30 protein-coding genes, 2 tRNA genes and 2 pseudogenes are annotated in these 42,619 nt (G+C 75.3%); 20 read left to right on the forward strand and 14 right to left on the reverse strand.

Features of this window, described 5'->3' with window-relative positions:
• Nucleotides 1–195: 195 nt before the first annotated feature.
• The 4 genes from ACFU74_RS13675 to ACFU74_RS13690 all read right to left on the reverse strand — a co-directional run bounded on the left by ACFU74_RS13675 (nucleotide 196) and on the right by ACFU74_RS13690 (nucleotide 4,874).
• Nucleotides 196–912, reverse strand: a complete 717-nt coding sequence (locus tag ACFU74_RS13675) for a nucleoside/nucleotide kinase family protein (protein WP_380755962.1) — start codon at nucleotides 910–912, stop codon at nucleotides 196–198.
• A gap of 13 nt (nucleotides 913–925) precedes the next feature.
• A complete protein-coding gene (locus ACFU74_RS13680) occupies nucleotides 926–1,882 on the reverse strand; it encodes an LD-carboxypeptidase (protein ID WP_380755964.1) in 957 nt (318 codons plus the stop codon).
• A 74-nt stretch (nucleotides 1,883–1,956) separates the two neighbouring features.
• Nucleotides 1,957–3,033 carry a tryptophan--tRNA ligase gene (trpS, locus tag ACFU74_RS13685; RefSeq protein ID WP_380755966.1) on the reverse strand — a complete coding sequence of 359 codons (1,077 nt, stop codon included), beginning with the start codon at nucleotides 3,031–3,033 and terminating at the stop codon, nucleotides 1,957–1,959.
• A gap of 218 nt (nucleotides 3,034–3,251) precedes the next feature.
• Nucleotides 3,252–4,874, reverse strand: coding sequence for an APC family permease (locus tag ACFU74_RS13690; RefSeq protein WP_380755968.1), 1,623 nt, complete (start codon nucleotides 4,872–4,874; stop codon nucleotides 3,252–3,254).
• Nucleotides 4,875–5,267: 393 nt separating this feature from the next.
• Between ACFU74_RS13690 and ACFU74_RS13695 the strand changes: the two genes are divergently transcribed.
• Entirely contained in the window at nucleotides 5,268–6,287 is a 1,020-nt protein-coding gene (locus ACFU74_RS13695) for an ABC transporter substrate-binding protein (protein ID WP_380756021.1), read from the forward strand.
• A gap of 173 nt (nucleotides 6,288–6,460) precedes the next feature.
• The gene (locus ACFU74_RS13700; protein WP_380755970.1) at nucleotides 6,461–7,486 is read left to right on the forward strand and encodes a hypothetical protein; all 1,026 of its coding nucleotides are present in this window, start codon (nucleotides 6,461–6,463) and stop codon (nucleotides 7,484–7,486) included.
• Nucleotides 7,487–7,500: 14 nt separating this feature from the next.
• Here the strand turns inward: ACFU74_RS13700 and ACFU74_RS13705 are convergent, their stop codons facing one another.
• Nucleotides 7,501–8,052: an NUDIX hydrolase gene (locus ACFU74_RS13705; RefSeq protein WP_380755972.1), complete on the reverse strand. Its 552-nt coding sequence runs from the start codon at nucleotides 8,050–8,052 to the stop codon at nucleotides 7,501–7,503.
• A gap of 200 nt (nucleotides 8,053–8,252) precedes the next feature.
• Between ACFU74_RS13705 and ACFU74_RS13710 the strand changes: the two genes are divergently transcribed.
• Nucleotides 8,253–9,263 carry an ATP-grasp domain-containing protein gene (locus tag ACFU74_RS13710; RefSeq protein ID WP_380755974.1) on the forward strand — a complete coding sequence of 337 codons (1,011 nt, stop codon included), beginning with the start codon at nucleotides 8,253–8,255 and terminating at the stop codon, nucleotides 9,261–9,263.
• A 58-nt stretch (nucleotides 9,264–9,321) separates the two neighbouring features.
• Here ACFU74_RS13710 and ACFU74_RS13715 read toward each other — a convergent pair whose 3' ends face one another.
• Entirely contained in the window at nucleotides 9,322–13,359 is a 4,038-nt protein-coding gene (locus tag ACFU74_RS13715; protein WP_380755976.1) for an ABC transporter ATP-binding protein, read from the reverse strand.
• Nucleotides 13,360–13,668: 309 nt separating this feature from the next.
• Nucleotides 13,669–14,340 carry a TetR/AcrR family transcriptional regulator gene (locus ACFU74_RS13720; protein ID WP_380755978.1) on the reverse strand — a complete coding sequence of 224 codons (672 nt, stop codon included), beginning with the start codon at nucleotides 14,338–14,340 and terminating at the stop codon, nucleotides 13,669–13,671.
• Between the two features lie 134 nt (nucleotides 14,341–14,474).
• Here ACFU74_RS13720 and ACFU74_RS13725 point away from each other — a divergent pair, with 134 nt between their 5' ends.
• The 4 genes from ACFU74_RS13725 to ACFU74_RS13740 all read left to right on the forward strand — a co-directional run bounded on the left by ACFU74_RS13725 (nucleotide 14,475) and on the right by ACFU74_RS13740 (nucleotide 20,930).
• Nucleotides 14,475–16,163 carry a carboxyl transferase domain-containing protein gene (locus ACFU74_RS13725; protein ID WP_380755980.1) on the forward strand — a complete coding sequence of 563 codons (1,689 nt, stop codon included), beginning with the start codon at nucleotides 14,475–14,477 and terminating at the stop codon, nucleotides 16,161–16,163.
• Between the two features lie 114 nt (nucleotides 16,164–16,277).
• Nucleotides 16,278–18,584 (forward strand): acetyl/propionyl/methylcrotonyl-CoA carboxylase subunit alpha, encoded by a 2,307-nt coding sequence (locus ACFU74_RS13730; protein ID WP_380755982.1) that lies wholly within the window; start codon nucleotides 16,278–16,280, stop codon nucleotides 18,582–18,584.
• Nucleotides 18,581–19,600 carry a hydroxymethylglutaryl-CoA lyase gene (locus ACFU74_RS13735; protein WP_380755984.1) on the forward strand — a complete coding sequence of 340 codons (1,020 nt, stop codon included), beginning with the start codon at nucleotides 18,581–18,583 and terminating at the stop codon, nucleotides 19,598–19,600. Before ACFU74_RS13730 ends, ACFU74_RS13735 begins: the two co-directional genes overlap by 4 nt.
• A 139-nt stretch (nucleotides 19,601–19,739) precedes the next feature.
• Nucleotides 19,740–20,930, forward strand: a complete 1,191-nt coding sequence (locus ACFU74_RS13740; protein ID WP_380755986.1) for an acyl-CoA dehydrogenase family protein — start codon at nucleotides 19,740–19,742, stop codon at nucleotides 20,928–20,930.
• Between the two features lie 109 nt (nucleotides 20,931–21,039).
• Here the strand turns inward: ACFU74_RS13740 and ACFU74_RS13745 are convergent, their stop codons facing one another.
• From ACFU74_RS13745 to ACFU74_RS13755, 3 genes and pseudogenes are all read right to left on the reverse strand, one after another.
• Nucleotides 21,040–21,810 (reverse strand): hypothetical protein, encoded by a 771-nt coding sequence (locus tag ACFU74_RS13745; protein WP_380755988.1) that lies wholly within the window; start codon nucleotides 21,808–21,810, stop codon nucleotides 21,040–21,042.
• A 22-nt stretch (nucleotides 21,811–21,832) separates the two neighbouring features.
• Complete coding sequence (locus ACFU74_RS13750) at nucleotides 21,833–23,689, reverse strand: hypothetical protein (protein ID WP_380755990.1); 1,857 nt, start codon at nucleotides 23,687–23,689, stop codon at nucleotides 21,833–21,835.
• 135 nt (nucleotides 23,690–23,824) lie between these two features.
• Nucleotides 23,825–24,262, reverse strand: a pseudogene (locus ACFU74_RS13755) (universal stress protein); the annotation flags it as partial.
• Nucleotides 24,263–25,046: 784 nt separating this feature from the next.
• Between ACFU74_RS13755 and ACFU74_RS13760 the strand changes: the two are divergent.
• From ACFU74_RS13760 to ACFU74_RS13785, 6 genes and pseudogenes are all read left to right on the forward strand, one after another.
• A complete protein-coding gene (locus ACFU74_RS13760) occupies nucleotides 25,047–25,892 on the forward strand; it encodes an HAD family hydrolase (RefSeq protein ID WP_380755992.1) in 846 nt (281 codons plus the stop codon).
• 1,624 nt (nucleotides 25,893–27,516) lie between these two features.
• Nucleotides 27,517–28,704 (forward strand): annotated as a pseudogene (locus tag ACFU74_RS13765) (helix-turn-helix domain-containing protein); the annotation flags it as partial.
• A 548-nt stretch (nucleotides 28,705–29,252) separates the two neighbouring features.
• A complete protein-coding gene (orn, locus tag ACFU74_RS13770; protein ID WP_380755994.1) occupies nucleotides 29,253–29,855 on the forward strand; it encodes an oligoribonuclease in 603 nt (200 codons plus the stop codon).
• 126 nt (nucleotides 29,856–29,981) lie between these two features.
• Nucleotides 29,982–30,057 (forward strand) — tRNA-His (locus tag ACFU74_RS13775).
• 178 nt (nucleotides 30,058–30,235) lie between these two features.
• Nucleotides 30,236–30,682, forward strand: coding sequence for a DUF4442 domain-containing protein (locus ACFU74_RS13780; RefSeq protein ID WP_380755995.1), 447 nt, complete (start codon nucleotides 30,236–30,238; stop codon nucleotides 30,680–30,682).
• A 96-nt stretch (nucleotides 30,683–30,778) separates the two neighbouring features.
• Nucleotides 30,779–31,669: a hypothetical protein gene (locus ACFU74_RS13785; RefSeq protein ID WP_380755997.1), complete on the forward strand. Its 891-nt coding sequence runs from the start codon at nucleotides 30,779–30,781 to the stop codon at nucleotides 31,667–31,669.
• A 99-nt stretch (nucleotides 31,670–31,768) separates the two neighbouring features.
• On the opposite strand, the gene ACFU74_RS13790 is transcribed toward ACFU74_RS13785, so the two are convergent.
• The 3 genes from ACFU74_RS13790 to ACFU74_RS13800 form a co-directional block, all read right to left on the reverse strand.
• Entirely contained in the window at nucleotides 31,769–32,233 is a 465-nt protein-coding gene (locus ACFU74_RS13790; protein WP_380755999.1) for a GNAT family N-acetyltransferase, read from the reverse strand.
• Between the two features lie 59 nt (nucleotides 32,234–32,292).
• Nucleotides 32,293–33,225 carry a spermidine synthase gene (locus ACFU74_RS13795; RefSeq protein ID WP_380756001.1) on the reverse strand — a complete coding sequence of 311 codons (933 nt, stop codon included), beginning with the start codon at nucleotides 33,223–33,225 and terminating at the stop codon, nucleotides 32,293–32,295.
• Between the two features lie 104 nt (nucleotides 33,226–33,329).
• Complete coding sequence (locus ACFU74_RS13800) at nucleotides 33,330–33,830, reverse strand: hypothetical protein (RefSeq protein ID WP_380756003.1); 501 nt, start codon at nucleotides 33,828–33,830, stop codon at nucleotides 33,330–33,332.
• Nucleotides 33,831–34,196: 366 nt separating this feature from the next.
• Here ACFU74_RS13800 and ACFU74_RS13805 point away from each other — a divergent pair, with 366 nt between their 5' ends.
• Nucleotides 34,197–35,843, forward strand: coding sequence for a tetratricopeptide repeat protein (locus tag ACFU74_RS13805; protein WP_380756005.1), 1,647 nt, complete (start codon nucleotides 34,197–34,199; stop codon nucleotides 35,841–35,843).
• 75 nt (nucleotides 35,844–35,918) lie between these two features.
• On the opposite strand, the gene ACFU74_RS13810 is transcribed toward ACFU74_RS13805, so the two are convergent.
• Complete coding sequence (locus ACFU74_RS13810; RefSeq protein ID WP_380756007.1) at nucleotides 35,919–36,569, reverse strand: histidine phosphatase family protein; 651 nt, start codon at nucleotides 36,567–36,569, stop codon at nucleotides 35,919–35,921.
• Between the two features lie 227 nt (nucleotides 36,570–36,796).
• Between ACFU74_RS13810 and ACFU74_RS13815 the strand changes: the two genes are divergently transcribed.
• The 6 genes from ACFU74_RS13815 (at nucleotide 36,797) to ACFU74_RS13840 (ending at nucleotide 42,606) form a co-directional block, all read left to right on the forward strand.
• Entirely contained in the window at nucleotides 36,797–38,062 is a 1,266-nt protein-coding gene (locus tag ACFU74_RS13815; protein WP_380756010.1) for a hypothetical protein, read from the forward strand.
• Complete coding sequence (locus ACFU74_RS13820; RefSeq protein ID WP_380756012.1) at nucleotides 38,059–39,696, forward strand: hypothetical protein; 1,638 nt, start codon at nucleotides 38,059–38,061, stop codon at nucleotides 39,694–39,696. Before ACFU74_RS13815 ends, ACFU74_RS13820 begins: the two co-directional genes overlap by 4 nt.
• A gap of 8 nt (nucleotides 39,697–39,704) precedes the next feature.
• Entirely contained in the window at nucleotides 39,705–41,123 is a 1,419-nt protein-coding gene (locus tag ACFU74_RS13825; RefSeq protein WP_380756015.1) for an AAA family ATPase, read from the forward strand.
• Nucleotides 41,124–41,349: 226 nt separating this feature from the next.
• Nucleotides 41,350–41,757 carry a hypothetical protein gene (locus ACFU74_RS13830; RefSeq protein WP_380756017.1) on the forward strand — a complete coding sequence of 136 codons (408 nt, stop codon included), beginning with the start codon at nucleotides 41,350–41,352 and terminating at the stop codon, nucleotides 41,755–41,757.
• Nucleotides 41,758–41,912: 155 nt separating this feature from the next.
• Nucleotides 41,913–42,443, forward strand: coding sequence for a bifunctional DNA primase/polymerase (locus ACFU74_RS13835; protein WP_380756019.1), 531 nt, complete (start codon nucleotides 41,913–41,915; stop codon nucleotides 42,441–42,443).
• Between the two features lie 89 nt (nucleotides 42,444–42,532).
• Nucleotides 42,533–42,606 (forward strand) — tRNA-Lys (locus tag ACFU74_RS13840).
• The last annotated feature ends 13 nt before the right edge of the window (nucleotides 42,607–42,619 follow it).

Consider the following 42,619-nt stretch of genomic DNA (forward strand, 5'->3'; position numbering starts at 1 on the left):
AGCCGATCCCCGCTCCGAAAAGCGAATCCGGCCGCAATCCCCGAAAACAGGCACACCGAATAAACCCTGAGCCGGAACACGTCGAAAAGACGACGACGCGCCTCGGCCCGTAACCGGGAAGAGGTGGTGTTTCAGAGGATTGGCCGCCCCGGGACCGTCCGCGCAGACGCGTGTCCGGTGCTCCCTGCCGAGCGACTAGAGAACACTACGCCCATTCGGGGGCGAAGGCAAACGGCCCACGCGGACGATGCGGGTGCAGACCGCGCGGCCGGCCTTCACGTACTCGCCGTTGGGGTGGTCGCTGCCGGTGACCCGGTCGCGGGCGGCGGCCTCGTCGCGGCCGCCGGCGCGGTGGCGGTCGAGCAGGCGGGCCTCGCGGACGGCGTCGTCGGTCTCGACGTACCAGAGTTCGCGCAGCAGCCGCCGGGCCTCCGGCCAGGGGTGGTCGGCGGCGGCGAGGTAGTTGCCCTCGGTGATGACGAGGCGGGTGTGCGGGTGGACCACGTGCCGGGCGGCTACCGGTTCGTCGAGGCCGCGGTCGAAGTCGGGGACGTAGATGTCCTGGAAGCGCTCGCCTGCGACCCGGCGCAGCAGGGCGATGTAGCCGTGGGCGTCGAAGGTGACGGGTGCGCCCTTTCGGTGGCCGAGGCCGAGGCGGTCGAGCTGGGCGGCGGAGAGGTGGAAGCCGTCCAGCGGGAGGTAGGCGGCGCTGCCCGGGCCTTCGCGGCGTTCGACCTCGGCGACGAGGTGCCGGGCCAGGGTGGACTTGCCGGCGCCGGGCGGGCCGGCGAGTCCGAGGATGGCGCGGGCGTCGCTGCCGGGGCCGCGCAGCAGGCCGAGGGCGAGGGCGGTGAGGCCGGCCGCGTCGAGGTCGGCCACGGTGGACGGCGCCGTGGAGCGGTCCGCGTTCATGGGCGCACCCTATTCAGCGTTCGGCGAGGGCGGGAAGGTCCAGGGTGAGGGTACCGGCGTCGGCGTCGAGCAGGGCGGGGACGCCGAGCGGGACGGTCAGGGTCGAGGGGCAGTGGCCGAAGCCCAGTTCCCAGACGACCGGTATGCCGAGCGGTCCGAGGCGGTCGAGCATGACGTCGCGGACCCGGTCGAGCGGGCCGCAGCCCTCCCAGGAGCCGAGGGCGATGCCGGTGACGCCGTCGAAGGCGCCGGAGCGCAGCAGCTGGGTGAGGAGGCGGTCGAGCTGGTAGGGGTGCTCGTTGACGTCCTCCAGGAGCAGGATGCTGCCCGCGTAGGAGGGGCGGGCGGCGGGGGTGCCGCGTTCGGCGGCCAGGACGTGGGTGCAGCCGCCGGCGGTGGTGCCTCGGGCCCGGCCGGGGACGAGGGCGGTGGCGGTGGCCGAGGTGAGGACCGTCGTGGCGGCGGGGTCGAAGAGGGTGCGGCGCAGGTGTTCGGCGGTGGGGCCGTCCTCGACGAAGGTGGCCGTGGCGCTCATGGGTCCGTAGAGGGTGGCGAGGCCGAGGCGCTGGGCGAAGGCCTCGTGCAGCGAGGAGACGTCGCTGAAGCCGATCAGGACCTTGGGCGGGACGGTGCGCAGGGCGTCCCAGTCGAGGAGGTCGACCATGCGGTGGACGCCGTAGCCGCCGCGGGCGCACATGACGGCGTTGACGGTGGGATCGAGCCAGGCGGTCTGGAGGTCGGCGGCGCGGTCGGCGTCGGTTCCGGCGAGGTGGCCGAGGACGGGGTGGGTGTCGAGGACGTGCGGGGCGACGGTGACGCGCAGGTCCCAGGAGCGCAGGAGGGCGGTGCCGGCCGCGAGCCGCTGGGGGTCGATGGGGCCGCTGGTGGCGACCACCGCGACGTGGTCGCCGGGGCGCAGGTGCGGCGGGCGGGTCAGTCCTCGGCCGGGGGCGTTCGGGTGGTGGTCCATGGCCGGGTTCCTTCCGGGGCGTGGTCTCGGGGCCGGTGTGCGACCGGCCCCGAGAGGTTATGCCCCTGACGCGTTCACAGCGATCCCATGACCTCGCGCACTTCGGCGAGGGTGGCGTCGGCGACCGCGTTGGCGCGTTCGTTGCCGGCGCGCAGGACGTCGCGGAGGTGGCCGCGGTCGGCGGCGAGTTCGGCGCGGCGGGCGCGGATCGGGCGGAAGTGCTCGTTGACGGCCTCGGTGACGGTGCGCTTGAGCGCGGCGGCGCCGCCGTCGCCGATCTCCTCGGCGACCTCCTCGGGTGCGCGGTCCTGGCAGAGGGCGGCGAGCAGGACGAGGTTGGAGACCTCGGGGCGGGCGGCGGGGTCGTAGGTGATGCGGCGGTCGGTGTCGGTCTTCGCGCCCTTGAGGAGCCGCGCGGTGGTGTCCTCGTCGGCGCCGAGCGGGATGGAGTTGCCGCGGCTCTTGCTCATCTTGCCGCCGTCGGTGCCGAGCAGCAGCGGGGCGGCGTCCAGCAGGGCCCGGGGGCGGGGGAACACGGTGGTGCCGTCGGGGTGCGGGTAGCGCTCGTTGAACCGGCGGGCGACGGTGCGGGTGACCTCCAGGTGGGGCAGCTGGTCCTTGCCGACGGGGACCAGGTCGGCCTTGCAGAAGAGGATGTCGGCGGCCTGGTGGACGGGGTAGGTGAGCATCAGTCCGTTGACGGCGGCCTGGCTGGAGTGGGCGATCTCGTCCTTGACGGTGGGGTTGCGATGGAGTTCGGCGACGCTGACCAGGCTGAGGAAGGGCAGCAGCAGCTGGTTGAGGGCGGGGACGGCGCTGTGGGTGAAGATCGTGGCGCGGTCGGGGTCGATGCCGGTGGCGAGGTAGTCGAGGACGAGGTTCTCGGTGTGCTCGGCGAGGCGGTCGGCGACGTCCCGGTCGGTGATGACCTGGTAGTCGGGGATGACCAGGAACATCTCGACGCCCAGGCGCTGGAGGCGGACGCGGTTGCGCAGGCTGCCGAAGTAGTGGCCGAGGTGGAGCGGTCCGGTGGGGCGGTCGCCGGTGAGGACGCGGTGGGCGGCCGGGTCGGCGTGGACGCTCCCGTCGAGGGCGTCGAAGCCGGCGAGGTCGGCGGGTTCGGCGACAGCGGTGGCGGTGGTCGTGGTCACGGGGGTTTCTCCTCGGTACGGCGGTGGTGGCGGCCGTCCGGGGCTCGGGGCCCGTCCCGTCGGAGAAACGCAGCAGGGCCGTCCATCCCGGACGGCCCTGGTCAGGCGTGACTGGTGGCCGTCCTAGGACGGCCACCAGTCGAGACCTGCGAAGCGCTTCATGGGTTCGAGGATAGCGGGTGCCCGCCCGGGCCCGCCGTTCGGTTCCCCGGTCGCCGTCAGTCCTCGACGACGAGGGCGGGGGTGTCCTTGCGGAGCGTCTCGCCGCGGAAGAACGCGGGCCGGTAGACGCCGTACACGAGCATCAGGACCGCGCCGAGCAGGAGGATGCCGACACCGATGACGAACACCGAGCCGATGCCGAACACGGCGCCGCTGCCGTACTCCGGGTCCCAGGCGTCGGTGAGGGTCTGCAGGAAGACGCCGCTGAGCAGGACGCCGCCGAGCAGCGGGGCGACGCCCTTGACGAGGAGGTCGCGCAGGCTGTCGCGGAGCGAGCGGCGGAAGTACCAGACGCAGGCGAAGGCGGTCAGCGCGTAGTAGAAACAGATCATCAGACCGAGGGCCAGGATGGTGTCCTGGACGACGTTCTCGCTGATCACGCTCATGCCGACGTAGAAGGCGGCGGTGGCGATGCCGGCGGCGACGGTGGCGAAGCCGGGGGTGCGGTAGCGCGGGTGGACGGTGCCGAAGCGCGGCGGCACGGCCCGGTAGGCGCTCATCGCGAGCAGGGTGCGGGCGACCGGGATGAAGGTGGTCTGCAGGCTGGCGGCGGCGCTGGCGACGACGGCCACGAAGAGCAGGATGCTCCACGGCGAGCCGAGCACCGGGCGGGCCAGGGCGGCGAAGACGTTGTCGGCGGTGTCGGGGTTGCCGAGGCCGGTGCCGGCGGTGCCGACGCCGGCGAACATCTGGGCGGCGATGGCGACCAGCAGGTAGGAGCCGACCAGGGTGACCATCGAGATCATCGCGGCGCGGCCCGGGGTCTTGGCGCTGCCGCTGGTCTCCTCGTTCATGGTGAGGCAGGTGTCCCAGCCCCAGTACATGAAGATCGACAGGGACAGGCCGGCGGTGAACGCGCTGAACGAGCTCACTTCGAGCGGGTTGAGCCAGGAGGCGGAGAAGCCGATCGAGTCCGGCAGGTCGCCCGCGGCGGCCTTGGCGATGGCGATGCCGGAGAACAGCAGCAGGACGGCGAGCTGGAGGCCGACCAGGCTGTACTGGAACCACTTGGTGGCGGTCATGCCGCGATAGCTCATCGCGGTGGCGGCGGCGATCAGCACGACGACGGTGGCCAGGTGGACGGCCTTGTTGTCGTTGAGGTCGGCGACGGCGCCGCTGCCGGTCATCTCGCCGAGCATCAGGTAGAGGAAGTCGGTGGCCACCCCGGCGAGGTTGGACAGCACGATGATCGTGGCGACCGTCAGGCCCCAGCCGGCCATCCAGCCGACCCGGGGGCCGAAGGCCTTGACCGTCCAGGTGAAGGACGTGCCGCAGTCCGGGAAGTCCTTGTTCAGCTCCTTGTACGCGAAGGCGACGAGCAGCATCGGCAGGAAGCCGGCCAGGAAGACCGCGGGCATCTGGACGCCGACCGCCGTGACGGTCGGACCCAGCGTCGCGGTCAGGCAGTAGACCGGGGCGACCGTGGAGACGCCCAGGACCACGCTGCTCAGCAGGCCGACGGAGTTGCCCCGTAGACCCTTGTCCCCCGCTGCCCCCGCCGCACCCGGACCGGTGCCGGGAGCTCCACCGGTGGCGCCACTGACCGGGGCACCCTGCGGAGCGGCGGGCGCCGTTGCCCGGCCGCTGCTTCCGTGCTCTGAGAGCTGCTGATCAAACACCAGCGCACCCTAGGTGCGGGTACCGAAGGTTGAGTAGACCAACCTTGGGTGATCTGAGCCACTCCCTTCGATTTGCCTGAGAGTGGCCAAAGCTTGCCCGGTGATGCATGGGTTGTTAAGGCGTGTACCTTTATTTCTAAGGGTCGTTACCGAATTGATTTGCCTGGTATGTCATGGTTTGTGATGCTTCCGGGCCCGAATCCGCCCTGCTCGGGCGGTGCGGCGGGAAACGCGCCGGATTCGTCGGATAGGTTTGCCTCACCTAACCCCGACTTGTCCGTGAAGGAGTGCCGCGTGTCCCCCACCTCCGGCCGCCCGACCGCCCCCCGCCCCACCCGTCGCACGCTGCTCACCGCGGCCCTCACCGGCGGAGCCGTGCTCGGCCTCGGCGGCATGCTCACCGCCTGCGGCAGCTCGGACGGCTCCGGTTCCGGCGGCTCCGGCGCTTCCGGCGACACGACGGCCAAGCCGTCCGGCGGCTCCACGCCGGACCAGAAGTCGGTCAAGCAGGGCGGCGACGACTACGCCACCGTGATCGAGAAGATGAAGGCCTTCGGCACCGACGCCGCCCCCGGCGTCTACCCCCGGACCATCAAGCACGCGATGGGCGAGACGGTCCTCCCCGCCAAGCCGGTCCGGGTCGTGGTCCTCGACACCGGCGAGCTCGACAACGTCGTCTCGCTCGGCATCCAGCCGGTCGGCGTCGTCCACACGGAGGGCTCCAAGTCGATGCCGTCCTACCTCAAGGACAAGGCCGGCAGCCCCGCCAACGTCGGCACCATCAACAGCCTCAACCTGGAGGCCATCGCCGCGCTCAAGCCCGACCTGATCCTCGGCAGCCAGCTGCGCGCCCAGGACCAGTACGAGCAGCTGTCCAAGATCGCGCCGACCGTCTTCTCGCTGCGCCCCGGCTACCCGTGGAAGCAGAACTTCCTGCTCAACGCGACCCCGTTCGGCCTGGAGGCGGAGGCCAAGTCCCAGCTGGACGCCTACCAGGCGGCCGCCGCGGCGATCGGCGCCGGGCTCGGCGACAAGAAGCCGACCATCACGCCGCTGCGCTTCATGCCCGGCAAGACCCGGCTGTACGCGGAGCTGTCCTTCATCGGCACCATCCTCATCGACGCGCAGCTGCCGCAGCCCAAGATCATGCAGGTCAAGGAGCTCGCGGTGGAGATCAGCCCCGAGCAGATCGACAAGGCGGACGCCGACTGGGTCTTCTACGGCGTCTACGGCACGCCCAGCTCCACCAACCAGGACGCGGTGCTCGGCGGGGCGCTGTGGAAGACGCTCGGCGCGGTCAAGTCCGGTCAGGCCCGTCCGGTGCCGGACGAGACCTGGTTCCTCGGTCTGGGCGTGGCCGCGGCCAACGTCGTCCTGGCCGACCTCAAGGGCTTCGTCGCGGCCGGCGCCTGACCGGCGGCCCGGGGGCGGCCGGGCCGAGGAGGCGTCAGGACGTGGGGCGGGCGGGACGGATGGGACGGATGGGACGGAACGGCGGCGCCGGGCGCACGAGGCGGAAACGCGCTTGGAGCAGGCCGTCCGGTGCGGGAGGATCGACGGCACCGAACCCCGAAGGGCCCGTGCCAATGACCACGCTCGACCGCACCACCGCCGACCGGCCCCCGTCGGCCGCACCGCTCGTGCCGCTCGTCCCGTCGGCGCCCTCGCGCCCCGACGGGGCGACGGGTGCGGACGGTGACGCGGCCGCCGTTCCGGCGGGCGCTGCGACCCGCTGCTCGATCGCGGCGGCGGGGGCCGACGGCCGGGCGGGCGGCGCGGCGTGCGTCCTGCCGGGCGGGTCCGTGCCGCGGCCGCGCGGCGACGACGCCGTCGGCGGTCGGGCCGGCGGGCCGGACGGCCGCCCGGGTGACGGTTCGAACGACCGTCCGGGTGGCGGTATGAATGATCGTTTCAGCGGCGGTTCGAGTGACGTTTCGGACGGCGGGGCCGGTGGCGGCGAGGGCTTCGTCCGGCTCCAGCAGCCGCCGGTCGCCCAGGACCGGACCGTTCCCGTGCTGCGGGCGGCCCGGGAGGAACTGCGCAGCGTGGTCACCCGGCGCCCCGCGCCCTCGCGCCGACTGCGCCGGATGCACCCGCAGGCGGGCGGTGCCGTCCGCTCCGACGCCGCGCGCACCGGCCCGGTGCCGGCGGCGGACCTGCCGACCGTCCCCGCGCCGCGTACCGGCGACGACGGCCCGACCGGTACCGGTACCGGCACCGGTGCGCGATCGGCGGCCCGCGGCGAGGCCCCGCTGGGCGTCCTGATCGGCGGCACCCCGAACCTGCCGGAGACGGCCGGACGCCCTGCGCCCGCCGGGACGTCCGGGCGTCCCGAGGCGCGGCCGGCCGTCCGGACCGCCGCCGAACTCGTCCGTCTCGGCCGGGGCACCTGTCTGGTGGTACTGCCCGCCTGGCGGCCCGCGATCGCCGTGTCGGTGCCGACCGAGCACCTGCTGAGCGCCACCGGGCTCGCCTACGAGCGGCTGGCCGGGGCGCAGCTCTCCGTCGTGATCAACCCCGGTGCGCTGCACGACCGGGAGCTGGAGCCGCGCGACTGGCAGGCCGGCCCGCCCGGTCGCACCGGTCGGCGCGGCGGGCGCCGGACGGCCTGAGGGAGTCCGGCCGCTCAGGCGGGAGCAGGCCGTTCACGGGCGGGCCGGGCGTTCGGAACGTAGCCGAGGTCGACCGGCTCGGGTGCGCGGCGATCGGTGAGCCAGCCCTCCCGTACGGCCGCCAGCAGGTCGGGCAGCCGGGGCGGCCAGAGGGCGTCCGCGTTCTCGTCGGCGAGGTCCTCGGGTGTCCACCAGCGCCAGTCGAGGATCTTGTCGGCGGCGTGCACCGCGCTGACGTCGCCGACCGGGCCGCGGTGCGGGCCGCTGGTGAGGTAGATGTGCTCGTGCTGGCGGACCGGCGTGCCGTGCCAGGTGAAGTCGTGTTCCCAGGTGCAGAGCAGCGGGCCGGGTTCGAGGTCGGACCAGCCGGTCTCCTCCCAGAGTTCGCGACGCGCCCCCGTCCACGGTGACTCGCCGGGCTCGATGCCGCCGCCCGGCATGGTCCAGTGCACGCCGACCTCGCTGTTGTCCGAGCGCAGGAGGAAGACGGAGCCCCCTTCGTCCAGGACGACCGTGCGGGCCGCCTGCCGTGGGACCCTTCGCGCGTTACGCCGCAGGTTTCGCATCGGGTCACTCTCGCAGCGGGCCGCTCCGGGCGTCGAGCGGATTCCACCGGACGCCGCCGGGCGCGGCCGCGCCCGGCCGGCGGGTCTTCGCAGCGGACTGCCGGACGGGTGCCCGGGCGGGCGCGTCCGGGCGGGTCGAGGCCTGTGACGTCGGGGTTTTGACGGCCCGCCGATCGGTGGGTGGCCTTACCCTGACGCCCATGCCCGCACCCGCCTTTCTCCTTCCCGCCCATCCGCTGGACCCGCGCCGGATCGACCCGCAGTTCGCCTGGGAGGCCAGGCTGTTGCGCGACCTGGGCGGCGAGCACCACCTGGTCGACCATGACGCGCTGCTCGCCGGGGACGCCCAGGTGGCCGTCCGCGGCGTGCCGGCGGGGCGCGGGGCGTTCTGGTACCGGGGGTGGATGCTCCCCTCGCACCGCTACGCGGAGTTCGCCGCCGCCCTGTCGGAGCGCGGCGGGCTGCTGCTGACCACTCCGCCCGGGTACGCCTCGGCGCACGAACTGCCGGGCTGGTACGAGGTGTTCGAGGGTGCCACGCCGCCGAGCGTCTGGCTGCCGCTGGCGGGCGCCGGGGGTGTGGGAGTGGAGCCGCCCGGTGCGGAACGGCTGGCGCCGGCCGTCGCCCGGCTCGGCGGGCGGGGGCCGGCGATCGTCAAGGACTACGTGAAGTCCCGCAAGCACGAGTGGGCCGAGGCCTGCTACATCCCGGAGCTGGCGGACCTGTCGGCCGTCGAGCGGGTGGTCGCGCGGTTCGTGGAGTTGCAGGCCGAACACCTGGCGGGCGGTGTGGTGCTGCGGCGGTTCGAGGAGTTCACCCGGGTGGGGTGGGACACCCGTGGCGGCCCGTCCGGCGACGGTTCCGACGGCACAGACGGCACCGACGGCACCGACAGCTCCGGTGATCCCGACGGGGCCGACGGCGTCCCGGGCGGGCGGCGGCGGGCGGTGGAGGCCCGGGTGTGGTGGCTGGACGGCGAGCCGGTGCTGGTCGGACCGCATCCGGACCTGCCCGGCTGCCCGGCCGCTCCCGACCTGTCCCTGGTCCGGCCGCTGGTACGGGCGCTGGGCTGCCGGTTCGTCACCACCGACCTCGCCGAGCGGGCCGACGGGTCCGGTTGGCGGGTGGTCGAGGTCGGGGACGGGCAGGTGAGCGAGCTGCCCCGGGGGATCGATCCCTCGGCGTTGCTGATCGCGCTGCTCGCGGCGTGACCGGGTGGACCCGACGGGGCGGCGGGCCTGTTCGAGTACCCGCCGCCCTGTGGTCGGGTTATCCGATGACCGCGTCCGCGGCCGGCACGGGAGCGGCGCCGCTCCCGCCGTGGCCCTCCGCCACGAACGCCTGCCAGAGCCGGGTGTAGGCCCCGCCCCGAGCGAGCAGTTCGGTGTGCGTGCCGTCCTCGACCACCCGGCCGTGGTCCAGGACCACGACCCGGTCGGCGCGCTCGGCCGTGGTCAGCCGGTGCGCGATGACGAGCGTGGTGCGGCCGCCGCTGAGCCGGTCCGCGGCGTGGTTGACCGCCGCCTCGGTGGCCAGGTCGAGGGCCGCGGTGGCCTCGTCCAGCAGCAGGACGTCCGGATCGACCAGTTCCGCCCGGGCCAGCGCGATCAGCTGGCGCTGGCCCGCCGAGAGGTTGCGTCCCCGTCCCGCGACCTCGTGGTCGTAGCCGCCGGACAACCGGACGATCATGTCGTGCGCGCCGACCGCCCGGGCCGCCGCCTCCACCTCGGCCGCCGAGGCGCCGGGCCGGCCGTAGGCGATCGCCTCGCGGATCGTCCCGGCGAACAGGTAGGCCTCCTGCGGCACCACGCCGAGCCGGTGCCGGTACTCGGCGAGGTCGTAGCGGGTCAGGTCCACGCCGTCGACCCGCACGGTGCCGGCCGTCGCGTCGTAGAACCGGGCGACCAGCTTGACCAGGGTCGACTTGCCGGCCCCCGTCTCGCCGACCAGTGCCACCGTCTGCCCGGCGGGGATCCGCAGGCTGACGTCGGTGAGCACGTCCGGGGCGCCGTCCGCGCCGCCGTTGTAGGCGAAGCCGACGCGGTCGAACTCGATCTCGCCGCGCAGCCCGGCCGGGACCGGCACCGGGTCGGCGGCCTGGGCGGTGCTGGTGGGGGTGCGCAGCAGTTCGCGGATCCGGCCGAGGCCCACCGCCGCCTGCTGGTAGCCGTCGAACACCTGGGAGAGCTGGTTGACGGGGGCGAAGAACAGGTCGATGTAGAGCAGGTACGCCACCAGCGCGCCGACGGTGAGCGTCCCGGCGTCCACCCGCGACGCGCCGACGATCAGCACCAGTGCGGCGGCGACGCTGGAGAGGAACTGCACGAACGGGAAGTAGAGCGAGATGTAGAGCTGGGCCCGGACGCGGGCGTCCCGGTAGGCCATGCCCCGGGCGACGAAGCGGTCCGTGTTGGTGTCCAGTCGGCGGAACGCCTGGACGATCCGCATGCCGGCCACGTTCTCCTGGAGGTCGGCGTTGACCGTGCTGATGAGGTCCCGGGAGATCTCGTACTGGGCCTTGGACTTCCGGCGGAAGACCAGGGTCGCCACCACCAGCAGCGGCAGCACCGCGAAGACCGCCAGGGCGAGTCCGGCGTCGATCACCAGCAGGGCCGCGAGGATGCCGAGGAAGGTCAGCAGGCTGACCACCGCGGTGACCACACCGGTCTGCAGGAACGAGGTGAGCGAGTCCAGGTCGGTGGTCATCCGGGTCATGATCCGGCCGGACAGCTCGCGCTCGTAGTAGTCGAGGCCGAGCCGGTTGAGGTGGGCGAAGATCTTGAGCCGGAGCGTGTAGAGCACCCGTTCGCCGGTGCGGCCGCTGACCCGGTTCTCGGCGCTCTGCACCGCCCAGTCCAGCAGGACGACCACCAGCGCCGCGAGCGAGGCGACGGTGACGCCGGTCATGACGCCCTTGCTGACGCCGTCGTCGATGCCGTGCCGGATCAGGATCGGCAGGACCAGGGCGGCACCCGCGTCCAGGGCGACCAGCAGCAGTGCCAGGGCGAGCGGTGCGCGGAAGGGGCGCAGCAGGCGGCGGAGGCTGAAGTCGGCGTCTCCGCGCTCGGCCTCGGTGCGGGGGATCGCCGGGGTGTCGGTGGCCGGCGGGAGGGCGGTGACCTTGGCGAGCAGGTCGGGGGCGGCGGTGCGGGCCGCCTTGGCCAGGGCCGGGGTGGGCATCGCGGGGTGCGCGGACGGCGCGGTGGGCTCCCCCGCCCGGGCGGCCGGGTCCTGTGCGCTTGCCGGGATCTGTGCGCTTGCCGGGTCCTGCGCGTCCGTCGGGTCCGCAGGCTTCGGCGCGGCGGGTGCGCGACCGGCCTCGGGGTCGGTGATCAGGGCACGGTACCGGGGACATCGGGCTTCGAGTTCCTCGTGCGTGCCGAGGTCCAGCAGCCGGCCGCGGTCCAGGACGGCGATCCGGTCGGCCAGCTGGAGGGTGGAGCGGCGGTGGGCGATCAGCAGCGTGGTGCGGCCGGCCATGACCGAGCGCAGCGCGTCGTGGATCTCCGCCTCGATCTGCGGGTCGACCGCCGAGGTGGCGTCGTCCAGGAGCAGGATGCGGGGGTCGGTGAGGATCGCCCGGGCCAGGGCTATGCGCTGGCGCTGGCCGCCGGAGAGGGTCAGGCCCTGCTCGCCGACCTTGGTCTCGTAGCCGTCGGGCAGGGCCCGGACGAACTCGTCGGCCTGGGCGGCGCGGGCGGCGGCGACGACCTGCTCGTCGGTGGCGTCGGGGCGACCGTAGGCGATGTTGGTGCGGACCGTCTCGGAGAAGAGGAAGCTCTCCTCGGGCACGGTGCCGATGGCCGCCCTGACCGAGTCCAGGGTGAGGTCGCGCAGGTCGTGGCCGTAGAGGCGGACGGCGCCGGCGGCCGGGTCGTAGAAGCGCGGCACCAGCTGGGCGACGGTGGACTTGCCCGAGCCGGAGGCGCCGACCAGGGCCAGGGTCTCGCCGGGCGCGAGGCGCAGGCTGAGGCCGTGCAGGACGGGTGCCGGGTGCTCGGGGTCGTAGCGGAAGCCGACCTGGTCGAACTCCAGCGCCACCTCGGTGGTGAGCGGGCCGACCACGCGGGGACCGGGGGTGCCGGCCTGGGCCTCGGGGGCGGGGGCGGGCACGGGGGCGGGGGCCGGGTCCAGGGCGAGGTCGAGGGTGACGGCGTCCGGGCGCTCCTGGACCAGCGGGCGCTCGTCGATCAGCTGGAGCACGCGCTCGACACCGGCCCGGGCCTGCTGGCCGACCGTGATGACCATGGTCAGCATCCGGACCGGGCCGGTCATCTGGGCGACGTAGGTGGAGAAGGCGACGAAGGTGCCGAGCGAGACCCGGCCGTCGACCGCCAGCCAGCCGCCGAAGGCCAGCACCGCCACCTGGGCGAGCGCGGGGATCGCCTGCATGGCGGGGTTGTAGCGGCTGTTGAGCCGGATCGAGCGGAGCCGGGCCGCGAAGAGGTGGCGCGAGGCCGCCTCCAGCTTGTCCAGCTCCTGGGCCTCCTGGCCGAAGCCCTTGACCACCCGGACTCCGCCGATCGACTCGTCGACCACGCCGGCGACGGCGGCGGCCTCCTGCTGGGCGGCCCAGGTGGAGGGGAAGAGCCGCTTGCGGCTGAGCGTCGAGACCCACCACAGCGCCGGGGCCATGACCAGGGCGACCAGGGTGAGCGGCGGCGAGAGCCAGATCATCACGCCGAGCGACATGGCGAACATGATCAGGTAGCCGGTCATCATCGGGAGCATCGAGAGCAGCCCGTTGACCAGCTGGAGGTCGGAGGTCGCCCGGCCGACGACCTGGCCGGTGTCCAGGCGGTCCTGGCGGTGGCCGTCGAGTCTGCCGAGCGAGCGGAAGAGGTCGGCGCGCAGGTCGTGCTGGACGTCGACGGCCAGCTGTCCGCCGTAGTAGCGGCGGACCTGGGTGCAGCCGAACACCACGGCGGCGGCCAGCAGCAGCGCCACGGCCCACGGGGCGAGCGGGCGGGTGTGGGCGGTGATGACGTCGTCGATGATCACCTTGGTGACCAGGGGCACCAAGGCGGTGACGGCCATGCCGAGGAGCGAGGCGCCGAAGGCCAGCAGCACGCTGCGCCGGGAGCGCCAGCAGTAGCCGAGCAGCCGCCGGAGCCAGCCCGCGCCGTCGGCGGCGCCGTCGGCACCTGCTCCGTCGCGGTCGCGGCCTTCGCCGGTGGTGGCGGTGGTGGCGGTGGCGGTCGTGGGGTCCGGGGCCGGTCGGGCGTGCCCGTCCCCGGGCCCGGCCGGGGTGTCGGTTCGGGTGCCGCTCGGGGAAAGCTCCACCGTAGATCCGTGAGTCTCAGGCATATTTAGGGATGCTAACCATTCCGTCGGGTGGCCGCCATGGAGTTTCAGGCCAGGGCGAGCCGGGAGTCCCGGCCCGACGGAGGAGGCAACAGCCCGCAACCAGCACTGATTCCCGGCGGACCGGACCGGCGCGCCCGCTACCAGGGTCTCCGACGGGGCCCGGAGCCGCCCACCGCCCACCGGCGCAGGGGGCGGACCTCCCTTGGTCCTAGGCCGTCGGCCCGAGCGTGCACCGACCCGGAGCCCGCGCGGCGCCGGTCGCTCCCACCGGCACCCGGACGGCGCAACCGGCCCGGACGGGATCCCGAATCAGGTCCGCGCGCCGGCACCGGTGCGGGCGGACTGGGCGGCGACGGTGTCGGCCGCCGCCGAGAAGGCCCCGTGGGCCAGGTCGTGCAGCAGCGCGGCCATGGCGTCACGGGCGAGCCCGGCCCGCTCGTCGCCCTGGGCGGGGTTCGGTCCGTGGCTGTGCGGGGTGGAGTTGATCAGGCCGAAGACGGCGTGCACGGACGCCCGGGCGACCGGCTCGGCGGACGGGGCCGCGAGCGGCGGGTAGGCCTGGCGGACCACGTCGACCCAGAGTTCCACGTAGGCGCGCTGGAGTCGGCGGACGGTCCGGCGGTCCTCCTCGCGGAGGTTGAGCAGTTCCCGGTCGTGCAGGGTGATCAGGTCCCGGTCGTCCAGCGCGAAGTCGACGTGGCCGCCGATCAGCGCGTCCAGCGCGGCGGCCGGCCCCTCGTTGCCGCCCGCCCGGCGGCGCCCCTCCTCCAGCAGGCGCTCGCTGATGCCGACGAGGAGGTCGGCGAGCATGGCGTCCTTGCCGGCGAAGTGCCGGTAGAGGCCGGGGCCGCTGATCCCGACGGCCTTGCCGATCTCGTCCACGCCGACACCCAGGAAGCCCCGGGCCGCGAACAACCGGGCGGCCTCCTTGCGGATCTGGTCGCGGCGCGGGAGCCCGGAGGCGGCTGGGACATTCGGCATGCGGTCCATCGTAGACAGTGGGGTTATCGGTCGTTAACCTGGGCGGCGGAAGTTAACGTTCATTAACGTGTGGGGGTCGCGGGCTCAGCAGCCCCGTCGACCCACCTGCCGCCGAGGGCAAGGGAGCTCTTGGGATGGTCATCTCCACCGCCGGCGCACCCACCGGCATCAACGGCAGCGCGGCGGCCGGCACCCCGGGCGCCGCCGCGCCGGCGCCCCGGCTCGGCACCGCGGTCGACCCCGGTTCCGAGGCGTACCGGGCGAACGCCGCCGCCCATCGGGCCCTGGTCGGCGAACTGCGCGAGAAGCTCGGCACGGCCGCACTCGGCGGCGGCGCCAAGGCCCGCGCCCGCCACACCGCGCGCGGCAAGCTGCTCCCCCGCGACCGGGTGGACACCCTGCTCGATCCGGCCTCCCCCTTCCTCGAACTGGCCCCGCTGGCGGCCGACGGGATGTACGACGGCGCCGCCCCGGCCGCCGGGGTGATCGCCGGCATCGGCCGGGTCGCCGGACGCGAGGTGGTCGTGGTCGCCAACGACGCCACCGTCAAGGGCGGCACCTACTACCCGATGACGGTGAAGAAGCACCTGCGCGCCCAGGAGGTCGCGCTGGAGAACCGGCTGCCCTGCGTCTACCTGGTCGACTCCGGTGGCGCCTTCCTCCCGATGCAGGACGAGGTCTTCCCGGACCGCGACCACTTCGGCCGGATCTTCTACAACCAGGCACGCCTCTCGGCCGCGGGCATCCCGCAGATCGCCGCCGTGCTCGGCTCCTGCACGGCCGGCGGCGCCTACGTCCCGGCGATGAGCGACCAGGCCGTCATCGTCCGCAACCAGGGCACCATCTTCCTCGGCGGGCCCCCGTTGGTGAAGGCGGCGACCGGCGAAGTCGTGACGGCCGAGGAGCTCGGCGGCGGCGACCTGCACTCACGGACCTCCGGCGTCACGGACCACCTGGCCGAGGACGACGCCCACGCCCTGTCCGTCGTCCGCACCATCGTCGCCGGACTCGGCCCGCGCCCGGCCCGTCCGTGGCCGCTCACCCCGGCCGAGGCGCCGGCCGTCGACCCGGCCGGCCTGTACGGGGCCGTACCGGTCGACCCGCGCACGCCCTACGACGTGCGCGAGGTGATCGCCCGGCTGGTCGACGGCAGCCGGTTCGCCGAGTTCAAGGCCGAGTACGGCGCGACCCTGGTGACCGGGTTCGCCCGGATCCACGGCCACCCGGTCGGCATCGTCGCCAACAACGGCGTGCTGTTCGCCGAGTCCGCCCTCAAGGGCGCCCACTTCATCGAGTTGTGCGACCAGCGGGGCATCCCCCTCCTCTTCCTGCAGAACATCACCGGGTTCATGGTCGGCCGCCAGTACGAGGCGGGCGGCATCGCCAAGCACGGCGCCAAGATGGTCAACGCCGTCGCCTGCACCCGCGTCCCGAAGCTGACGGTGGTGATCGGCGGCTCGTACGGAGCCGGCAACTACTCGATGTGCGGCCGGGCCTACTCACCCCGCTTCCTGTGGATGTGGCCGAACGCCAAGATCTCCGTGATGGGCGGCGAGCAGGCCGCGTCGGTGCTGGCCACCGTCCGCCGCGACCAGTTGGAGGCGCACGGCGAACAGTGGCCCGCCGAGGCGGAGGAGGAGTTCAAGCGCCCCGTGCGCGAGCAGTACGAGCGCCAGGGCAACGCCTACTACGCCACCGCCCGGCTCTGGGACGACGGTGTGATCGACCCGATGGACACCCGCACCGTGCTCGGCCTGGCGCTCACCGCCTGCGCCAATGCCCCGCTCCCGGCGCCCGGACCGTTCGGCGTCTTCCGCATGTAGCGCCCCTCCCGCGGGCGGCGGCCCACCCGCTCCGCCGCCTCCCCGGTGCCCGGCACCCACCCGGGGCCACCACCTCCTTCGTACGGCTCCCCTCGACCCGGAGGAACGCCTCCCATGTTCGACACAGTTCTGGTCGCCAACCGCGGCGAGATCGCCGTCCGGGTGATCCGCACCCTGCGGCGGCTCGGCGTGCGCTCGGTCGCCGTGTTCAGCGACGCCGACGCCGACGCGCCGCACGTCCGCGAGGCCGACGTCGCGGTCCGGCTCGGCCCGGCCGACCGCAGCGACAGCTCCGCCGCCGAGACCTACCTGCGGACCGACCAGATCCTCGCCGCCGCCCGCCGCACCGGCGCCCAGGCCGTCCACCCCGGCTACGGCTTCCTCGCCGAGAACGCCTCCTTCGCCCGCGCCTGCGCCGACGCCGGCCTCGTCTTCATCGGACCTCCTCCCGCCGCGGTCGAACTGATGGGTGACAAGATCAACGCCAAGGAGGCCGTACGGGCCGCCGGCGTTCCGGTCGTTCCGGGCAGCCGGGCCACCGCGCCCACCGACGAGGAACTCGTCGAGGCCGCCGAGGAGATCGGCTACCCCGTGCTGCTCAAGCCGTCCGCCGGCGGCGGCGGCAAGGGCATGCGCCTGGTCCGCGACCCGGCCGACCTGCCGACCGAGATCGCCGCGGCCCGACGCGTCGCCCGCACCGCCTTCGGCGACGACACCCTGCTGCTGGAGCGCTGGATCGACCGGCCGCGCCACATCGAGGTCCAGGTGCTGGCCGACGCCCACGGCACCACCGTCCACCTCGGCGAACGCGAGTGCAGCCTGCAGCGCCGCCACCAGAAGCTGATCGAAGAGGCTCCCTCCGTTCTGCTCAACGCCGCGACCCGTGCGGCGATGGGCGCCGCGGCCGTCCGCGCCGCCGAGTCCTGCGGCTACACCGGCGCCGGCACCGTGGAGTTCATCGTCCCCGGCATCGGCCCGGACTCCCCCGACACCGACGAGGGCGTGCGGGACTTCTTCTTCATGGAGATGAACACCCGTCTCCAGGTGGAACACCCCGTCACCGAACTCGCCGTCGCGGTGGCCGCACCCCGCCCACGGGGCTCGGCCACCGGCGCCCCGGCCGACGCCGACCGGCCCCGGCGGCTCGACCTGGTCGAGTGGCAGCTGCGGATCGCCGCCGACGAGCCCCTCTCCTTCGCGCAGTCCGACATCTCCTTCCAGGGCCACGCCATCGAGGCCCGAATCTGCGCCGAGGACCCGGAACGCGACTTCCTGCCCACCGGCGGACGCATCCTGCTCCTCGACGAGCCGCAGGGCGAAGGCATCCGGGTGGACTCCGGAGTCGCCCCCGGGACCGTGATCACCAGCTCCTACGACCCCATGCTCGCCAAGGTCATCGCCTACGGACCCGACCGGCCGACCGCGCTGCGACGCCTGCGCGCCGCACTGGCCGACACCCGGATCCTCGGCGTCACCACCAACACCGGCTTCCTGCGGCGGCTCCTCGCCCACCCCGAGGTCGCCGCCGGCCGGCTCGACACCGGCCTGGTCGAGCAGACGGCGCAGCAGCAGCCCGGGCTGCTCGCCTCGCCGTACTCCCCGGTCGCCGGGACCACGCCGACCGCAACGGCCTCCGACCCCCTGCCGCCGGAGCCGCCGGCTCCCGCCCACCTCCTCTACTACGCGGCCGCCCTCGCACGGCACCTGGACCTCACCCCGGCCGCCGACACCGACGGCTGGACCGACCCGTTCTCCCTTCCCTCCGGCTGGCGCCTGGGCGGCGACCCGGCCTGGACCACCCACCGACTCCGTACCCCCGGCCAGGACCCGGTGTCGGTGCGCATCCGTTCGATCACTGCGGGCAACGTAACGGACACCACTGACAATCCGGCCGGCCCCGCCCTCGACGTCGAGATCCGGCTCGCCGACGGACCGGTCCACCGGGCCCGGGCCGGCCGCTCCGGCGACCGGCTCCACCTGACCGTCGACGGCCTGCGCACGAGCTTCGCCCTCGCCGCCGACGGCCCCGCCGCGCCCGCCGCCGGCCCGGTGACCTGGCTCGGTGTCGACGGCGACGCCTGGCCGGTGCACACCCACGACGCGGTCGGCGAGAGCGCCGCCGCCGGCGCCGCCCACCACGGCGCCCTGACCGCGCCGATGCCGGGCACCGTCACGGTCGTGAAGACCACGGCCGGGGAGGCGGTCCGCAAGGGCCAGCCCCTGCTCGTCCTGGAGGCCATGAAGATGGAACACGTGATCGCCGCCCCGCACGACGGCACGGTGAGCGAGCTGCGGGCCGCCGCCGGCGCCACCGTGGCGATGGAGGAACTGCTGGTCGTGGTGACGCCCGCCGAGGCCGACGAGGCCGCCCCGGCCAACCCGGCCACCCCGGCCGAGGCGCCCGCGGCGGTGCGGTCGTGACCGCCGCCGGGCCGGGGGGCGCCGGCCCCGCCCGGGAACCGGACGCCCTCGACCTGGGTCTGCCGGACCCGGTCCGCTCCCCCGGCCTGCCCGGGGAGGTGCGGATCCACGAGGTCGGCCCGCGCGACGGCCTGCAGAACGAGGGCGCGCTCGTCCCCGTCGAGGTCAAGGCCGAGTTCATCGCCCGGCTCGCGGCGGCCGGCCTGCGCACCGTCGAGGCCACCAGCTTCGTTCACCCGAAATGGGTACCGCAGCTGGCCGACGCAGAGGAGCTGATGCCCCGGCTCGCCGGCCTGCCGGACCGCCACCCGGGCCTGCGGCTGCCGGTGCTGGTGCCCAACGAGCGCGGCCTGGACCGCGCGCTGGCCCACCACGCCGGCGACGTCGCGGTGTTCGCCAGCGCCACCGAGACCTTCGCCCGCCGCAACCTCAACCGCTCGGCGGACGAGGCCATGGCGATGTTCCGCCCCGTGGTGGCGCGGGCCGCGGCGGCCGGGATCCCGGTCCGCGGCTACCTGTCGATGTGCTTCGGAGACCCCTGGGAGGGCCCGGTCCCGGTCGCCCAGGTGGTCCGCTTCGGGGTGGAGCTGCTGGAGATGGGCTGCGCCGAGCTGAGCCTCGGCGACACCGTCGGAGTGGCCACCCCCGGCCAGGTCACCGCCCTGCTCGACGGGTTCGCCGCGGCGGGGGTGCCGGCCGGTCGGCTCGCCGTGCACTTCCACGACACCTACGGCCAGGCGCTCAGCAACACCCTGGCGGCGCTGCGCTCCGGAGTCACCACCGTGGACGCCTCGGCCGGCGGACTGGGCGGCTGCCCCTACGCCAAGAGCGCCACCGGCAACCTGGCCACCGAGGACCTGGTGTGGATGCTGCACGGGCTCGGCATCCGGACCGGCGTCGACCTGCGCGCCCTGGTCGCCACCAGCGGCTGGATGGCACGCCGGCTCGGCCGCCCGAGCCCCTCCCGCACGGTCCAGGCCCTGCTCGGCGGCGCCCCCGCCGGGTCGCCGGACTGACCCGCTCCGACCGTCCCGCGCGCGCCGACCGGCTCCCGCGCGTCCGCCCGCCCACCACTCCGCCCGCCCGTCACACCAGCACGGCGGCGGTCGTCCCGAACCACGCCCGCGCCCACCGGCGGGGCCCAGGAGGATCACCATGCTCGACCACCGGTTGAACCCCGAGCACGAGGAACTGCGGCGCACCGTGGCCGAATTCGCCCAGGACGTGGTCGCGCCGAAGATCGGCGAGTACTACGAGCAGGGCGAGTTCCCCTACGAGATCGTGCGGGAGATGGGGCGGATGGGCCTGTTCGGCCTGCCGTTCCCGGAGGAGTACGGCGGCATGGGCGGCGACTACTTCGCGCTCGGCCTGGCGCTGGAGGAGCTGGCCCGGGTCGACTCCTCGGTCGCGATCACCCTGGAGGCGGCGGTCTCGCTCGGCGCGATGCCCGTCTACCGCTTCGGCACCGAGGAGCAGAAGCGCGAGTGGCTGCCCCGGCTGACCTCGGGCGAACTGCTCGGCGCGTTCGGCCTGACCGAGCCCGAGGGCGGCTCGGACGCCGGGGCGACCCGCACCACCGCGCGGTACGACGAGGCCACCGACGAGTGGGTGATCAACGGCACCAAGTGCTTCATCACCAACTCCGGCACCGACATCACGGGTCTGGTCACCGTCACCGCGCTCACGGAACCGATCGCTCGTTCGAGTGAAGAGGGCGAATTCTCCTCGCCACGGCGGGAAATCTCCTCCATCATCGTGCCCACCGGGACCCCCGGGTTCCAGGTGTCGAAGAAGTACTCGAAGGTCGGATGGAACGCATCCGACACCCGTGAACTGTCCTTTACCGACTGCCGCGTCCCCGCGGCCAACCTGCTGGGCGAGCGAGGTCGCGGCTACGCCCAGTTCCTGCGGATCCTCGACGAGGGCCGCATCGCGATCGCCGCCCTGGCCACCGGCCTGGCCCAGGGCTGCGTCGACCAGTCCGTCTCGTACGCCGGTACGCGCCGCGCCTTCGGCCGGCCGATCGGCGCCAACCAGGCCATCCAGTTCAAGCTCGCCGACATGGAGATGCGCGCCCACACCGCCCGCCTCGCCTGGCGGGACGCCGCGTCCCGGCTGCTGCACTCGGAACCGTTCAAGAAGGAGGCCGCGATCGCCAAGCTGTACTCGTCGGAGGCCGCCGTCGACAACGCCCGCGAGGCGACCCAGATCCACGGCGGGTACGGCTTCATGAACGAATTCCCGGTCGCCCGCTTCTGGCGGGACTGCAAGATCCTGGAAATCGGTGAGGGCACCTCGGAGGTCCAGCGGATGCTCATCGCGCGAGAGCTCGGCGTCATCTCCTGAGGCCACTGCAGGCCCCGCCTGCCCGCCCCACCCAGTCCGCCCAACACGCCCTGTCCGTCGGTCCGCCCGGGCCGGCGGACGGGACCGGGCCATCACGAGGAGGAAGGAGTCACCCGAGGCCGCCCGAGTCGATCTGGTCGTAGCGGGTCAGCGCGAGTTCGAACGCCGTCGGCTCCACCCTGACGGCGCCGTCGAACGGGCCGCTGAGCTGGAACACCAGACTGACCGCGAACGCCACCGAGGCACCCACGAACCCCATCAGCACCAGGTTGCGGCCCGTCGCGGTCAGCCCGACCACCGGCGGCGTCGCCAGTACGAACACCGCCCCCACCACCAGACCTCCCAGCACCAGCGTCGGCACCTGCGCGCGAATATCGGCCAGCCGGGCGTTCCGCCGCGCGTAGACGTCCGTCAGACTCCTCAACACATCTGCCTTGGCGGCGAGTTCGGCCGCGTTCTGACTCCGCACCGCGTCCACGGAAGTCCGGATCCGGTCGGCCGCCGCCCAGGCCTGGGCGCTGCCGTGCCCACGGCCCATCTGCTCCCACTCGTCCGTGATCACCTGGTGGGTGTAGTCGCGTACGTGCTGCTGCACCACCGGACGGTCCGGGACGGGCAGCAGCCTCGCGGACCAGTACACCTCGGTGAGAGCCCGGGACTCCTCGTAGGTGTGCTGGCGGGCGGTGTTGAGCTGCTGCCACGAACCGGCGATGGCGAAGCCGGTGAAGAGGGCGAAGAAGCCGAGCACCGCCGCGCCCGCGAAGCCGATCGCGGACGGGTTGGTCGCGCCCTCGCGGGAACCGCGGGACCGGCCGACCAGCGCACCGATGGACAGGGCGAGCGCTGCGCCGGCCAGCGCCGCCACGACATTGACCCACATCTACCGACCACTCCCCCGACGTTCACTCGCCACCGCCACCACCGCCACCAGGCCCCTCTCTCCGACGCTGCCGCACCGACAGGGCGGCGGCCAACACGACAAGGACGGGAAGCACGATCGCCAACAGCATCATCAGCACCTCGTCGGTGCCCCAGTCGTCGTCCCAGTCGAACGGTGTGTCGTCCGGGCTCTGAGCGGCACCGGCCTCGCTGCCCCCGGGGTTCGGACTTCCGGGCTGGCCCGGCTGCTCCGGCCCCGTGGGGCCGGAGCCGGAGCCGGAACCAGGGCCGGAACCGGTGGCGGCACCCGCACCGCCCGCCGCGCCACCTGCGGCGGCTCCCTGAGCCGCCGCACCGGCTCCGGCCGCGCCCGCTCCGGCGGCCCCGGCGGCGCCTCCGGCCGCTGCTGCCGCTCCGGTGCCTGCCGCGGCAGCGGCGGCAGCAGCAGCGGCGGCAGCAGCGGCGGCAGCAGCGGCAGCTGCTCCGGCGGCTCCCACCGCCTGAAACGGGCTCGCGGGCAGCCCGAAAATGGTGGTGCCCGGGCGGAAGGGCACCGCGGACCCTGCCGCAGCGGCGGCAGCGGCGGCTGCTGTTGCGGCTGCCGCTGCGGCTGCGGCTGCCGCCGCGGCAGCTGTGCCCGGTGCAAGGGCGGCCTGCCCGGCGGTGGCTGCACCGGGGGGCGCGGCTGCGGCGGCGCCGGGGGCCGCCGGGTTGGGCGGTGGCGCGTTGGCACCGGCCGCACCTGCCACGCCGGCAGCGGCTGCGGCGGCCGCACCCGGGGCGGCGCCCGGTGGCGCACCGGCGGGGTTGGCCGCTCCTCCGGCCGCCCCGGCCGGAGCCCCTGCGGCGGGGGCAGGGGCAGGGCCCTCGCCCTCGTAGTCGCCGGGGGCCTCGGCGGCGACCGGCCGGGGTGCCAGCGGGCGGCCGTCCTGGCCGACCGCGCCGTCGACCGCCAGGCCCTCGGCTCTCGCCGCGGCGGTGTGCCGACCGGGCACGGCCTCCCCGGAGGCGGTGCAGTCCAGCGGGCGGCCGAGCTCCAGCAGTCCGCCGGCGGACTGTCCCGTGCAACTGACCGGGCCCACCCCGGGGAGGTGGTCCACCACACTGACCGCACTGATCGGCGAATCCCCGACGGCGTCCACCCGGTACCGCAGCCGGACATCGCCGCCGACCACCATCGGCAGCGCCCGACGACCGGACGATGCCGCCGGCCCGCCGAGGAGAGGAGCACCACCGGTAGCTACTTGACCAGCAACCGGGTTCCGGCGCGCGGTCCGGGCGGCACGGGCCACCACACCCGAGCCCGTCGGGACGCCGACCCGGGTCAGGGTGATCCCGGCGACCAGCCCCTGGTAGCCGGCCGCCGCGGTCGCCACGGCCTTCGGCATGCCCTTGGGAGCCGTGGCCTCGACGCCGACCTCGGTCCGCTGCCGTCCGCTCCGGGCCGGCAGGGTGGCCTGGCACTCGACCACTCCCAACGGCGGCAGCACGAAGGGCTGCCGACTCCCACAGACCAGCGCCGCCCCGGAGACCTGGGAGTCCATGACGGTCGTGACGGTGAGCGGGTACTCGGCCTGGTTCGTCAACCGGTAGACGCGGAGCAGCTGTTCGTCGGCGCGGACCCGGACGTCGACACCGGTCGCGCCGTTGGTGCGGACTTCCAGCCGGACCGCTCCCCTGGCCTCGCCGCCCGCCGGGTGGACCGCCGGCGCCCGGGGGACGTCGGCCAGTCCGGCCGGGGCGGGGGCGAGGAGAAGTGCGGGAAGGAGGGTGAGAAGGAGGGCCGGGAGGGCGGTGGCGCGACGGGACGGACGGCTCGGGCAACGACGTGGGGAACGGCGCGGGGAACGACTCGGCGGCGAGGCTGGCCCAACGATCACCGTGCCATTCTTCGCCGCGCCCGCACGGCGGAGCGGGGTGGCACCGCGCGCCGTCGGCGTGGATGACACGGACGGCCCACACCGCCCCGAGCACGCGCGCCACCACCCGGGGCGGCGCGGGCACCGGACCGGACGTCAGGGGATCACGATCACCGGACGGTTGGCGCGGCGGGCGAGGCGGCCGGAGACCGAACCGAACATCTTGCCGAGCAGGCCGTGCGTCGTGCCGACGACGATCGCGTCGGCGGCGAACTCGCGACCGACCTCCTCGATCTCGTGGCAGATGTCGCCGCCCCGCTCGACCAGGATCCAGGGCACCCCGGCGAGGAAGTCCGCGCAGGCGAGCTCCAGGCCGAGTACCTCCGTCCGGTGGTCGGGGAGGTCGACGAAGACCGGCGGTTCGCAGCCGGCCCAGACGGTGGCGGGCAGGCGGTTGGCCACGTGCACGATCACCAGGCCGCACTGGGAGCGGCGGGCCATGCCGACCGCGTAGGCGAGGGCGCGCTCACTGGACAGCGAGCCGTCGAAGCCCACCACCACGCCGTGCTGGAAGGCCGGGTCGCAGGGCTTGGCGCACGCCTCGCGGACCGCCGGCTCGCCGGTCGCACCGGGCGGGCCGGAGGTGCTCGGGCGCTCGGCGCCCGGTCCCGGCCGGCCGGTCACCGGGGGCTCCGCGGCGTCGGACCGCCGGTCGGACCGTCGATCGTCCCGCCGGTCGTCCCGGCGTCGGCGGGAGCCTGCGCCCGGGCGGCCCCGGCGTGCGAGGTAGCGAAGGGGGCGGGTGAAGCCACCGCCCCGGGCGTCCTCGCCCGGTTCCACCGGTCGGGAGGGCTCAGAACCAGCCATGGCACAAGGCTCTTCGAAGGAGGTGGGCCGACAGGAGAGGACAACGCTGCCCGGGCGGCAGGCCCGCACACGGGAAGACGTCGGTCTGCGCCGAGCACCACCGTTTGTGACCTGTTCCTTTCAGAGTACGACGGGCCGGACACGCAGCCCAGCCGCGCGTCCTCGGGGGCGGCGCTCTTCCCGCGAACGAGGGATGCGCGCGCCGGCGGCGGTGCGCCCTCGCTCGGGCGCGAGGCGCCCCTCCGGCGAAGGAGGTTCCCTGGAGCTTGACTGAGCGGACCGGGCGGCGCAACAGGCTTCAGGGACACCGTGACCGGACTGTCATGGATCGATGACGATCCGTTGCGGCCGGTCACCGGGCAGTGAAAGGCGGTGAAAGGAGGGGTGAACCGGGCCGCGGGCGGCTGGTGTGGCAGGGGTCCGGCGCCCGTTTCAGCCAAGGGGCACCGGTTCGGGACGCCGTCTGGCATTTGCCAGGTGCATAGGCGCGGCCCCTGGCACCATGCTCGACATGCCCCTGCTCCTGCTCGACCTCGACAACACGCTGCTCCCCAGGGACGCCGCATTCCGGGCCTGGGCTCAGGATTTTCTGACCGAACGGGCGCTGCCGCCCGGCGACGTCGACTGGCTCGTCACCATCGACGGCGGCGGCTACGTACCGCGCAGCACCGTACTGTCCGCCGCCCGCCGCCGCTACGGCCTGGACGAGTCGCTCGACCGGCTGCTCACCCACTACCGGCACGGCATCAACTCCTACATCCACTGCCCGGCCCGCAACATCGACGCGCTGCGCGCGGCGCGCGCGGCCGGGTGGACGCTCGGCATCGTCAGCAACGGCAGCACCGGTCCCCAGTTGGAGAAGATCCGGCGCACCGGCCTCGGGCCGATGGTCGACGGCTGGGTGATCTCCGAGGAGGCCGACTGCGTCAAGCCGGACCCGCTGATCTTCGAGATCGCGGCGCAGCGCTGCGGCATCGCCCCGACCGGGGACTGGGCCACGCAGACCTGGATGATCGGCGACCACGCTCCCGCCGACATCGCCGGCGCCGCGCTGACGGGGCTGCGGAGCGTCTGGCTGCACCACGGCCGGCCGTGGGCCGAGCCCGCCTACCGGCCGACGCTCAAGGCGGCCGGTCTGCCGGAGGCCGTCGGGCAGGTGCTGGCCGACCGCGGTGCCCCGGCGTCCCGTCCTGAGGCGCTCGCCGGAATCGTCGGCGGCGTCGCGGTCTCGTGCGCGGCGGGTGTGTCGGGAGCGGGCGGCCCGGTTGCTCCGCGGGCCCGTGAGCGCGGGCGCGCCGGCGTCCGGGCGGCGGTCGGCCCGATGGTGGTCGGCGGGCCGGGCGCGAGCGTGGCGTAGTCCGCACCGGAGGCGGAGCGGCGCGTGGCAGCGCGGAGCAGCGCGCGCGACGGCGCGCCGCTCCGGCCGCCCGCCCCCTGACGATCGGCGCGCGCTTTCAGTCGTGCACACCGCGGGCAGTGCTCCATTCGCTTCAGGGACCGGACAGGCTGTCTCAAATCGGCCCGACGGGTTTGCCGAGGACACCGCCGTCCGCTCCGCACCGCCCGGCCCGGGCGAGAGCAAGGGCGAGGGCAAGGGCGAGGGCAAGGTGTCCGCGATCCGCGCCCGCCCACCCGTCGGACGGCTGCGGCGGGACCCTCCATCAGGCCGAGCGGCTCACCCACCGTCAGCGGATCGGCGCCACAGGCCGGTCGGAGCGCGGCCGCCGGCCTGCGGATCGAATCGGGGCCGTTCGCCGTGCAACCCTCCGGGCGCGATCGGCGTCGTCAGTTCCGGTGCCGCCACCGCCGGTTAGTGCACCGCGAGGGCGTCACGGCGTGACGGGCCGCCGTCCGGGTCGGCCCGGCCGGCGGCCCGCAAAGTCGCCATTGGCCTGTTCGAGCCGGCCGGGGATCTCCGTCGGCGAACGCCCGCATGACCCCTCGACCGCCGTTCCGCGGCTCCGGCACTGGCCGGATGAAGCCTGGGAGGCGCACGGCGAGCAGCCGTGCGCCCCTCTTGTGCACCGCCTATTTTCGGTCAATCTCATGCGGCTCCCCCGCCCTTGGACATATCCGCAGCCCAGGCGCACCGGCCGGGCGCGTCGGAGCCGGACGCCCCAGGACCCGTCCCGCGACAACCAGCCACCGTTGCACCGACCCTCTTCCCAGAAGGGTCGACGGGTGCCACGCTTCGTGATCGAATGCATCACGCCAAATTGCCATGTCGACATAGCGTCGGATGGTGAACTTGTCACAACGGCAACGGTCCACCCGATAGATTCGATCTTGGCCAGCAGTGCCGCACCACCACACCACACCACCGAGGGGGCTTGAGCGCCTTGAGCAGGGTGAGCAGGAGCGACGCGGGTCCTGACAGCGGCCAGGCCGCGACCGGCATCGCGGGTCGTTCCGCGAGAAGCACCGTCTCCCAGGCCTCCACCGCCAACACCCGTCACTCCGGCACCGCCTCGTACCCCTCCTACTCCCCTGCGGCCCCGTCCGCCCCGGGAGGCCCTTCCGTCCCGGGCGGCCCGGCCGGTTCCGGTGCCCCGGCGGCCGCGGGTGCCCCATCCTTCCCGGCCACCCCGGAGCACGGCGGACGCCCCGTCAGCCGACCGTCCGTCAGCCATCCGGGCGGGTACGGCGGCGGCCCGGACGGCCGCCCCGGGGCGTCGGTTACCGGCCATTCCGGCGGGTACCCCGGTGGCCACAGCGGGCCGGAGAGCGGCTTCACGGCCTTCCCCGCCGCCCCGTCCGGCACGTCCTTCGCCCCGGCGTCCCCCGGCGGCGGCTTCGGCCCGGCCCTCCCCGGCCTGTCCGGCCCCTCGGCCGCCGGCGGACTCCCCGCCGGACCGCTCGGCCTCGGCGCCGCAGGACACGGCGGCGGCCACGGCCCGTCGATGCACGGCCCCGGCGGCCCGGGCGGCCCCGGTGGCCACGGCGGATCCGCCGCCGGCCTCAACGGCTCCTCGGCACCCGCGATGGCCGCAGCCCCCCGCAAGCTCTCCGGCCGCCGCCGCCGGGAGACCGTCGCCGTACTGATCTTCGGCGGCGCGCCGATCTTCGAGAGCTCGATCCCGCTCTCGGTCTTCGGCGTCGACCGGCAGGACGCCGGGGTGCCGCGCTACCGCCTGCTGGTCTGCGCCGGCGAGGAGGGCCCGCTCGCCACCACCGGCGGCCTCACCCTCTCCGCCCCGTACGGGCTGGAGGCGCTGGCCCGGGCCGGCACCATCGTCGTCCCGGCCTGGCGCTCGATCTCGCAGCCGCCGCCGGTCGAGGCGATCACCGCGCTGCGCAAGGCGCACCACGAGGGCGCGCGGATCATCGGCCTGTGCACCGGTGCCTTCGTCCTCGCCGCCGCCGGCCTGCTGGACGGCCGCCCCGCGACCACGCACTGGATGTACGCGCCGACCCTGGCCAAGCGCTACCCGCGGGTGCACGTCGACCCGCGCGAGCTGTTCGTCGACGACGGCGACGTTCTCACCTCGGCCGGCACCGCCGCCGGGATCGACCTCTGCCTGCACGTGGTCCGCAGCGACCACGGCGCCGAGGCGGCCAACGCGCTCGCCCGCCGGCTGGTGGTGCCGAGCCGGCGCAGCGGCGGCGGGCAGGCCCAGTACATCGATCAGTCTTTACCTGAGGAGATCGGCAACGACCCGCTCGCCGAGGTCGTGACCTGGGCCCTGGAGAACCTCAACCAGCAGTTCGACGTCGAGGTGCTGGCGGCCCGCGCCTACATGAGCCGGCGGACCTTCGACCGGCGGTTCCGCACGCTAACCGGCAGCGCCCCGCTGCAGTGGCTGATCACCCAGCGGGTGCTCCAGGCGCAGCGGCTGCTGGAGACCTCGGAGCTGTCGGTGGACGACGTCGCGCGCCGCTGCGGCTTCCGGTCGCCGGTGGCGCTGCGCGGGCACTTCCGCCGCCAGCTCGGGGTCTCGCCGGCCGCGTACCGGACGAGCTACCGGGCCCGGCGGCCCGGAGCGGCCGCCCCGGTGCAGTCCTCCCCGGGGGGCGGCGACCTGCGGACGGCCGGGGCGGTTCCGTCGCCGGCCGCGGTCGGCCCGATGGGCGGGTCCGCCCCGGGCCAGCACGGCGGGCACGGGCCGGCCGGTGCCACCGGGTACCCGGGCGGGCCTGGCACCGCGCACCCCGGCCAGCACGGGCAGCCCTCCGGGCCGGGCGTCCACGCGCGGGCCGGGCAGCCGTACCCGCACCAGGCGGCCGGGCACCAGGCGCACCCCGGGCAGCCGGGGTCGGGCCGCGGTCCGGCGCGTCCGCCGCTGGTTCCGGCGCAGCCGGGGCCGGGCGCGGGCCGTCCGCCCAGGACGGCCGAGCACGCCGCCGCCGAGGACGGGGTCCCGCAGCCGGGCGCACGCGGCCAGGGCCAGGGGCACCGGAGCGCGACCGACCGGTCGCAGGACGGGTCGGCGGAGGCCCGGGCCCGGCAGGCCCGGGCGGGCCAGCTCCGTCCGCCGGGCGTCCGCGCCACCGCGGCGGAGGCCCGGGAGCCCCGGGAGGTGCGGCCCGGCCGGGACGCCCGCCCGGCGCACCCCGCCGGCCACCCCGGCCGTGAGGTTCGGGAGGCCCGGGAGGTGCGCGACGCCCGGGAGACCGACGGCCACCCCCAGGACCAGCACGGCTCCGAGGGCCGCGCCCCGGCGCCGCGCTCGGCTCCATCGGTGCCCGCGGCGCGGGATCGCGCCGTAGGGTGAGTGGCGTGAATGACCGTTTGGTATGGATCGACTGTGAAATGACAGGCCTCGACCTCGACCGGGACGCCCTGGTCGAGGTCGCGGCGCTGGTGACGGACTCGGAGCTGAACATCCTCGGCGAGGGTGTGGACGTCATCATCCGCCCGCCCGCCGAGGCGCTGGCGAACATGCCCGAGGTGGTGCGGGAGATGCACACCGCCTCCGGGCTGCTGGAGGAGCTGGAGCACGGGGTCACGCTGGCCGAGGCGGAGGCGATGGTCCTCGCGTACGTGCGCGAGCACGTGCCGGAGGCCGGGCGCACGCCGCTGTGCGGGAACTCGGTGGCCACCGACCGCGGGTTCCTGAGCCGGGACATGCCCGCGCTGGAGGGCCACCTGCACTACCGGATCGTGGACGTCTCCTCGATCAAGGAACTGGCCCGGCGCTGGTACCCGAAGGCGTACTACAACAGCCCCCCGAAGGGCGGGAACCACCGCGCTCTCGCCGACATCCGCGAGAGCATCGACGAACTGCGCTACTACCGCGAGGCGGTGTTCGTCGCGCAGCCGGGCCCGGACACCGACACCGCGCGCGCGATCGCCGAGAAGTACCAGCCGCCGGCGGGCTGAGTCCCGGGGCGGCCGAGGTGCTCGCGCCCGGGGACCGAAACCCTGGCGCGAGCACCCTCTCGGATCCTGTAGAGTTCTTCTTGTCGGAGCGGGAACGCCGAAGAGCGGGAACGGTCCGGACAGATGGTGGGTGTAGCTCAGTTGGTAGAGCACCTGGTTGTGGTCCAGGTGGCCGCGGGTTCGAGTCCCGTCACTCACCCCATCGCCCCGAAGGGCCGGTCTCGTCAAGGGACCGGCCCTTCGGGCTTTTTCGCGCTCCCTCATATCGGCGGCGGCCGGGCGGGGGTGGTGTGGCATGCGTCGCACCGTGGTCCGCGTCTCGCCCCTTTCCCCGGCCGCGGGTCTGCCGCCGGAAGCTACCGGCTAGTAACGTTGCCGCCATGACCACTGCTTCGATCGGCCAGCTGCTCGACTCCACCGTCCCGATGGCCCGGACCCTCAAGCTCGAGTACCTGGAGACCACCCCGGAGCGCGCCGTGCTCCGGCTGCCCGACCAGCCCGAGTACCACAACCACGTGGGCGGCCCGCACGCCGGCGCGATGTTCACCCTCGCCGAGTCGGCCAGCGGCTGCATCGTGCTGGGCGCCTTCGGCGACCAGCTCTCCCGCGCGGTGCCGCTCGCGGTGAGCGCCGAGATCGCCTACAAGAAGCTCGCGATGGGCGCCGTCACGGCCACCGCCGTGCTGGGCCGGCCGGCCGCCGACATCGTCGCCGAGCTCGACCGGGGCGAGCGCCCGGAGTTCCCGGTGACCGTCGAGATCACCCGGGCCGACGGCGCGGTGACCGGCGTCATGACGGTCGTCTGGACGCTGCGCCCCAACTCCTGAGCGGGGTGCGGCGGACGGTCCGTGGCAGCGGTCCGTAGCGGCCGTCCGCGACGACCGTCCGTGTCCTCACGGTCCGCCCGCTCGTTCTCGATTCACGTGCGAGCCAATCACGCGACCAGGGGCCCGGATCCCGTCCGACGGACCGTCGGCGGCGGGTGGCGAGCGGCCCGGCGGACGGTCCGGCGGTGGCTGCCCCGGCCGCGGGCCGTCGCGGCGGGCGGGGCGCTGCTCGCGCAGCTCTGGGGGTTCGGCGCCCCCGCCTCCTGCGCGGCCGGCACCGAAGGCCTCCCGGAGCCGGCCGGCCGGACCGTCGGCCGGGCGCTGACCGACGACGCGGCCGCAGGCGGGGACCCGGCCGGCGGACTGCTGGACGGACTGGCGGGCGCCGTCCCGGGGGTCGCGACGGACGTCCTCGTGCTGGAGCCGGACGCCGCGACCTCCTCGATCGGCAGTGCGCTCCAGGAGGTGATCAGAGCCGGCGGCCTCCCCCTGCCGGGGCAGCGGGCCGCCGTGCCGGACGCGTTCGCCCCCGAGGTGCAGGAGCTGCTGGGCGCCGCGCCCGCCCAGGTCCGCCCGGTCGAGGCACGCGCGACCCGGGGCGAGGCGCCCGACGGGCCGTCGGACCCCTCCGCCCGGCCCGGCGACGGCCGTCCTTCCCGGCCGGGCGGCGCCCCGCACGGTCCCGCCGCCCCGCCGCCGCCCCCCGCCGCGCCGGGCCCCTCCGCGCACCCCGCGGCCGGGCACGGCGCCGCCGTGGGCGGCGGGAGCGGGCGGACGGACGGACGGGAGCACCGGCCCACCACGCCCGGCGTCCCGGCGCTCGACCCGCCGGTGACGCTCACCGGGACCGCGACCGGGACGGCCGCCGTCACCGTCGCCCACGACACCGCCGGCACCGCGACCGCCGTCCTCGCCCCCATCACGGCCGGGCTGTTGCTGACCGGCGCCGCGATGTACAAGCACCGGGGCCTGCCGAAGGGCCACTGAGCGGGGCCGGCCCCCGGGAAGCGCCCCCGCGGGGCCGGGGAGGACGAGCCCGTGGCACCGGGGTGCGCGGACGGGCCCTTCCGGCCCACAGGTCCCGCCCTAGGAAGTAGCGGTCAAGTCCATGGTGAGAAACGGCAGTTCCCGGCCGGGGATGGAGCCGGAGGGGGCCGTACCGGTGCGGACGGCGCCCATGGCCCGGTAGAAGGGCTCGGCGTTCGGATCGGCCTCGACGGTGATCCGGTCGAAGCCGAGGGCCGTGGCCTCGGCCCGCAGGTGCTCCACCAGGCGGCGGCCGATGCCGCTGCCGATGACGGCCGGTTCGACGAACAGCATGCCCAGCGCGCCCCGCGGGGGCGCTCCGGTGAGGGTGATGAAGCCCAGCACCCGGCCGTCGCCGTCCTCGGCGACGGCCGTGCGGTCGGGCTCGATGCGCCCGGGGTCGAGGGTGAGTTCGGCCCGGCAGGCCTCGATGAACGCCGCGTCGTAGCCCCAGTGCGCCTTGGACCGCAGGGCGAGGGCGCTGAGCGCCGCCGCCTCGCTCGGCCGGGCCGGTCGGATCAGCATGCGGGGGCTCCTCCTGGTCGGTTCGTCCGGGATCCGGACATGCTGCAACGGAAGCCGGCCTAGCGGAAGACCCCCGGGGGCGGGGTGGGGGACGGGGTGGCGGTGGCGTCGGTGGCCGGGGCGGCGCCGGCGGCGAAGTCGGCCAGGGCACGGCCGTGTTCGACCCGGCCGTGGGCGGCGTCGGAGGCCACCCGGCGGGTCAGTTCGGCCAGCGGGAGCGGGGTGTGCGCGGCGGCCAGGACGAGGTTGCCGAAGCGCTTGCCGCGCAGCACCGCCGGGTCCGCGACCAGGCAGAGTTCGGGGAAGACCGCGCCGAGGGTGGCCACCTGGGAGCGGGCGAACGGCAGGGCGGAGCCGTCGGCGATGTTGACGGCGTACCAGCCGCCGGGGGCGAGGGCCCGGGCGGCCAGCGCGGTGAACTCGACGGTGGTGCAGTGGGCGGGCACCCGGGCGCCGGAGAAGACGTCGGCGATCACCAGGTCGACGGTGCCCTCGGGGGTGCGCTCCAGCAGCGCGCGGGCGTCCGCGCCGCGCACCTTGACCTGCCAGCCGCGTTCCAGCGGGAGTTCGGCGCGGACCAGTTCGGTGAGCGCGGTGTCGATCTCGGCGACCTGCTGGCGCGAGCGCGGGCGGGTGGCGGCGACGTAGCGGGCCAGGGTGAGGGCGCCGCCGCCGAGGTGGAGCACGGTGAGCGGGCGGCCGGGCGGGGCGACCAGGTCGACGAGGTGGCCGAGCCGGCGCTGGTACTCGAAGCCCAGGTGGGCGGGGTCGGCGAGGTCGACCAGGGACTGCGGCGCGCCGTCGATCAGCAGCGACCAGGCGGCGGGGCGGTCGCGGTCGGGGCGGAGTTCGGCGAGCCCGGAATCGACGGCCCGGGTGAGCGGGCCCTGGGCGTGGGTGCGGCCGCCGGGGCCGGTGGCGGCGGCCGGGCCGCTCTCCGCGGCGGTGCGGCTGCGGTCCGCGGCGCGGCCGGCTCGGTTGCTTCGTCCCATGACCGCCATTATCGCCGCCGCCCGGGAGAGCCCCGCAGCTCAGCGGGTGGGGGCGCAGGCGGGCGCAACGTCGGCAGGACGGCAGGACGGGGCGGCGGCGGGGGTCAGAACGGTCCGAGGCCGCCCGCGGTGAGGGTGCAGGCGGCCTCGCACAGGGCCGAGCGGAGGACCCAGGGGTCGGTGGGGCGGGCGGCGCAGTCGGCGCCCGCCGGGGGCATCACCCAGCGCGGGTCGGTGGCGGGCAGCAGCCGGGCGCCGGCGGTACAGGAGCTGCCGGGCAGGTGCCAGGACTCCGAGGTGCCGGCCGGGACGAGGAAGGAGACGGTGGCGCCGTTGCGGCTCTGCAGCACCGCGCCGCAGGCCCGGCGCAGCCGCAGGATGTCGACCGCCTCCAGGCCGTGCCGCAGGGCGACGGTCACGGTGTCGAAGGTGGCGACGAGGACGGGTTCCGCGTGGACGCGCGGGCGGCGGGAGGGGCCGCCGCCGGACGGGGAGCGGTCGGGGCCGCGGTCGTCGGCCGACTCGGGCAGCAGGGCGGGGGCCGCTCCGTCGAGCACCCCGCCGACGGCAAGACGGCGGAACTGCGGTACTCCAGTGGCCGGCATGGGCCCTCCTGTCACCTCGTCGGGACCGGAAGCCGTGCCGCCGGGGTGGGGGTGCCGCCAGGGACGCGGCGGGGGACGGCGGTGGGGACTTCCGTGTACCAGGACAACGCCGGGTGCGCGCCGCAGGCCACGGGGCGCTCTACAGCAAGGCATGGCATTTCATGGCGGATCCCGGTAACTATGACCGGTTTGCCCGTCTTTGGCAGCACATCGCCCGTGAACCCGCTGTGGCCGGGCGGTGACTCCCGGTACTGTCGTGCCGCGCCCGGCCGTCCACCGGGCCCCACCGGAACCATCCGTGGCCGAACGCCCCGCCGTCCCGCCGCCCGACCCCGCACCACCACCCGCACCACCACGGAGCGCACCATGGCAGCCACCCCACCGGCCGAGCCGAACCGCCCGTCGCCCAACACCGCGATGCGCGCCCTGCGCGGCGACCGCTCTCCGGGCGAGTTCGCCGTCGCGGTGCGCCGGGCGGCCCGTGAGATCGGCGAGCACGTCTCCTGCGACGCCCGGTACGTCGGGCGGGTCGAGTCCGGCGAGATCCGGTGCCCCAACTACGCGTACGAGCGGGTGTTCCGGCACATGTGGCCGGACCGCTCGCTCACCGACCTCGGCTTCGCCCCCCGCACCGCCGTCCGCCGCCGCCCGGCGGACGGCAGCGGGGGCGGGAGCGGGGGCGGGAGCGGCGGGGGATACGGCGGGGGAAACGGCGGCGGGGGCGGAAACGGCCGGGACGGCGGGGCGCCGCCGCCCTTCCACCCGGCGTTCCCTCCGCCGCCCGCCCCTCGCTCGCCGCTCTCCACCCAACTCCCGTACGCTGCCTCGCCGTACGCGGAACCACCCCCACCGGTCGGGGCCCCGGTGCCGAGGTTCGCGACGGCGCCCCGGGGGCCCGACGAACCGCACCCCTGTGACGAGGAGAACGACGACGTGCGTCGCCGTACGTTCCTGGCCGGCGGCCCTGCCGCGCTGGCCTCCGTGATCGGCATCGACCGGCCGGGCCCGGCCGCCGCGGCCCCCGCCCCCCACGGCGCGGCCGCTCCCTGTCCGGCTCCGGGCAGCACCGTCCTGCCCGGCCGCCCCGGCCCCGTCCCGCCGCCCCGCAAGGTCGGCTCGGCCGAGGTGCTCGGCGTGGAGCAGGCCGTCCGGGACATCCGGCTGGCCGACGACGCGCACGGCGCCGACGCCCTGTTCGAACAGGCCGGCCGCGAGCTGCGGGAGGCCTATCTGCTGCTCGACGCCTGCGAGTACTCCACCGAGACCGAGCGCAGACTCCAGGCCGGGGCCGGTGAACTGGCCATCTCGGTCGGCTGGTTGGCGCACGACTCGAACCGGCTCGCGGACGCCCGCTCGTACTACGCGGAGGCGCTGGCCACCGCGCGGATGGCCGGCGACTCCGCGCTGGAGGCGCACGTCTTCTCCAACAGCGCCTTCCTCGCCAGGGACGCCGGCCGGCCCCGCGAGGCGCTGCGCGCCGCCCAGGCCGGGCAGTCCGCCGCCCGTGACCTCGGCTCCCCCCGGCTGCTCTCGCTGCTCGCGATGCGCGAGGCCGGCGGCTGGGCGCTGCTGCAGGACCGCGGCGCCTGCGAGCGGGCGATCACCCGGGCCCGCGGGCTGTTCGAGCAGGGCTCCTGCCAGGACGACCCGGAGTGGATGTCGTTCTTCGGCGACGCCGAACTCGCCGGGTTGCAGGCCCAGTGCTGGTCCGCGCTCGGGGACTGGGACCGGGCCAGCGAGCGCGCCCGGCTGGCCATGGCGCTCCAGCAGCCGCACTTCGTCCGCAACCGGGTGCTCTACACCGCCGAACTCGCCCACGACCGGCTCGGCCGGGGGGATCTGGCGGGCGCGGCCGAGCACGGGTCGGCCGCCGTCGCGCTGTTCGACGACGTCCGCTCGGCCCGCATCCGCTCCATGCTCGCGGACACCGCTCAGCGGCTGCGGGAGCACCGGCGGGTGCCGGAGGTGGGGCGGTTCCTGGCCGCGTACGGCGCGGCGACCTCGGCCGCCTGACGCGACCCCGGCCGGGCAGCCGGCGGGACGGCCGCCCGCCCGACGGAGCGTCGGGCGGGCGGTGGTCGTCGCGGGTCAGTGCTGCAGGGTCTCCAGGTGGCCCTGGTCGTTCCACAGCTCGACCGCCGGCGCCCCGTACTCCCAGGACAGCACGCAGAGCGCGGCGGTGCCGAGCTTGAAGCGCTGGGCGTACTCGGGCGGCAGGCCGAGCCAGCGGGCGGTCAGGATGCGCAGCAGGTGGCCGTGCGCGAAGAGCACCACGTCGCGGTCGGCGCAGTGCATCACCGTGGTGTCCGGGTCGGGCACGCCGTGCTCGGTGTTGAGGTCGGCGAGCAGCGCGTCGACCCGGGCGGCGACCTCGGAGAGCTTCTCGCCGCCGGGGACGCCGTCGCGCCAGATCAGCCAGCCGGGCTGGTCGGTGGCGCGGATGTCGGCGCCGGTGCGGCCCTCGTACTGGCCGTAGTCCCACTCCAGGAGTTCGGGGCGGTCCACGGCCCGGTCGCCGAAGCCGGCCAGGGCGCAGGTCTCCTTGGCCCGGTCGAGCGGGCTGGTGTAGACGAGGGCGTCGGGCAGGCCGTTCCAGGGCGCCCCGGCGAGCCGGGTGCCGAGCGCGCGGGCCATCGCGCGGCCGTCCTCGGTCAGCGGGATGTCGGTGCGGCCGGTGTGGCGGCCGGTGGCCGACCAGTCGGTCTCGCCGTGGCGGACCAGCAGGATGCGGGCGGGCATGGGCAGGCTCCTCGCGCTCGGGGCGGTGTCAACGGTCGGCCTCGCCAGCGAGCACCGGCCTCCATGATCCCCCACCGGCCGGCCGCGCACGATCGCGGCCTCCGGCTCCCCGCGGGGCCGGGCGGGGCGGACGGGCGGGGCCGGGACGGGTCCGGCACCTGCGGATTCGCCGCCAACGGCCGGTTCGGGGCGGATTGTCGGAGCCGGATGCGACACTGGGCCGCACCATGAACGTCTCGACGAACGCCCCGCTCCGCGGGCCGGCGGAGCCGCTCGCACAGCGGCTCGCCGAGCTGCGCGGACCGGCGCCGCAGCGCAGTCTGAACGCCCGTGCCCTCGCCGCCCTGGCCGCCAATCCGGGATGCCACCGCCGCGCCGTACTGGACGCCGCCGGGGTGGACAAGTCGGCGCTGGCCGCCCGGCTCGGCCGCCCCGCCCCCTTCGGCCGGTCGCCGTTCGCGCTGGCGCGCGGCGTCGTGTTCGAGGCCCGGCTGAAGGAGGACGGCTACGCGGCGCTGCTGGAGCCGCTGCGCCGCCGGCTCGGCATGTCCGACGAGGGCGGCCCGCTGCTCGTGCCGGACCTGCTCCGCTCCTCCGGCCCGGCGGTCCGGGCCGACCGTACGGCGGCCGCGCTCGCGGAGGCCGCCGCCGAGGAGCACGCCTGGACGCTCCTCGACCATCCGATGCTGCGGCTGGAGGTGGCGGGCTCGACCGCCTACCTGGAGCCGGACGCCGTCGTGGTGCACGGCGGCCGCTGCACGGTCGTGGAGATCAAGTCCTTCCCGGTGCTGGACGGCACGGCGGACCCGGGCAAGGTCGGCGCCGCCGCCCGGCAGGCCGCCGTCTACGTGCTGGCCCTCCAGGAGGCCGCCGCCGCGCTGGCCGGGCAGGCGGTGGACCCGGACCCGTACGCCGAGCAGCGGCTGCCGGGCAGCCCCCGCACCAGCGTGCTGCTGGTCTGCCCGGAGGACTTCGGCAGCCGCCCGACCGCCGTGCCGGTGGACGTGCGCCGCGAACTGGCCACCACCCGCCGGCAGCTGAGCCGGATGACCGGCATCGAGCGGCTGCTGGCGGTGCTGCCGCCGGGCGCGGACTTCGACCTCTCCCCCGATCCGCACGGCATCCCCGTCAGGTCGGCCGAGGAGCTGGAGAAGACGGTCGGGACGGTGCCCGCCGCGTACAGCCCGGACTGCCTGTCCACCTGCGAGCTCGGCTTCCACTGCCGCGCCCAGGCCCGCTGCGGGGACCGGGTCGAGCAGCTCGGCCGGGGGGTGCGGGGCGAGCTGGGCAGCATCCGCACGGTGCGGGAGGCGCTGGACGTCGCCCGGACCGGTCCGCGCGGCGCGGCCGGTGCCGGCACCGGTGCCGGCACCGAGGAGGACGGGGACGGCGACGGGGCCGACGAGGCCGCCGCCCGGCTGGCCTACGCCGCCGCGCTGCGCGCCGAGGCGCTCGGCCGTCCCGCACCGGCCGGTGCGGGGGCCGAACGGTGAGCCTGCTGTCCACCCTGGCCCGGCTGGAGGCCGTGCGCAGCGGCCGGGCCGAACCGCTGGCCACCGTCCGCCACCGGCACCTCTCCGAGCGCCCGATGGTGCTCGTCCCGCTGACCTCGGCCGGTGAGGACGGCGCGCCGCTGGCGGTGCTGCTGGGCACCGACCGGGACGCACCGGCGCTGCACATCGTGCCGCAGCCGCTCAACCGCACGCTGCGCTCGGAGTTCCTGGCCGACCTGGCCGCCGATCTGCTGCCCTACCTGGAGTCCTTCGGCGACGAGGTCGAGCTGATCGAGGGCTCCGAGAAGGACCCGGAGAGCGGCGAGAAGACGCCGGTGGTCCGTGAGCTGTGCGCGGACGCCCCGCAGCTGATCGTGCCCAACAGCGGGGGCCTGCGGTACCTGGCGCTGCTGGGCCGCTCGACGCGGTTCCGCCGCACCGCCGAGGACGAGGACCCGGGCCCGTTCCCGGCCCCGGCCCGGGTGCCGCTGCTCGGGCGCTGGCTGACCCACCTCGCCGAGCGGGCGATGGTGCCGGGTTCCAGCCTGCTGCTGCCGATGACCGGGCTGCTGGCCCGGCACTGGGCCACCGGCCAGAGCCACCTGGAGGACCAGCACCTGGCCGCCCGGCTGGCCTGGCACTCCCCGCCGGAGGGGCTGACCGGCGCGGAGGCGGCCGAGCTGGCCGAGACCGGGCGCGGCGGGGAGGGCCGACTGCTCCATCCGCCGGCCGGTCCGACCACCGACCCGGTGTTCGACGCCAAGGTGCTCGCCCCGGCGATCGCCCGCTACGACGCGGCCGCGGCGGCGCTGCGCGAGGCCGACGCCCCCGGTGGCCCCGGGGGCGCGGACGCCGGGGCGGCCCGGGAGGCCGTGCGGGTCTCCGTCCACCAGTTGCGCACCGTGCTGCGCGAGGAGCTGCTGCCGACCTGGTACGACGTCTGGCACGGCCTGGACCTGCTGCGCGCGCTGCCCCCGGCCGGCCATCTGCCCGAGCGCTGGACCGGCGACCGCTGGTCGTACACCGGCCACCGGGACCGGCTGGCGGCCGGCGAGCCGCCGCAGCCGCGGATCGACGACGCCGTGACGGCCGCCCGCAAGCTCGCCCAGCGCGAGCGCGAGCAGGCCCGGCTGGACGTCCAGGAGGCGCTGGACGATCCGCTGGCGATGGCCGAGCACCGGCTGGCCGGGGAGGCGTTCAGCGGGGTGGTGACCGAGGTGGTGCCGGACTACGACACCACCGGCCGCTCCCCCAAGCCGCGCCCGCTGGTCACCGTGCGCACCGACGACCGCCCGCACGCCGACCTGGGCCGCGAGGTGCACCGGGTCCGTGAGCCGGCGGCTCCGGAGGCCGCGGCGGGCCCGGCGCAGAAGGCCGTGATCGCGGCGGCCGACCCCGAGGGGGGCACCATCACCGTGCGGGTGCTGTCCGGCATGGGGCGCAGGAAGGAGCCCGAGCCGGGGAGCCTGCCCGAGCCGGGCGAGCGGGTCACCTTCACGCTGTTCGAACTGACGGTCCGGCAGGCCGCGCCGCTGCCCGAGCCGGACGACACGCCGTGGACGCACGGCGGCCCGCCCGGTGCCGTCGTCACCGTGCTGCCGGCCGTGGCCGGCGCCGCCGAGGACTGGGAGTGATCCGCCCGATGAGCACCGAGCAGGACCCGGGTCCGAATCCCGGCCCGCCCCCCGGCCCGACTGACGGCCAGGGCGCCGGCCAGAGCCCCGGCGCGGCCGCCGACGCCGCGGTGGCGCGGATCCTGGAGGCGACCGTCCGGCCGGCCGTCGGCGCGCCGCGCGGCGTGGTGGTGGACTCGCCGCCCGGGGCCGGCAAGTCGACCCTGGTGGTGCGGGCCGCCCGGGAGCTGGTCGGGGCCGGTGAGCGGCTGATGATCGTCGCCCAGACCAACGGCCAGGTGGACGACCTGGTCGACCGGCTGGCCGTCAAGGCGCCGGATCTGACGATCGGCCGGCTGCACGCGGCCGACGCGCGCCCCGGTCCCGAGGTGCTGCGGCACGCCAATGTCACGCCCTCGGACAAGGTCGCCGAGCTGGCCGGGCTGGACGTGGTGATCTCCACCTCGGCCAAGTGGCAGTGGGTGCGGGCCGAGCAGCCGTGGCGGCACGCGATCGTCGACGAGGCGTACCAGATGCGCTCGGACGCGCTGCTGGCGGTGGCCCGGCTGTTCGAGCGGGCCCTGTTCGTCGGCGACCCGGGCCAGCTGGACCCGTTCACCGTGGTGGGCACCGAGCAGTGGGCGGGCCTGTCGTACGACCCGTCGAGCAGCGCGGTGGTCACCCTGCTGGCGCACAACCCGCAGATCGAGCCGCACCGGCTGCCGGTGTCCTGGCGGCTGCCGGCCAGTGCGGCGCCGCTGATCTCCGGGGCGTTCTACCCGTTCACGCCGTTCCGCTCCGGCACCGGCCCCGGGGACCGTTCGATGACGGCCTCGGTGCGGCCGGACGGCTCCGCGGTGGACGCCGCGATCGACCGGGCCACCGAGCACGGCTGGGCGCTGCTGGAGCTGCCCGCCCGGCACACCGTGCGCACCGATCCGCAGGCGGTGGCGGCCGTCGCGGCCACCGTGCGCCGGCTGCTGGACCGCGGGCTGACGGCGCACTCCGAGCAGGGGTCGGCCCCGCTCACCGCGGACCGGGTCGCGGTCGGCACCGCGCACCGGGACCAGGCGGCGGCGGTACGGGCGGCACTGGTCAAGGCGGGGGTGCCGGTGGACCCGACGGCCGGGCCCGCGGTGACGGTGGACACCGCCAACCGGCTGCAGGGGCGCGAGTACGACGTCACGGTGGTGCTGCACCCGCTGTCGGGGCGGCCGGACGCGACCGCGTTCCACCTGGAGACCGGCCGGCTCTGCGTGCTGGCCTCCCGGCACCGGCACGCCTGCATCGTGGTGGCCCGGGCCGGGATCGCGGAGCTGCTGGACGAGCATCCGGCCACCGAGCCGGTGCAGTTGAACGTCCCGGTGGCGTTCCCCGACGGCTGGGAGGCCAACCACCGGGTGCTGCACCACCTGTCCGGGCACCGGGTGCGGCTGGGCCGGCCCTGAGGGCCCCGGCCCACGGGCGGCAGGGGCGTGCGCGGGACCGGGCCGGCGCGCGGCGGGCCGGTCCGGCCGACGTGCGCCCCCGGCGCGCCGGGCGGGAATAGCGCCCGGACGCGCACCGTTCCGTTACCGGCCGCCGCCGCGAGACAATGGACGACGGCCACGACCGGGCGACGCCGGCCCGAGCAGCCGTCGCCCGCCCCCATCGAGCACCCGGAGGTGTCCGTCCATGCCCGACTCCCATGCGCAGGCGTCCGACCCGAGCGGCCCCGCCGCGCCGGCCGGTCCCGGCACGGGCGCCGGTACGGCGTCCGGCCGACGGCAGCGCCCGGCGCAGCTGCTGTTCGAGCCGCAGGCCGACGAACCGGAGCCGGAGCGTTTCTTCGACCTGGAGTCGATCGACGACCCGGCCGAGCTGCTGCGCCGCTCCACCGAGCTGGCGCTGGCCTTCCGGGCGGCCGCCGAGCGGGCCACCGACTTCCAGGCGGTCGCGGCCGCGCAGCTGGCGGACCCGCGCCGGTTCGACGCGCTGTCCGAGGCCGAGATCGCGGACCGGGCGGACTGGACGCCGGACTACGCGGCCAAGATGGTCGAGTACGGGCGCACCCTGCTCAGCCCCCGTCGGCACGAGGACTGATCCCGGCCGGAGGCGCCCCCGGCCGGTTCCCCCGCGGCTCCGTCGCCCCTGGCATATGCCGGAGGACGCGGAAGGGTACGCCCCCGCCCGCCCCGCTGTCCGGCGAACCACGCTTTCCCTCCCGGACGCGCCCCGGACGCCCCACTCTGCTGTGCGTGGACATCTGGACCAATCAGTCGGTGGAGCACGTGACGGCGGCCGGAGAGGCCTGGCTCGCCTCCGCCAGCGAGTACCCGCGCAGCATGCGCGCCCTGTGGGAGTCCCGCCCCTGGGCGCCCTCGGTGCTGCCCTGCGGCCGGGCCTTCGACGTGATCAGCATGCCGGCGCTGTTCGGCCGCCGGGTCCTGGACGAGCTGTGGGCCTCCGGTCCCGGCTGCGGGCCGGTGGCGGTCGTCCGGGGGCGCACCCTGCTGTTCGTGCAGCCGGGGGCGGCGCCCAGGCTGCGCCGGCTGCTGGCCTGGGAGGAGTGGGCCCGGGACGTGCCCCCGCTGCTCTGCCACGGCAAGGGCGACACGGTGACGGTGCCGCCGGTGCAGCGGGCGGCCGACGGCGGCCCGGACGCGTCGGGGCACGGCCGGGGGCGGTGGATCGTGGCCCCGGAGAGCCGGGAGCCGTGGCTGCCGGGGGCCTCCGTCGTCCTGTGGGCCTGCGTCCGGGCGGCCCGCGAGCCGGTCGACGCGCTCTGAGCCCGCCCGCCGGGCGCGGGGCCCGGGAGGTGCGGGTATTCGATTTTGGCCGGACCGCGACGCGCTGCTAGAGTCTTCTCTGTCAGCAGGCGCCGCTAGCTCAGTTGGTTAGAGCAGCTGACTCTTAATCAGCGGGTCCGGGGTTCGAGTCCCTGGCGGCGCACAGACAGCCGGAA

The organism is Kitasatospora sp. NPDC057500, from assembly GCF_042802195.1.
Classification (GTDB): domain Bacteria; phylum Actinomycetota; class Actinomycetes; order Streptomycetales; family Streptomycetaceae; genus Kitasatospora.

Coding starts and splice junctions, on each gene's coding strand:
- ACFU74_RS13675 (WP_380755962.1), bottom strand. CDS start 912: ATGAACGCGGACCGCTCCACGGCGCCGTCCACCGTGGCCGACCTCGAC.
- ACFU74_RS13680 (WP_380755964.1), bottom strand. CDS start 1,882: ATGGACCACCACCCGAACGCCCCCGGCCGAGGACTGACCCGCCCGCCG.
- ACFU74_RS13695 (WP_380756021.1), top strand. CDS start 5,268: ATGCTCACCGCCTGCGGCAGCTCGGACGGCTCCGGTTCCGGCGGCTCC.
- ACFU74_RS13700 (WP_380755970.1), top strand. CDS start 6,461: ATGACCACGCTCGACCGCACCACCGCCGACCGGCCCCCGTCGGCCGCA.
- ACFU74_RS13705 (WP_380755972.1), bottom strand. CDS start 8,052: ATGCGAAACCTGCGGCGTAACGCGCGAAGGGTCCCACGGCAGGCGGCC.
- ACFU74_RS13710 (WP_380755974.1), top strand. CDS start 8,253: ATGCCCGCACCCGCCTTTCTCCTTCCCGCCCATCCGCTGGACCCGCGC.
- ACFU74_RS13715 (WP_380755976.1), bottom strand. CDS start 13,359: ATGCCTGAGACTCACGGATCTACGGTGGAGCTTTCCCCGAGCGGCACC.
- ACFU74_RS13720 (WP_380755978.1), bottom strand. CDS start 14,340: ATGCCGAATGTCCCAGCCGCCTCCGGGCTCCCGCGCCGCGACCAGATC.
- ACFU74_RS13725 (WP_380755980.1), top strand. CDS start 14,475: ATGGTCATCTCCACCGCCGGCGCACCCACCGGCATCAACGGCAGCGCG.
- ACFU74_RS13730 (WP_380755982.1), top strand. CDS start 16,278: ATGTTCGACACAGTTCTGGTCGCCAACCGCGGCGAGATCGCCGTCCGG.
- ACFU74_RS13740 (WP_380755986.1), top strand. CDS start 19,740: ATGCTCGACCACCGGTTGAACCCCGAGCACGAGGAACTGCGGCGCACC.
- ACFU74_RS13745 (WP_380755988.1), bottom strand. CDS start 21,810: ATGTGGGTCAATGTCGTGGCGGCGCTGGCCGGCGCAGCGCTCGCCCTG.
- ACFU74_RS13760 (WP_380755992.1), top strand. CDS start 25,047: ATGCCCCTGCTCCTGCTCGACCTCGACAACACGCTGCTCCCCAGGGAC.
- ACFU74_RS13780 (WP_380755995.1), top strand. CDS start 30,236: ATGACCACTGCTTCGATCGGCCAGCTGCTCGACTCCACCGTCCCGATG.
- ACFU74_RS13790 (WP_380755999.1), bottom strand. CDS start 32,233: ATGCTGATCCGACCGGCCCGGCCGAGCGAGGCGGCGGCGCTCAGCGCC.
- ACFU74_RS13795 (WP_380756001.1), bottom strand. CDS start 33,225: ATGGGACGAAGCAACCGAGCCGGCCGCGCCGCGGACCGCAGCCGCACC.
- ACFU74_RS13800 (WP_380756003.1), bottom strand. CDS start 33,830: ATGCCGGCCACTGGAGTACCGCAGTTCCGCCGTCTTGCCGTCGGCGGG.
- ACFU74_RS13805 (WP_380756005.1), top strand. CDS start 34,197: ATGGCAGCCACCCCACCGGCCGAGCCGAACCGCCCGTCGCCCAACACC.
- ACFU74_RS13810 (WP_380756007.1), bottom strand. CDS start 36,569: ATGCCCGCCCGCATCCTGCTGGTCCGCCACGGCGAGACCGACTGGTCG.
- ACFU74_RS13815 (WP_380756010.1), top strand. CDS start 36,797: ATGAACGTCTCGACGAACGCCCCGCTCCGCGGGCCGGCGGAGCCGCTC.
- ACFU74_RS13825 (WP_380756015.1), top strand. CDS start 39,705: ATGAGCACCGAGCAGGACCCGGGTCCGAATCCCGGCCCGCCCCCCGGC.
- ACFU74_RS13830 (WP_380756017.1), top strand. CDS start 41,350: ATGCCCGACTCCCATGCGCAGGCGTCCGACCCGAGCGGCCCCGCCGCG.